Genomic DNA, 53,667 nt, shown 5'->3' on the forward strand with positions numbered 1-53,667 from the left:
GAGCGTGCGGTATTCATAGGACTGCTTGGCGATCTCCTTCGACGGGAACTGCGCCATCATGACCGAGATTTCGAGAACGATGGTCCACAGCCGCACCGTGTGCTCGTAGGCAGCGATATCGATGGTGCCGTCGGCGTTGCGGTAGGGCAAAAGGTTGATCGAGGCGAGGTTGCAGGCCGTGTCGTCGAGGAACATGTATTCCGAGCACGGGTTGGACGCCCGGATCGCACCGGCGGAGGCGCAGGTGTGCCAGTCGTTCATCGTCGTGTTGAAATGCAGGCCCGGATCGGCGGACGCCCAGGCGGCGTAGCCGATCTTTTCCCAGAGGTCGCGTGCCTTCAGCGTCTTCAGCACCTTGCCGTCCTTGCGGGCGGTCAAGTGCCAGTCGGCATCGTCCTCGACAGCGCGCAGGAAATTGTCCTTCAGCGACACAGAATTGTTGGAGTTCTGGCCCGAAACGGTGAGGTAGGCATCCGAATCCCAGTCGGTGTCGTAGGTCTTGAACGACATCGATGAGTAGCCCTGCTTGGCGAACTGGATAACGCGGTAGATGTAGTTCTCCGGCACGGCGGACTTCTTGGCCGCCTTGATCTCACGCTTCAGCGCGGTGTTGATCGACGGGTCGAAGCAGTCGTCGCCATTGCCTTCGCAGTTGACGCAGGCCTTCATGATCGCTTCGAGATGCTTCTTGACGATCTTCGAGCCGGTCACCAGCGAGGCGACCTTCTGCTCTTCATTGACCTTCCAGTCGATGAAGTCCTCGATATCGGGATGGTCGGCGTCGACAATGACCATTTTCGCGGCGCGGCGCGTCGTGCCGCCCGACTTGATCGCGCCCGCCGCGCGGTCGCCGATCTTGAGGAAGCTCATCAGGCCGGACGAGCGGCCGCCGCCGGACAGCTTTTCGCCTTCGCCGCGCAGCAGCGAGAAGTTGGAGCCGGTGCCGGAGCCGTATTTGAACAGGCGCGCTTCACGCACCCACAGGTCCATGATGCCGCCCTCGTTGACGAGGTCGTCCTGCACGCCCTGGATGAAGCAGGCATGCGGCTGCGGATGCTCGTAGGAGGATTTCGACTTGGTCAGCTTGCCGGTGAACGGGTCGACATAGAAATGGCCCTGGCTCGGGCCGTCAATGCCATAGGCCCAGTGTAGGCCGGTGTTGAACCATTGCGGCGAGTTCGGCGCCACGCGCTGCGTGGCGAGCATGTAGGCAAGCTCGTCGCGGAAGGCGCGCGCGTCTTCTTCCGACGCCTTGAAATAGCCGCCCTTCCAGCCCCAATAGGTCCAGGTGCCGGCCAGCCGGTCGAAGACCTGGCGGGCGTCGATCTCGGAACCGTAGCGCTCGGCTTCCGGCAGCTTGGCAAGCTCGGCCTCATCGGCAACGGAGCGCCACAGGAAGGAGGGGACATCGTTCTCCTCGATCTTCTTAAGCCGCGCGGGGACGCCGGCCTTGCGGAAATACTTCTGCGCCAGGATGTCGGCGGCAACCTGGGAGAACTGCGCCGGCACATCGATATTGTCCAAGCGGAACACCACCGAACCATCCGGATTCTTGATCTCCGAAAGCGCCTTGCGGAATTCGATCTCCGCATAAGCGGATTGTCCTGGCTTGGTGAAACGACGCTCGATGCGCATTGGTCCGGTCCCTTTTGTCTATATATAGCGCTTTTCCCAGGGGATTTCTGCCCCCAATGCGAAACGCGCATGTCCGCCGTCTGCCGGCGTTCGAAAACGGCCGGCTCTCCATTTCGCAGTTCCATCCGCCCTGCTGGTCAAAACTCCTTGCGAAGCACCTGTCCAACGCGCCGACGAACCCCGCGGGTCCCTCAAAACTGATTTTTTTCGATTCCCTCACTTGAGGGAAATTCACACTATCTAGCGCCGAACCTGCCTGCAAACACTAAATATAGTGTTAACAGACAATTTATTCCAGTCCGACAATTCTCCCTATCGTCCCCAACCGCCCCACAATCCCAACGCTTCCGCCGGCCTCGTAAACAGGCGGAAATGCGAGCAAAAACGCACATAATCCGGGAAAAGACCGGGCTCAGAACTTTCCGGTCGCACTCTCAACAGGAGCGCATGGCCTATAAAAGGCGACTCGTTTTGCGTCGTCAAGGATTCGTTTGCGTAGCTTTTGTGACCCCAACATCTTGTGTGTCACATATGTGGATAACGGGGATAGAATCGAGGTGCGGCGATCGCGATTTTGTCGCCGGCAGGAAGGGCGCCTGTGTGCTTTGCCTAAACACAACCACTGCGTCCCGAGGGATCAGCCGTAATGCAATTTCGGCTTTGGCTCGGTGCCGGTGAACTGCACCCCGACGCGGTCATTGCGGCGCCAGCGAACCTGGCACCGATAGGCAATGCCGTCGAGCGGCACATAGAGAAGGAAGTGATCGGGAACCCGTGCCTCGAGCGGTATCTTCAGTTCGGCGCCGCCTTCGTGCTGATTGCGCAGCGTGCAGCCGACCTCCGAGTTCTGAATCCCGGTGATGATCGATCCGCCCTTGAGCACGCGCGGACGACGCTCGCGCTGGGGCTCGCCGGAATCTTGCTGAAGTGGGTTTACAGGGTTCGCCATCGATAACACGCCGGATCGACCGATTCTTATCCGCGAATGATTAGCAAACCATTCACGGCGCCGCATCGAAAAGTGTGCCGATGCACTTGATAGTTGTGGCTGGGCCTCTTGCCGCCGAAGACAACGACCGATCAGGGGAAGCTGTGCGGGTCGGCGCAGAAATAGGCGATGATCTGGCAAAGGTCTGGTTCGTTGACCATGCGCATCGCTTCGCTGGAGCTGACCCATTTGCGCGTGCGCGCGTGTTTTTCCTTCCAACGATCGGCGATCTTGTCGACGTGCAGTGGAAACACCAGGACCTCGCACGGCACTTCTTCGCCGGAAGCGAGCACCTTGGCGTAGAAATAACGGCCGGCCTCAAGATGGGAGATGCTTCCGCGCAGTCCGGCTTCCTCGCCGGCCTCGCGCGCCGCGGCCTCGCAGAGCGGCTCCCTGGCTTCGGGCCAGCCCTTGGGCAACACCCAGCGGCCGGTATCGCGGCTGGTGATCAGCATGATCTCGACACCGTTGCCGCTGTCGCGCCAGGGCAGGGCGGCAACCTGCAGACGACAGGGCGCCGTGCCGAAGAGCCGTCGGACCCTTTCGGCCAGATGGTTGTGCGTCGTTGGCCTCGTCAACATCGGAGAAGCTAGCCCCAGCCTCCAGAATCGTTTGCCGTCTCACGAATCTTACGGCTAATCATAAGCAATAAAAGTAAAAACTTTGGCCCGTCTGGCCAATTTCCACCAATAAAGGACGATTTCACAAGAAATCGTACCCTGCGGGGCTATTCCCTGAGCAAATGGTACCAGGGGGCAGCTGCAAATTAGAATGAACGGCCTGTTGCGAATCAGCCGGCGTGGTCGTCGGCGATCGGCTTCTGATAGGTGAATCCCATGTCCCATGGGAAGTAGATCCAGGTGTCCTGGCTGACTTCGGTGACGAACGTATCGACCAGTGGCCGGCCCTTCGGCTTGGCGTAGACTGTAGCGAAATGCGCCTTCGGCATCATTGCGCGCACGATGCCCGCCGTCTTGCCGGTGTCGGTCAGGTCGTCGATGATCAGCACGCCGGCACCGTCATCGGCCAGCAGGGATGGCGTGACCTCCTTCAGCACCTGCAACTGCCCCTGGCTGGTATAATCGTGGTAGGAGGCGACGCAGACCGTCTCGATGATGCGGATGCCGAGTTCGCGCGAGATGATCGCCGCGGGAACCAGACCGCCGCGGGTGATGCAGACGATCGCTTTCCATTGTCCCTTGCTGGTGCCCGCAAGCCGCCAGGCGAGCGCGCGGGCGTCACGATGGAACTGGTCCCATGAGACCGGAAAGGCTTTTTCGGGAAGGGACATGTCGCGCACTCCGCGGCACGCGAGGACCGCGCGCAGGAAAACAGGGGAATGCGCGCGGAATTAACTGGAAAGCCCTGGCCTTGGCAAGGGCAGGGCCAGCGATCGCTGTGGACTTAGCGCGATAGAAAGGCTGCCACTGGCGCCGTGCGCAGCACAGAGCGCGTCACACCGCCGAACAGAAGCTGGCGCAGCCACGAGTGGCTGTAGGCACCGAGGACCAGCAGATCGGCGCCGGTCTCCGCGATCCTGGTCTGGATGATGTCGTCGATCGAGCTGCCGCCCGACCTTTGCACCGAGACGCTGACGGTCGCGCCGTGGCGCGACAGGGCGGACGCGATTTCGGCGCCGGCGGCCTCCGGGCTTTCGTCGAGCGAGTCGGGCGGGTCAATGACCAATATGTCGGTTTTCTCGGCTTCGATGATGAACGGCAGTGCGTCGAAGGCGGCGCGGGCCGCTTCCTTGCTGCCGTTCCAGGCGAGCAGCACATGCTTGAAGGTGGTGACCAGCGGACCCGCATGCGGCACCACCAGCACCGGCCGGCCGGCGTCATAGACCAGCGTGTCGACATCCGCGCTCGGGTCACCGCCTGTTTCGCGCTGCGCGGCGATGATCAGATCGGCGGCGCGGACACTGGAAATGCCGGTCAGCGCGCTATCGCCCGAAAAGCTCTCCAGGCTGCGCCATTCGAAGGACAGGCCTGAATTCTCGATATGCCTCAGGAAAATCGCCTGCAGCTTCTCGGCCCGCTCCCTGTTCATGTCGGCCGAAACCTGCAGGAACTCGGTGTCCGGAAATCCCGTCGCCGAAGTATAGGGCACCGGAAGCGTTTCGGCATGGATACCGATCAAATGGCTCTGGAACCGGCTGGCAAGCGGAACGGCGCAGTCCAGCACGCGCTCCGCGTCCTGCTCGTTCTGCAAAATGGCGACGATGGTCTTGAATCGCATGGGAATCCCTCATCTTTCAAGCGATCGAGAATCGCTCGGGGGAAACGTTGCAACGACGCGCTTGGTTCCGGTACGGGCGGGTCAACTCGCGGCGCTGGCAAAACCCGCGACCATCGCCTCGACGTCGGCGCGCGCGGCGTCCAGCGCTTCCTGGCTGCGGGCGCGCACGACCAGTTCGGTCCAGAACTTGCCGTCGCCATATTTCGGGTAGGAACCGATGATCGTGTCCGGATGCGCCTTCTGGATGTCGCCCAGCGGTCCGCCGATGAGGCCCTCGCCGAAGGGGCAGGGCACGGTTGCCGACAGCATCCTTGTGCCGGCCTTCAGCGTCGGCACGACATTGTCGAGCATGGCCTGGAAAATCGACGGCACGCCGGCCATGACATGGACGTTGCCGATGCGGAAGCCGGGCGCGACGGACACCGGATTGTCGATGTGGTCGGCGCCGCGCGGCATCCGCGACATGCGCTTGCGGGCCTCGGTATATTCGATGCCGCGCGCGGCATAGCTGGTTTCCAGCATGGCATAGGCCTTGGCATCGTATTCGCAAGGCACGCCGAAGGCTTTGGAAATCGAATCGGCGGTGATGTCGTCATGGGTCGGGCCGATGCCGCCGGTGGTGAACACATAAGTGTAGCGGGCGCGCACCGCATTGACCGCAGCGACGATCTCGTCTTCCTCGTCCGGGACGATGCGCACCTCCTTGAGGTCGATACCGATCGCCGTCATGATATCGGCGAGATGGCCGATGTTCTTGTCCTTGGTGCGGCCGGACAGAATCTCGTCGCCGATGACGAGCATGGCGGCGGTGACGATTTCAGGCATGGAAAGCTCCGGCAAACGGGTCGCCCAAACGGGTGGTCAAACGGGTGGCCAAACGGGTGGCCAAACGGGTGGCTTGAGATAGCGCGGCGGAAGGTTGGCGGCAATGCCACCCGAACGGTGAACAATCTGTGCCCACATACGGGATATCCAGTGAACGCGCAGGCCCCTAATAGCGTTGCTCGACGAGGCAGTGTCAGCCTCCGTTGAGCGATGCATCAAGGAGATGGAAATGGCGAAAGTACTTGTTCTCTACTATTCGAGCTGGGGCCATATGGAGCAGATGTCCAAGGCCGCGGCCGAAGGTGCCCGCGAGGCCGGCGCCGAGGTGACCCTCAAGCGCGTTGCCGAACTGGTGCCCGAGGCGGTCGCCAAGGCGGCTTATTACAAGCTCGACCAGGAAGCGGCTATCGCCGATCCGCTCGAACTCGCCAACTATGACGCGATCATCGTCGGTGCCTCGACGCGCTATGGCATGATGTGCGCACAGCTGAAGAATTTCTTCGACCAGACCGGACCGCTGTGGGTCAAGGGCGCGCTGGTCAACAAGATCGGCTCGGTGATGTCCTCGACCGCGACCCAGCATGGCGGCGCCGAACTCACCTTGATCACCACGCAGGCGTTGCTACAGCATCACGGCATGATCATCGTCCCGCTGTCCTATGCCTACCAGGCACAGATGGGCAACGACGTGGTGCGTGGCGGTGCGCCCTACGGCATGACCACGACCAGCGATGGCGACGGGTCGCGCCAGCCTTCGGCGCAGGAACTCGAGGGCGCGAAATTCCAGGGCAAGCGCGTCGCCGAAATCGCCGCCAAGCTGCACGGCTGATTTCGCGCCATCGGTGCCGCGTCTCGACAGGCCCGTGTTATCTGGGTCAGAAATAGACTATCGACGGGCGGTCCTAGGGCCGCCCGTTTTCGATGCCAATGCATGTCGCCCAAAAGTGGCCCGGGTTTTGGGAGAACGACATGCATGCTTTGGGTTGCAGCGGCACCGGATGCGGCTAAGCTCAAGCTGGTTCTGGTTTGGGTGAACAATGCTCCTGTCAATTCTGTCGTGGCTGCTGGCCGCGCTGTTGTTGCTGACGGTCCTGGGGATCGCCAGTCTGGTGCTGGCGACGCTGTGGATCGCGGCGAAGGCCGAAAGGCTGGTGCCGCCGGTCGGAAAATTCATCGAAATCGACGGCAACCGCATCCACTATGTCGACCAGGGCGAGGGGCGGCCGATCGTCTTCCTGCACGGGCTCGGCGCCCAACTCCACCATTTCCGGCACACACTGTTCGGACGGTTCGGTCCGGGCTACCGGTTGATCGCGCTCGATCGGCCGGGAGCGGGCTATTCGGTGCGGGCGAGCGGCACGACGGGCCGGCTGACCGAACAGGCCGAGATCGTGCGCCGCTTCATTGAAGCGCTCAGGCTGGAAAAGCCGCTGGTGGTCGGTCATTCCCTGGGCGGCGCCATCGCGCTGACCCTGGCGGTGGAACACCCCGAGGCGATTTCCGGCATCGCGCTCCTGGCGCCATTGACCCACATGGAAGCCGGCATGCGCGAAAAATTCGGTTCGCTCTATATTCCCTCACGCCTGTGGCGCCGGATCATGAGCTACACCGTGGCGATACCGACCAGCCTCCGATATGCGCGGCCGACCATGGAGTTCATCTTCGCGCCGCAGGGCCTGCCCAGTGATTACATGGTCGCGGGAGGCGGGTGGCTCGGGCTCAGGCCAGGCCATTTCTATGCCATGTCCTCCGATGTCGTGGCCATCGAGCGCGATCTTGGCCGCATCGAGGGGCGCTATGGCGAGATCGCCATGCCGGCCGGCATTCTCTTGGGCGATGCCGATCGCGTGACCGGCTTTCACACCCAGGGCGCGCCGATGAGGTCAAGGATCGAGGGGCTCGATTTCGAGGCGGTCGAGGGAATGGGGCACATGCCGCAATTCGTCGCGCCGGAGCAGATCGTGGCCTTCATCGAGCGCGTCGCTAACCGCGCCTTCGCTGGCCGGACATCACCGCGGCCTCACGACAATTTCACTGAACCATTCGGCTGATCGCTGGTTTCACCCGTGTCGCACCCAAGGCGGCAAAGACACGGAGTAATTCAATGTACACGAAACTTCTCGCAGCATCCGTTCTGACGATCGGTCTTGCCACGTCGGCAATGGCGCAGTCGTCGGACAGCATCTATTCCAACCACCACAATTGGCTCTTTGGCAACGAGGATTCCTCGGCTGTCGACAGCACCACCACCGGAAGCATCAATGGCGATGGCTCGGGATTGAACATCCTGGGCAATCCCGGCGCGGTCGGGCCTTGTGCCTCCAACACCGCCGGTCCCGACGCGAATGCCCAAGGGAACGTGAACGATCAGTACTGCGGCAAATAGTCAGAGCATGATCCCGAAAAGCGGATCCCGGTTTTCGGAAAAGATCATGATCAAAAGATAAAGCCCGCAAGCTCCCAGCCGGCCGCGAGACCTCTCCTCTCCGAACGTCCGTGGTCGGCGTGGCTGCCCAATATTAACCCAGGATAAAAGGTCAGTCGGAGACCTCGGTCTGCGGCCGGTCCCGGCCGTCGGCCAGTTCCTCGTGCCATTTGCCTTCGGCGTCCTCGTACTGGATGCCGTCGGTGGCCCCGGCGACCTGCTGCTCGCTCGAAGCGATTTCGGCGGCGCGCAACGCATCCTGATGCGTGGGAAACGTCTCCGAGAAGGTCGCTCCGACCCTGTAGGCCCAGCCGCCATCATGCTCGACGATCTTGTAAGTCAGCTTCGCCATCAAAACCTCCAGTTGAAAGGTCGGTCTGCTCAATGCAGCCGGTCGTCGGGCAGTTTGTCGTCGGGCACCAGCACTTCCGATTCCTTGGCGGCTTCAATCAGCGCCCGGCGCGCATCCGCTGTCGAACGATAACCTTCCAGCACTTTGAGGCAAGTGTCGAGGGCTTCACGATGACGCTGGCCGCGATTGAGCGGCCAGACCGTCATCAGGCACTCCGCCGCCTCCTGGGCGCTGCGGATATGGCGATATTTGCCGACATGGCCAAGTTCGACGACGACCGGCACTTCAAAAGGTTTGTTGTCCATCATGGCCGCAACGCAAAGCAGCCAATTTGGTTGCAACCATGGCCTTCAGCCTGCGCCCAAAAGTCGCGTCGCGTTTGCGACGCGCTTTAGGTCTTTGTTTGATGCATGTCGTTATCCCAAAACCGGATCCACTTTTGGGTGACATGCACGGGCGTCTCAGTAGCCGCAATCGTTGCGCAGCCAGCGTGCGTTTGCCCAGCCGGTCGCGCCGCCGATTTCGATCTGATACCAGTTGCCGCGCCGGTCGAAGATCTCGGTGTGATCGCCGTTGAACAACTGGCCGATCATCCGCGACGACGAGTTCGGCCGTGTCCGCACGGCGAGAAAGCCGCTGCCGGTCGCCAGATTGTAGCGGCCGGACAGGCCGTGCACGGTGCCCTCGCAATATTGCGCGCCGGCCGGCGTCGACGCGCCAATCCAAAGTCCGGCCACGGTTGTCAGTGCTGCAACCGGCAAGAATGCCCTGAACGACATGATTTCCTCCCAAGCCCGGCCGCGCCCGCCGCAGCCTTACCCAGGGTAACAGTTTGCGGACGGAATTGAAGCCAAGCTGTGGCAAACCGTCGAGAGCGGCGGGCAGGACCAGGCTGGTATGCTGGTATCAGGAGAACGGGCCGATCAGCCCGCCGCCTTCATCCAGTGCTGCATCGTCGTCACCGAACGGGCAAGCTGTGGCGCCGGGTGGATCGTCTCGCTGAAGGTGGCCGCCGCGCGCCATCCCCAGCGCGGATCGGCCAGGAAGGCGCGCGCCAGCGCCACCATGTCGGCGCGGCCCTCGGCGACGACCGCTTCGGCCTGCTTCGGGTCGTCGATCAGGCCGACCGCACGGGTCGGAATGCCGGCGCCCTTGCGCACGGCTTCCGCCAGGTGCACCTGGTAACCGGGGCCGGTGGGCAATTTCTGCAACGGCGAATTGCCGCCGCTCGAGCAGCAGAGATAGGCGACGCCAACAGCCTTCAACGCCTTTGCCACCTCGATCGCGTCTTCAACGTCGAAGCCGCCATCGACCCAATCCTTCACCGACAGCCGCGCGCCAAGCATCAGTTTTGGCGTCGCTTTCCGCACCGCCTTGGCGATCTCGACGACAAGACGCATGCGGTTCTCCAGCGAGCCGCCCCAGCGGTCTGTGCGCTGGTTGGACAATGGCGACAGGAACTGGAAGATCAGATAGCCGTGCGCGGCGTGCAGTTCGAGGAAGTCGAAGCCGGCGCGTTCGGCACGCCGTGCCGCCTCGGTGAAGCGTTCGATGAGCTGCAGGATTTCTTCGTCCTCCAGCGCGTGCGGCACGTTCCAGCCGGTGTCGTAGGCGATCGCCGAGGCCGAGACGGTCTGCCAGGCATCCTCGTTTGGCTGCAGCGGCCCGCCGCCCTCCCACGGCTTGCGATTGGAGGCCTTGCGGCCGGCATGGGCAAGCTGCGAGCCGAACTTCGTGCCGGGCGCGGCGACGCGTCTGGCCGCATCCAGCGCGCGGCGGGCGGCCGCCTCATTGTCTTCGGAATAAAGGCCAAGGCAGCCATGGGTGATACGCCCGCGCCGCTCGACGTCGGTCATCTCGACCGTGACCATGCCGGCGCCGGACATGGCAAGGTTCATCCAGTGGTAGAGGTGCCAGTCGCTGGCCGAGCCGTCTTCGGCGGAATACTGGCACATCGGCGCCACCGCGATGCGATTGGGGAAGGTGAGGCCGTCGAGCGTGATCGGCTGGAAAAGCGATGCGGTCATGAAATGGGGCTCCGGGAGGGTAAGCCGCTATCTAGGCAATCGATCGAAGGCGCGCCAGACACGAGACGGTGAAACGCCTTCTTGGACCGATTGCCTGCATTGCGCAAATGCCGGTTCGCGGCTACGGCTCGCCGGCCAGAAAGCACGGAGACCATGATGGAAGATCGCATTCGCATCCGTTCGGAGGAAATCCTCTCCGACGACTGGGCCGTCCTGAAGAAGACCGTCCTCGACTACCGCCGGCGTGACGGACAGTGGGAGACGCAGATTCGCCAAACCTATGATCGCGGCGACGGCGCGGTGATCCTGCCTTACGATCCCCGTCGCTCGACCGTGCTGCTGGTGCGCCAGTTCCGCTATCCCGCCTACGTCACCGGCCACCGCGAGCCGCTGATCGAGGCCTGCGCCGGTCTGCTGGACGAAAACGATCCGGAGACCGCCATTCGCAAGGAAGCCGAGGAAGAACTGGGCTACCGCCTGCAGAACATCGAGCGGCTGTTTTCGCCCTATATGAGCCCGGGCAGCGTCACCGAGCGGCTCTGGTTCTTCGTCGCCCGCTATTCACCCGCCGACCGCATCTCCGCCGGCGGCGGCGCGCCGGAAGAAGGCGAGGACATCGAAGTGCTGGAAATGCCGCTCGACGAGGCGCTGGCCGGCATTGCCGACGGCCGCATCATAGATGCCAAGACAATTATTTTGATCCAGCATTTGAAGCTGAATCCGATCGCTGCTTGACCAGCAATTAGGTAGGCGCGACGCCACCCTTTCTGAGAAGGCGCGCCGCAACGCGAAATAGATCGGGCATGTCATATCGCCCATCTGCTCGCCTAGTCAGGACGCCCATTTGAGTGAGTCGTTCAATCAGTTGCTCATCGTTCGTCTGTTCGCTCGAAAATTCAAAAGGTGGAAGAAATTCGCGCGCTGCTGCCTGTGCCATTACTGCGTCCACGGTTTGATTTTCATTCCAGCGATCAACGATAACAGACGCAGTGCAAGGCACCTGAATTCTGGCAAGCGGCGCCAGCACGCGCTTGATCCATTTAAACTCAGTGTCAAGCTGCTCTAGGCGAACCTTCGATGCAGAACGCAAACCATTCCGAATTCCTTCTGCAGTCACTGCTTGGCTTTCGACAAAGGGCGGGGTCTCAGCTGCAGTTCGCATAAGAGTTAAAAAGCTGCGGGGGGTTACCTCTCCATGCCCATCTGCCAGGTGGTTAATCGGCCAGTCATAGGTTCGGCCCTTTTTATGACCTCTGCCCATATATAGGCCAGCAAGCTTACTGAACACTCGCGCTTGTGCGCGTCGATCATAAGAGAGACTCCACCGCCTAATTCCCGCAAGCGTCGGCGGGGGAGCTTTTATATCGCTCTGGCTCAATAGCTCTCTAAAATTCTCTTCGGTCTCAGGGGAAGAATCTGTCGCGATTCTAGAGAAAAACATTCCATAGAGGTTGACAGGCGTCCATCGGAGATTGGTCGCTCCGGCGATCATTTTTGGCAATTCTACAAAGCGTAGGCCAAGGTCTTGCACCTGATCAGGGCGTAGAAACAATTTTGCACGCACCGAACGATATCCACGGATAGACCATGCCACTTCCAACAGCGCATCAGTCAGTTGTCGAAGTCGATGCCATTCAATTGCAAGGCTGTCCAAGGCATCAAAAATAACAACAACACGAGTTCCAGATCCTGCCACGCTGTTATCGGCGGCGTGCATGGCCTCTTCCCAATCTTCCGGATCGGCGAATTCCTGCATCAGACTCCCAATTTTCTCGATTGGAGCATCAGGAGCGAGCGCGGCTCTAACTGCCCTTAAGAGCACACAACGCCAAAGCAAAACCCCTCGAGCGCGCTCCTGTCCCGGCTGCACCTGCGCGTCGATGGTTGCCTTGCTGACGGAACGATCGCCATCGTGGCCCGTAAATCCTAGCCCGATCAGAAGCCGGTCGAGGCCAATTCGTGGATAAGCATGCGCTGCCGCTAGGCGCGTGTCGCGATTTGCCAGTACGCCTGCCCAGAAGCTTTTACCTGCACCCCGCGAGCCGAATACGATCGTCGTGTTCGAATCCAACGCTCCCACATGATGCTCAGGAGCGAAGATTTGCTCAGGCAATGGGCGGTCTTCTCCAGTCGTGCTTGAAGAGGCGCTTGCATCAAGGCGGCCTATCGCCCTCCGCAACGCTCCAAAGTCAATCGCCATTTTCATTTGCCTGTAGACTTGGAAGAAGGGACTCAGCCCAAGCTAGAAGTTCTCCGAAGGTTAGTTCAAACAATTGCGGCGTTAGAAGTGACCGATCCACAATGGGGTCAAAACCCTGATATCGCCTATCGTCCAAAATTTGAATTATGGGCGTCTGTTCGGGCAAAATGTCGGCCAAATCCACCTCTTCGTCGTCAGCCCATTCCATATCAAAGTCTTCCGATGTCAGCGGTTCTGACGTCGAGACGGGCACGATTGCTGCCGCTGGCGACCGGAGAGTTAGGATTTCAAATAAGTCTGCAAAACGAGCGCTGGCCTCACGTTGTGTTTTCGTATCGGTTGAGCATTTTGCATGCACGAATTGAACGCGTTGCCGCCAGTCTTCATATGCCAAACCTTTAAACTGAGCCAAATGTGAAAACAGGAGTTTGTAGCCGAGAAAGGTTTGAGGTTCGTCGATCCCAAAAAATAGAACCTCCGCACCAAGACCGAGTAAGACAGCCGCATTGGTTTCGTGAAGTCCCGCACGTCCGTCTATGAGAATTAAATCATAGTCGCCGGAAGCAGAAAATCGATCGACTAACTCTCGAATTTGACCTGTAAGAGTTGAGATTTCACCGGTGGCACTAATATCTTCCAAATACGCACGAGAAATCTTTGACAAAGCGCCCCGAGGATTTTCAATTGTCGCTCGTCCAATCGCAGGCAGTACTGTGACTTGACCGCCGGAATTTCCTAGAAACGATTTTCCGGTCATCAATGCGATAAATTCATCATCGATCCCAGACATTCCATTCTCTACTAGGTAGTCGAGAGTTCCAAACTTGGGGAGAACGTCAGGGCTGATAAGCATGGTTCCTATGCCTGGGGCTTCCAGATCCAAGTCGACTGCGAGCACTCGCTGACCTCGGCCTGACATGTGGGCTGCGAGAACTGCCAGCGCTGTTGAACGCCCAACTCCGCCTTTTAGGCTGGAGAAGACGATCCGAGGGATTCCCGAAGCCGATTGGGGAGGTAGTAACCAGTCAGCCCCGACAAGGCGCCGATCGAGGAAAAAAATAGAATGATCTCCGACAGAGATTTTTGACCGCTTCTTCGCCTCCTCAAATAGGGACCTGGCGCCGGAACCGTATTTGTCGCGAATGGCGTTTTCGTTTCTAGCATAGCCTCCAAGTGTCTCGGATAATGTGACTTCAAGCCGCTCAAGCTCATCCTCGGCCAATTCTAAATCTACAGCCACAGAAAGCGTACCGATAGCGTCGCGAATAAATGCAGCATTCGCGGCCACATCAGCACCAAACTCGCGAGCGACGAATTCGACTATGGCAGCAAGGCTTTCATCAAAGCGGATTGTCATGATATTTCCTAAATCTCGCCAATAACCGTCGTGGCCTGATCTCACCACAGCGTAACCCAAGCATCCTCAATTAACTTTCCGTCTGAGTAACGCATAGTTACGTCCCAATGCTCCATAAATCTTCCATCATTCGCATACTTAAGAAGATCGTGATGTTTTCGACCTTCGGAGTGATCGCGAATTAACGTCTTCAATTCCTTAAAATGTGCATAGAATGGGTCGTTCCATCGGTATTCTCGAGCCAGCGGCTTAATCCCCAGCGATTGCATTAGCGACTTCAAAGCGCATTCTGCGGCGATCCCAAATAGATATCCGGCAACATCTTTTCGGTGAGTATTTGAGAGTTCGTTTCCCGCGTTCAGGTGACGGTGCGCTGCGGCTCGCATGTTCGTTGGATATGATTTTGGCACATTTTCCCCCTAGCCGCTCCACGATTACGCGCCGCGGTTACTGCAAATGAACAGATGACGGGCGCCGAGTCGAGTAGCGGTGTCGATGAGATCCGGAGCGCTTATCAAAAAGTAACGATCAGGGTGTGGATGCCAAATCGGTAGCCAAAGGTAATCGGAAAAGATTTCTGGTGCGGACGACGGGAATCGAACCCGTACGATCAGAGATCGAGGGATTTTAAGTCCCTTGCGTCTACCAATTCCGCCACGTCCGCAGGCCAGCCCTTTTCAGACGCCAGACACAGGCCGTCAAGTCGTGTTCTTGGCCAAGCCTGAACGCGCAAACAGGCCAGGTGGCGTGGCGATACTGGTGCGATCATCGAATTATGCGCGCCGCGGGCACCGCTAGGATATTTCTCGGCGGATCACATCCGCCAGGCCGGCGCCTCTCAGGCCCAACCCATTCCCCCGCCCACTGGGGGCGTCGGCCGCCTCAAACCGGTAAGATTGTTCTTGGAGCTAGCCCCTTGGCCAGTAGCCTCACGCAGCTGGCATCGTTCAAAACTTGTAGCTCAAATTGATGCCGACCGTGTTCAGCTTCACGTCCTGATCGCGCTCGGTGAAATCGCCGGATGCGTCGTAGTGCTCGGAGCCGAAATCATAGTAGCGGTACTGCGCGCCGACGACGAACTTGTCGGTCAGCGCGTAGTCGACGCCGGCACCCACGGTCCAGCCGACATTCGTGCGTGAACTGTCGAACGCCGTGCCCGCGGCCTGCGAGGTTTCGATGCCGGCGAAAGCGATGCCGCCAATGCCATAGACCAGCAGCCGGTCCATCGCGTAGCCGGCCTTGGCGTTGATCGAGCCGAACCACTTGACGTTGGTGCCGAAAATGTTTCCCGGCTCCGCTTCGGTCGTGCCGTCGATCGAGGCATAGTTGAGGTCGGCTTCGCCGCCGAGCACCGCCTGGTCGAACTGCCACAGGCCGGCGACATGGCCGCCGACAAAACCGCCGTGGATGTCGGGCGAGACGGAAAACGGCGCGCCAGCTCCCCCTGATATATCGGACCGGCCCCAGCCATAGCCCGCCTGCAGGCCGGCATAGTAGCCAGTCCAGTCGAAGCCGGGCGCGGTCATCGGCACTTCGACCGTTGGGTCGGCTGCGAAAGCCGGCACGGCCAGAGCGGCAAGGAAACCGGCACTTGCGACCATCAGGCGACGCATCGAACTCCCCGAATGGCGGTTCAGAAAGGTCCTTGCGGGGACCGTAACCCGATTTTCGACAAAACGGAATTCCATTTCTGACTGCCGCTGATGTGAAGGTTTGGGTAGTCTGGTGAGGGCCGAACAGCCCAAGTGAAGGCCGAACAGGCCTCAGACTATCCACTGTTTGGCGCTGGTCAAAACCACACAGGCTTGGCACAGTCGGGCAAACAGGAGTCTTTCATGGCAAACAAGCCGTCGGTGCACGCGACGAAACCAAAACCGTGGACCGAGATGGCAACACATCTGGTCGATGTCGCCATGGGCCGGAAACCCGCCGATCTCGTCATCCGCAATGGCCGCTGGGTGAACGTTCACTCGGGCGAGATCATCGCCGGCACCGACATCGCCATTGCCGGCGGGCGCTTCGCCTATTGCGGGCCGAACGCCAGCCATGCCATCGGCCAGGGCACCAAGGTGGTCGACGCCGGCGGGCGTTATCTGGTGCCCGGCCTCTGCGACGCGCACATGCATGTCGAGAGCGGCATGGTGACGGTGACCGAGTTCTGCCGCGCCGTCATTCCGCACGGCACCACCTCGATGTTCATCGACCCGCACGAGATTGCCAATGTGCTGGGCCTGCCGGGCGTGCGGCTGATGCATGACGAGGCCGTGGCGATGCCCATCAACGTGCATGTGCAGATGCCGTCCTGCGTGCCTTCGGCGCCGGGGCTGGAACACGCCGGCGCCGAGCTGACGGTCGCCGATGTCGCCGAAGCGATGACCTGGGAAAACATCATCGGCCTGGGCGAAGTGATGAACTTTCCCGGTGTCGTCGCCAACGATCCGGTCATGTCGGGTGAAATCGCCGCTACCGTGAAAGCAGGAAAAACGGTCGGCGGCCACTATGCCTCGCGCGATCTCGGCCTGCCCTTCCATGGCTATGTCGCCGGTGGGCCGGAAGACGACCACGAGGGCACGCGCGCGGAGGATGCCATCGCTCGGGTGCGCCAGGGCATGAAGGCAATGCTGCGGCTGGGTTCGGCCTGGTACGACGTCGCCTCGCAGATCAAGGCGGTGACCGAGAGCGGGCTCGATCCGCGCAACTTCATCCTGTGTACCGACGACAGCCATTCCGGCACGCTGGTCCATGAGGGCCATATGGACCGGGTGGTGCGCCATGCCATCCAACAGGGTTTGAAGCCGGTGACGGCAATCCAGATGGCGACGCTCAACACCGCCCAGCATTTCAAGCTGGAACGCGAGTTGGGTTCGATCGCACCGGGGCGGCTGGCCGACCTGCTGATCGTCTCGGATCTCACCGCGATGACCATCGACGAGGTCTATGCGCGCGGCGTCAGGCTGGCCAAGGCCGGCAAGCTTGAAATCGACATTCCGGCCTATGACTATCCTCGGACGGCCAAGAACACCGTCAAGCTCGGCAAGAAGCTGAAGGCTCGCGATTTCGACATCGCGGCCCCCAAGGGCGCCAACGAGGTGCGCGTGCGGGTCATCGGCGTCATCGAAAACCAGGCGCCGACGCGGGCGCTGGAAGCCGACCTGCCGGTCGAGGACGGGCTGGTCGCCATGGATCGCCGCAACGATGTCTGCCAGATCGCGCTGGTCGAGCGCCATCGGGGCACCGGCGGCGTCACCAACGCCTTTGTCTCCGGCTTCGGCTACATGGACGACTGCGCCATGGCCTCCAGCGTCGCGCATGACGCCCACCACATCATCGTCGTCGGCACCAACAAGCAGGACATGGCGCTGGCCGTGAATCGGCTGGGGGAAGTCGGCGGCGGCGTCGTGCTGTTCTCCAAGGGCAAGGAACTGGCGCTGGTCGAAATGCCGATCGCCGGGCTGATGTCGGACGAGCGGGCGGAGATTGTCGCGGCCAAGGCCGAGAAGCTCACCGAGGCGATGCGCAAGATGGGCTGTTCACTGAACAACGCCTACATGCAGCACTCGCTGCTGGCGCTGGTCGTCATTCCGGAACTGAGGATTTCCGATGTCGGGCTGATCGATGTGACGACTTTCCAGAAGGTCGACCTGTTCGTCTAGCCTATGTCGATATTCGGGTGAGGACGGCCTGACCCGAATCTCAACACACCCTGGCGCTTGATGGCACTCAGCCGCCAGTTGCGATGGTCAGCACCTTGAACGGTGTGGTGATGACGATCTCGGCAACCGAGCCGACGGCCTTGCCGAGGCCCTGGCCGAGATTGTTGAGCTGCGCCGGAGGGGTTTCGTCCGAGGCCAGGCCGGCAGGCGTGCGCAAGCTGTCGCCAAGCAATTGCACCAGGAATGGATTGTCGGCGAACTTGGCATGGTTCAAGCGGTCGCCGCCTTTGACCTGCGTCAGGTCGACCACGGACACGCCGTAGCTGGCGAGGTCCGCCGCATTGGCATAGTCGCCGACACGCGGCTTGTCGCCGGAGATCAGGCTGGACAGTTTCAGAGCACGATCGTCGCCTGAAAGCAGGATGGCGAAGGGCTTGGTCGGCTTGCCGTAGCGCATCATCTGTTTCTTGAAGACATCGACATCGATGTCCGGCGACGCCAGGACGACACGCCCGAGCTTGCCGCCGAGATCGCGGTCGCCAGTGATGGCGAGCTGGCGCAGCGCTTCCATCGTCACCCAGGTTCCCATGGAATGGGCGATGATGTCGATGCTCTTGACCCGCGTCCTGGCCAGCATCCTGAGCGTCGCCTCGAGGTCGTCGCGCGCCGCGTTGGCGCTTTCCTTGTCGTAGATATAACCGGTCGTCTTGCCGCTCGAAGCCCACGAGAACAGCACCGGCGTACCGGGATATTTGGTGTCGTGGACGATCTGCGTCAGCCGGTAGATGCCGTCGTCGAAGCCGTTGTTGAAACCGTGCACGAAAACCAGCGCACGGTCGCCGCGCATGGCGATGTCGGCGCCGACCGCCTTGGCGAATTGCGGCGCGCCTTCGTAGAAGGTGACGTCCTTGGCGGTGAAATCCTTGACCGGATTGCTGTTTGCCGATCCCTTGGCGCGCTCGATGGCGCCCACTTGATGGCTTTTGGGAACGGTCATGTCGACACGTGCAAAGCTTGTGGTCAGCGAGCGGTCGCCGTCATAGACCTGTCGCGGGTCCTTTGTTGCCCTCTGGCGTGTCGTCGCAACGAAGATATCATGCGTCGCCGCGATGTCGGAAGCGGGCACTGCGACCGTCGTTTTGTTGAGCAGATCATGTGTGTTCTGGCCGGCGCAGCCGGCGACAGCAAGCGCGAACGCGACGATGACGAAACTCTTCAAACGCAGGGTCACGCGCCGGCTCCCGCAAAGGGGGACGTCGAATGAATGACGTCGATGGTTACCCCGATAAAGCCAGAGGCCGGCGCGGTCCAGTTCAAAGTGAGCCGGTACGTCCGCAGTGCTGAACGGCGCCCCCGGAACCGCATCTATTGGCCGAGCAGGCCGATGCGATCGGTCACGTCTCGGTCGCTGGCAAAGCCGTCATCCTCGCGCAGCCGCTGGCCGATCATCTTCACCAGTTCCGGATTGTCTGCGAATTTCGTGTGGTTGAAGCTGTCGGTTCCCTTGACCTTGGAGAGGTCGACGACCGTCACGCCGTATGAGGCAAGGTCGGCCGCATCCTTGTAGTCGCCGACGCGCGGCCGTGAGCCGGCAATCAGGCCGGAAAGTCTCAATGCCCGATCGTCGTCGGACAACAGCAGGATGAACGGCTTGTCCGGTTTGCCGTAGCGCCGCATCTGGCTCTTGAACACATCGACATCGATGTCGGGCGAGGCCAGCACCACGTCGCCAAGCTTGCCGCCGAGATCGCGGTCGCCGCTTATGGCCATCTGGCGCAGCGTTTCCATGGTCACCCAGGTTCCCATCGAATGCGCGACAATGTCGATGCGCCGCGCGCCGGACTGCTGCAGCATCCTCAGTGTCACTTCCAGCTGGTCACGCGCCGCGCTGGCGCTTTCCTTGTCGTAGACATAGTCGGTGGTCCTGGCGCCCGAAGCCCAGGAAAACAGCACAGGTGTGCCCGGATAGCCGGAATCATGGACGATCTGGGTCAGGCGGTAGACTGCGGCGTCGAAGCCGGTGTTGTAGCCATGCACGAAGACCATGACGCGGCCGCCGCGCGCCGCGATGTCGGCGTTGAGCGCGCCGGAGAATTTCGGCTGTGTGTCGTAGCCGACGACTTCGGAAGCCATGAAATACTTGGCCGGGTCGTTCGATTTGCCGCGCGAACGGCGCTCGATCTGACCGGTCTGGTGGGAACCTGGGACAGTGACGTTGACGCGGGCGTAATTCAGCGTGGCCGAGCGTTCGCCGTCGAAAACCTTGTTGGGATCGTCGGACTTCTTGCGCGTCGTGGCAATGAAGATGCTGTGGTTGCCGGCAATCTCCGTCACCGGGGCAGCTATGATGGCGCTGCCAAGCAGTTCCTGTGTTTGCGGGCCGGCGCAGCCGGCGACGAGCAAGGCAAGGACAACGGCAAGGGTCTTCTTCAAAGGCACTTAGAAATTCCCACTCCGGCCAAAGGCCTGTCTACCCCCGCGCCATCTCCCGGACAGGCAGAGTGCGGCAGAACTAAGTCGTGTCCGGCCGAAACCCGGTCTGCGCCTGACTACAGCCATCGCACTGTGGCGCGAAAGCCAAAATGGCGGCAGAAATGCCGGAATGTTGGAGAAAGGCAGCACCTCCGCCTTGAGGCCGATACCAAGCACATCCGCCATGAAGGCACGCCGTGCCTCGATGCGGCGTCAGGCTTCGGGATAGCGCGCCGCGATCTCTTCGCGCAGCGTCTCGTCGGCGAGCGCGATGCCGTCCTCGATGTTGACGCGACGGGCATGAACAAACGCCTCCAAGTGCTTGCAGGGATTCTGGAATGCCCGTTGCGGAGGGGTATGAATGGCCGGACGATGGCGTCGCGGGGCCGGATATGCAATAGGCTGAAACGGGCGGCAAGACGGCAAGGCGCGCAGGAAAACGCCGTTGCGCGGCCCGATCAATGATAGAGGCCCGCCGGCAACGTGCGGTGCGAGGTGGTTTTCCGATGAACAGCTTCTCTTCCCGCGTTGCCGTCGCTGCCGCCGCGATCCGCCAGATCTTTCCGGAAACGCCGCTGCAGGAAAACGACTATCTGTCGAAAAAGACCGGTGCGCGGGTGCTGCTCAAGCGCGAGGACCTGTCGCCGGTACGCTCCTACAAGATCCGTGGCGCCTTCAACTTCTTCCGCAAGACTCTCGCGGCGGGCAATGAAGCCGAACTGTTCGTCTGCGCCTCCGCCGGCAACCATGCGCAGGGCTTCGCCTTCGTCTGCCGTCATTTCGGCAAAAAGGGCGTGGTGTTCATGCCGGTGACGACGCCGCAGCAGAAGATCGACAAGACCAGGCTGTTCGGCGGCGAGTTCGTCGAGATCAGGCTGGTCGGCGATTTCTTCGACGATTGCTACCGCGCGGCCTTCGAATTCACCGAAAGTTCCGGCGCCCACATGGTGCCGCCCTTCGACCACAAGGACATCATCGAGGGCCAGGCGACTGTCGCCTACGAGATATCAGACCAGATGCCGGGCGCACGCATGCCCGACATCATCATGCTGCCGGTCGGCGGTGGCGGGCTCGCCGCCGGCGTCACCCATTATTTCGCCGATCAGGGCCGGGAAGCGCGCTTCGTCTTCTGCGAGCCAGCCGGTGCGCCAAGCCTGCGCGAAAGCCTGTCTGCCGGAAAGCGCTTGAAGCTCGCCAAGGTCGACAATTTCGTCGATGGCGCGGCGGTCGCCGAGATCGGCCGCGAGCCGTTGCGGCATCTCAAGGATTTTCCTGCCGACACTGTGCGGCTGATCCCGGAAAACCGGCTCTGCGCCACCATGATCGAGATGCTCAACGTCGAAGGCGTCGTGCTGGAGCCGGCCGGCGCGCTGGCGATCGACGCGCTGAAGGACTTTTCGAAGAAGGAGATCAGGGGCAAGACCATCGTCGCCGTGGTTTCGGGTGGCAATTTCGACTTCGAGCGGCTGCCGGACGTCAAGGAACGGGCGCTGCGCTTCGAGGGCCTGAAGAAATACTTCATCATCCGCTTTCCGCAGCGGCCGGGCGCGCTGCGCGATTTCCTCGAACTGCTCGGTCCCGACGACGACATCGCCCGCTTCGAATATCTGAAGAAATCGGCGCGCAATTTCGGTTCGGTGCTGATCGGCATCGAAACCAGGGACCGCCGCAATTTCGACCTGCTCAAGGCGAACTTTGAAGCCGAGGGTGTCCAGTATCAGGACATCACCGACAACGAGACATTGGCCGGGTTCATCATATGAGCGGCACGGCAGGAAAAACCTTCATCGCGCTGTTTTCCGGCATCAATGTCGGCGGCAATCGCATCGTCAAGATGGCGGAGTTGCGGTCGTTCTTCGAGGATCTCGGCTTTTCCGATGTCGCCACCTATGTGCAGAGCGGCAATGCCGTGTTCCGGGCGAAGAAGGGTGGCTCAGCGACGCTGACGAAGCAGATCGAGGCAGCCTTCGAGAAGAAATGGGGATTTCATTCGCGCATCATGGTGCGCGATCTCGGCTGGTTCGAGCGGCTTGTGGCGGACAACCCGTACCCGGATATCTCAGAAGAACCAACCAAGCTCCATGCCTATGCGTTGGAGCGCGAGCCGACCGCCGATGAGGTGGCGAGGCTGGCCGAAAAGTGCACCGGCCCCGAACGGTTCGAGATCAAGGGTGACGTGCTCTATCTGCACGCGCCGGACGGGCTCGGCAAATCGGTGTTTGCCAATCTGATCCCGCGCACGCTGAAGGTGCCGGGCACCGCGCGCAACTGGCGCTCGGTGCTGGCGCTGCTGGAGATGGCCGCTCAGGCTGATGGAAAGTAGACCAGCTTATACCGCCGTGGCGGGCTTCCAGTCGAAGGTTAGCTCTTCGCGGAAAGCAAAACGCTTGATGTGATCGGCAACGACGCTTTCCAGGCGCTCGAGCGATCCGCCTTCGTCAGTCGACACTGTGACATGCAACGCGCTCGCATCGGCATCCATGACGGTGCGGCCCAGCGAGAGATCGATCGTGCCATGGTGCGGGTCGAACTCGACGGGGAATTTATGCGCCCAGTGCTTGCACAGCTGCTGCAAATAGCGGCTGGCATGTTCGGTGGCGACATCGGCATGGCTGGTCGGCATGAGTGAATTCTCCGGGAGGGCAGGCGCCCATTGCATGGATAGGGCGCCAGATTTTCCATGTTGGCGCGACAGCGGGCAGATAGGTGCCGTCGCGCAAAACGCCAAAAGGCAGCCGGGCGATTTTCCGCTGGGGTCGAGGCCTACCAGCTCCCGGTGTTCGCCATTGAAGCCCAGGGTTCGGCCTTGGCCTTGGCCGGGCCTTTCTGCAAGAGCTCGATCGAGATGCCGTCCGGCGACCTGATGAAGGCCATGTTGCCGTCGCGCGGCGGCCGGTTGATGATGACGCCGTTGTCCATCAGATGCTGGCAGGTGGCGTAGATGTCGTCGACCTCATAGGCGAGGTGGCCGAAATTGCGCCCGCCCTTGTAGTCTTCCGGGTCCCAGTTGTAGGTCAGTTCGACCAGCGGCGCCTTTTCGTTGATGCCGCTCTCCTTGTCTTCCGGCGCGGCGAGGAAGATCAGCGTGAAGCGGCCCTGCTCGTTTTCGTAGCGGCGCACCTCCTTGAGGCCGAGCTTGGCACAGTAGAAATCGAGCGAGGCATCGACGTCGGCGACGCGGACCATGGTGTGCAGATAGCGCATGTGATTTCCTCGACAAATTGGGTTGCGGCGCAACATAGGGTCGACCCGGCCAAAGGGCAATCGGTGGGCACTGCGCAATGCCGGCAAAGAACAAATCCGGTATTCCCCCAATGAACCGTGAAAAAAGGCACGTCAGGTCTTGCACACACCGGAAGCCGCGGTGTTAATCTGGTGTCAAGAATCAGTTGCGGTGTTCTTGAGAATAAGGGGGCATTCTTATGGGGGAAAAGGCCTCTTTGACGGGGCGGGACGGAACCCTTGGCGACGCGTTGAAGCATGACGAAGGCGGCGACGCCGCTGATCTGCTCGAGATAGCCGGCGCCATAAAGTGGTTCGATGTGGCCAAGGGCTACGGTTTCATCCTTCCGGATGACGGCATCTCGGGCGACATCCTCCTCCATGTGACATGTCTTCGAAGGGATGGCTTCCAGACGGCCCTGGAGGGTGCGCGCGTGGTCTGCCTCGTCAAGCATGGCGATCGCGGATTGCAGGCCTTCCGGGTGCTGTCCATGGACATCACCACCGCGGTGCATCCAGCCGAGCTGCAGGAGCAGCGCACCCATGCCGCGGTGACGCCGGAAAGCGGCCTCGAACGCGCTTTGGTGAAATGGTTCAACCGCACCAAGGGGTTTGGTTTTCTCACCCGCGGCGAGGGCACCGAGGACATTTTTGTCCACATGGAAACGCTGCGGCGCTACGGCATCACCGAGCTTCGACCGGGACAGGTCGTGCTGGTTCGTTTTGGACGCGGCGACAAAGGCCTTATGGCTGCCGAAATTCACCCCGATATGGGCACCTTGCCGGTTTCGCACTAAGGTGTGTTGATATTCATGCGACGCCGGCCTGCGAACGGCAGTCTTGTGCGCTTCCGGTGCTCACGTACTTCAAGTACGCTCCGCTCCGGTTCTCGAAAAACCGCCATTCTCGGCTCGGCATGACCTGAATCTCAACACATCTTAGGACGATTTCGGTCGAGGATTTTGAATGGCTCTCAGGAACTGGCTGACGGCGGGTGTGGTGTGCGCCATTGTCGCCGTGGTCGTGGCCGCTGGCACCTACTTCTATTCCGAACGGCCGACCGCTGCCGACAGCCGGGCGATGATTCTTGCCGTCGATCCGAAGCCGCTGATTGTGGTGACGAAAGGCGGCGATCGCTCTTTTTCCATTGAAATCGCCGAGACCGCCGCCGAGCGTGAAGCTGGGCTGATGTACCGCCAGGACATGGCGGACAATCATGGCATGTTGTTCGTCTTCGAAATTCAGCAGCAGGTCGGCTTCTGGATGCAGAACACCCCGATGCCGCTTGATCTGATCTTCGTCGGCCAGGACGGCAGGATCCGCGCGATCAAGCACGGCGAGCCGCAATCCGAGGCCGTCATTTCACCTGGTGTGCCGGTGCGTTTCGTGCTCGAGCTCAAGGCTGGCACCGCCGCCAGGAACGGCATCGAGTATGGCGACCTGTTGCGCCATCCGGCCGTTGGCACGGCGTCTGGTCCTGGCGTGCCGCCATCGGACAATGACGATGCGCCCAACGGCGGTGCCGGTTGAGCGTGGGAGCGGCACAGCCGATGCAGTTTTTCACCCATGACGGCTTCGATCTTGCCTTCCTCGACCGCCAGCCGGCGTCGGGTAAGGGCGATCCGGTGCTCATGATTCACGGGTTTGCTTCGAGCCACTATGTCAACTGGGTATCGCCCGGCTGGTTCAAGACCCTGAACGATGCCGGTTACCGCGCCATTGCCTTTGACAATCGCGGCCATGGCTCGTCGTCCAAGAGTTATGACGAGGCCGATTACACGCCGGCCAGGATGGCCTCGGATGCCGCAGCCTTGCTCGGCCATCTCGGCATCGGGCGCGCCCATGTCATGGGCTATTCGATGGGTGCGCGCATTGCGGCGTTCCTGGCGCTGTCCGACCCCGACAAGGTGGCGACGCTGGTCTTCGGCGGTCTCGGCATTGGCATGATCGACGGTGTCGGCGATTGGGACCCGATCGCAACCGCCCTGCTTGCCGAAGATCCGGCCACGGTTACCCATCGGCGCGGCCGATCGTTTCGCGCCTTCGCCGACCAGACCCGCAGCGACCGCCGGGCGCTGGCCGCCTGTATCGCCACCTCGCGGGAATTGCTGAGCGAGGACGATATTGCCCGCATCGCCCAGCCGACGCTGATCGCCGTCGGCACGACGGACGACATTGGCGGCTCGCCCGATGAACTCGCGGCATTGATGCCGAATGCCAGGGCCTTCCACATCGAGGGCCGCGACCATATGCTGGCCGTAGGCGACAAGGCCTTCAAGCAGCGCGTGCTGGAGTTCTATGCCGAGAATCCGCTCTGAGCGGACGGCAAAGGAGAGCGCGCAACATAGCGCCTTTACCTAATGGCCTCAGCCTGCGGTGAGCGCCTCCAGCGACCGCGCCATATTAGCTCTGGCCTGCTGTTCGAACCGTTGCCGGAATTCCTCGGTGTGGAAAATATGCGGGCGGGCGAGGAAATTGTTCAGGACCGCGCCGCGGCCAGCCCGCCACATCGGCTCCTCCACCCAGGCATATTCGCGCCGCACGGCGCGCTCATAGGCGTCGAAGGCATCCGGCGCAGCGCCCAGGATCGACAGATCCATATCGAGGAAAAGACTGGCGTCCCGTACGGCCGTCGCGTCGTCAAACAGCGGCGGCTGGTGCGTGGCGGTAGCGACGATCATCGCCGAGATGCGGTCGAGCCGCCTGGCGTCAACGCGCCCCACGAGCTCTTTCTCGGCAAGGGCGGCACTTTGCGCCTCGTTGTCCTTGGCCTTGCTGTCATAGATGGCATCATGGAACCAGATCGCCGCTTCGACGGCTTCGGGGTCGCCGACCAACCCTCGATAGTCGCCAGCCAACGCCAGCATCGCCTCGATATGGGCAAGGTTGTGGTAGTGGCGGTCTTGCGCGCGATAGAGCGCCGAAAGCTCGCTTTTCAGCGCATCGTCCATCAAGGGTTCGTTTTCCATGGCTGCTTGAATTCCCGCGAACCAAATCCATTTGACAAAGCACTAAGGAAAATTGAGTTCAATCGTGCTATGATCTGGCTTATATGTGCCGCCAGACGACAGGCAAGCACAACAGGCAGCCCGGCAGGACGCAGGACGAGACGGCGATGAACAGCATCAGCATTTCCCGACACAGCGCATTGCAGCCGGTCGATCCGATCTGGCGCTCGATCCGTGACGAGGCGATGGAGGCGGTCAACCGCGACCCGCTGCTGGCCGCGTTCCTCTATTCGACCATCCTCAACCAGGACAGCCTGGAAGAAGCGGTCATCCATCGGCTGGCAGAGCGGCTCGACCATCAGGACATCGGCTCCGATCTCATCCGCCAGACCTTCAAGTCGATGCTGGCCGACGACAAGGACTGGCCGACGACCGTGCGTGTCGACATCCAGGCCTATTACGATCGCGATCCGGCCTGCGACCGCTTCATCATGCCGGTGCTCTATTTCAAGGGCTTTCACGCCATCCAGACGCATCGGCTGGCGCATTGGCTGTGGAACCAGGGCCGCAAGGATTTCGCGCTTTATCTGCAGAGCCGTTCGTCCTCGGTCTTCCAGACCGACATCAACCCGGCCGCCCGCATCGGCAAGGGCATTTTCATCGACCACGCCACCGGCCTCGTCGTCGGCGAGACCGCGGTCATCGAGGACGACGTGTCGATATTGCACGGCGTGACGCTGGGCGGCACCGGCAAGGCCGGCGGCGACCGTCACCCCAAGATCCGCTACGGCGTGCTGATCGGGGCCGGCGCCAAGATCCTCGGCAACATCGAAATCGGCCATTGCTCGAAGATCGCCGCGGGCTCGGTGGTGCTGTCGCCAGTGCCGCACAACAAGACGGTCGCCGGTGTGCCGGCCCGCGTCGTCGGCGAGACCGGCTGCGATCAGCCGTCGCGCCAGATGGACCAGCTTCTGCCGTCGCAGACGATGGATCAGGTCGTCAGCTTCGACATCTGATTTTCTCAAGGTCGCTGACCGCGGCCGGATTCCGGCCGTGGGTGGGAGTGGGCGGTTGTTCTCGCCTTATCAGGCCGCTTGCCTTTACATCGCCATCGTCGACGTGCCAGAAGCGCGTTCGAACGAGCAAGCCCGATGATCGGAGAAGACTGTTGAAGCCGGACGAAATCAGAAAGCTGGACGCCTATTTCAAGCGCGTCTTCCAGAACCCCAAGATCGAGGTCAAGGCACGGCCGCGCAAGGACGATTCGGCCGAAGTCTATGTCGGCGACGAATTCCTCGGCATCGTCTTCAAGGATGAGGACGACGGCGACTACAATTTTTCGATGGCGATCCTCGACATCGATCTGGCCTGAGCCCGCGCACTCGGCGGGCCGGGCCTACGCGGCCAGCAGCCGCCCTCCCTCTCAATGTCCGGTCTTCAGGATCCGTACGGCTTCGGTCGCGATCGACGCGTCAAGCGCCTGCCAATCGCCGAGAAACTCCTTGGGAAAGCGATAGGTGAGGCTGAGATCCTCGCCAACCAGGATGTCCCGCTCGCAGGGGGCCAGCGATTCCTCGGCATTCGGCCCGCTCAGGCAGCGAGCGACGAACGGGGCCTTGCCGGGGCGCTTGCCGACAACCAGCACCTCGTTCAAATAGCCTGATTTCTCGTTGAAACCATACACCGTCGTGCCGTCAGGTCCCGGAATGCCGGGCTGGACGATCAGCGCGCTGTAGATCGGTGCGAAGCGGCCACTCATGTCTCGCGACATCATCTGCTGTTCGAGGGACAGGAAGATGATGTTCTTGGCTATTCCCATGTGATTGAAATCGTCGCGCGCGGCTTCGCTGTAGCCGTCCATCTGGGGATATCGCAGATAGAGATCCAGCCGCGAGGCGATGCCGTCGCGCCGGGCCTGGGCGAAACGAATGGCATTGGCCGGGACAGTGATGACGTTGTTGCCGATCACCACCCGGTGGATCGTCGCATCGTCGGTGTATCCGGCCATGGCGATCGAATGGCCGAACCATTTGCCGCCAAGGCTGATCGTTGCCGACAGCAAGGCCAACACCGCGAACGCGTAGAACACCCGCCTCATCAGCCTGGAATCGACCACGGTGAGTGCCGGGCCTTCCGCGATCTCTGCCTGCTTCATCTCAGTCCTCGGATCTCGGCCGCCTGTCCACCTTCTTGTGTCCCTGGTCGGCACACATCGCACGGCACGGCTCTTGCTGCCTTCGTGGAACGACTGTGCAATTTCATGGTAAACGGAACGTAAAGATGGGCTTGCTGGAACTCACTCTGTTCGCTTTTGTCGTCGGGCTGACGGCCTGCGGTCTGGCCGGATCGACGATGGAGCTGGTGTCGGGCCGCAAGGTTGCCTTTGCCGAACCTTATGTGTCGCCGTCGCATGTGCTGCGCTCGCTGCTCGCCACCGCCTGTGCCGGGCCTTTCATGCTGGTCAACGATGCCCTCGACGCCCGGCGCGCGCGCCGCATTTCGACGGTGGCGCTGATGTCCTGCGGCTGCACGGCGATTGCTTGGGTCTTGGCGCTTGGCATCGTCGTGCTGGCCATTGCCTCATGGACGATCGGTCTCCTAGGCTCCAACCTTCCAGCCTGAGACGATTCGGAGACCAACAATGCCGCTTTATGCGATCGATGGAACAGAGCCCAGCTTCGCGGATGCGGACTCAAACTGGATCGCGCCCGATGCGACGCTGATCGGCGACGTACGCGTCGGCCGCAACGCAGGCTTCTGGTTCGGTGTCGTCATCCGCGGCGACAACGAGCCGATCACAATCGGCGCCGACACCAATGTGCAGGAACACACGGTCATGCACACCGATCCCGGCTTTCCCTTGACGATTGGCCAGGGATGTACGATCGGCCACCGCGCCTTGCTGCATGGCTGCACGATCGGCGACAACAGCCTGATCGGCATGGGCGCCATCGTGCTGAACGGTGCCAGGATCGGCAGGAACTCGCTGGTCGGCGCTGGTGCGCTGGTTACCGAAGGCAAGGAATTTCCCGACAATTCGCTGATCGTCGGCTCGCCGGCCAAGGCGATCAGGCTGCTGGACGACGCGGCCGTGACAAGATTGCGCGGTTCGGCCGCGCACTACGTCGCCAATGGCAAACGCTTCAAGGCGGGGCTGAAAAAAGTCTGAACCTTCCACTCCGCCAGAAATGGCGGAGCCGGCCCGGGGACGGGGCCGGCTCCTTGACCCGGTCGTTGGGGACGGGGAGGGTGGGGACTCGACCGGGTTTCTCCTTAAGCGCGTCGCATCCACGTGACGCGCTTAACCTCTGTTATGTGCATCTCGTTATCCCAAAACGGCTTCGCGCTTTTGGCGACATGCATTAGCGAACGCTGGCGACCGCGTCGGAACGGCCGTCGTTGATCGTCACCCAAACGCCGGAATTCTGGTCGGACTGGCGCTTGAGATAGGTGTAGTCGGTATCGGTCCAGGACAGCACCTTGGTTTGCAGATTGTCGAGGATGAATTCTCCGAGGCTGGTGCGCACGGTCAGCACCGCATGGCCATCGCCATTCGGCTGGCGCGCAACCGTCATCAGCAGATTGCCGGCGGGCACGCCCGCATCCATCAATTCGCGGCGCTTTTCCAGCGCGTAATCCTCGCAGTCGCCATAGCCATTGTCGGGATAGGACCAGTATTCCTCGACACCGTAGTTCTCCATGTCGGTGCGCGGCTTGATCCTGGTGTTGACCGAATTGTTGATGTTGACGATCGTCGCCCAGAGTTTGCGGGTCAGCTCGACCGGCGCGCCCTTGGGCGTCCTTTCGCTGCATTCGCCAGGAATGCGCTGGCAGAATTCATAATGGCCAACAGGCTGCGTGGTGCGGCCGCCGGTGTGCATATAGGCCGGTCCCGCGGCATATGCTGATCCCCAGGCGGAAAGCTGCATCGCCATTGCCACCAGCAACAGCTTGCCCCTCGTTTTCTTCATTGTTGTAGTCTCCCCGTTCGAAGGAGACATTGCCACATGTGGATTTATTCGACGCAAAAGCGCGAAGTAGATATTGAGTAAAACGCCAGTAGAATAAACATAAAATTTGAATCATTTGAGTATTGAATTGTTTGGAGTTCCCGGGACGGGCCCTTCCGGGGTTCGCTGTCACGCAGGCCTTGCGGGCGGCGGCCGCAAGCTTGGGTGAAGCACCTCAATCAACGATGTCGTGAACACAAAAACCGGCCACGAGGGCCGGTTCCTAAAATGCTTCTGTCGGGGCTTGTCAGGCGCGTGGTGTGTTGAATTCCGAATCGAGCGTTTCGGGGCGCTGGATGACGGCGAATTCGATGGCGACGCCGTCCTCGAAATGGCGAACGATCTGCCCGCGCATGGTGCCAAGCATGACCTGGATACCGATCGCCGGCTTGACGTCGATCTCGATCGCGGCGCCGGAAAGCGACAGGTCGATGATCCGGCACTGGTACTGGCGGCCGTCGGTGAGCTGCAGCACGCTGGTTGGATTGCGCGGCGCGACGCGCTCGTGCCGGCGGTCTTCCGGCAGGTCGAGTTCGTGCTTGTTGGCAAGCCAGGTCAATTGCGCGGCAAGCTTGTCCTTCTTGCGGTCCGACGCGATGACGGTCATCGCGAAACCGTCCTGCAGGGTGCGCGTGACGACGCCTTCGATGCGGCCGATATGGTCGATATAGGCGATGACTTTTTCGCCGGGCATGCCGATGCGATCGGTGCGAAGCGCTACATTGCCCGGTGACATGTCGACGACCTGGCAAGGGTGCTCGGTGCGGTCTTCCAGCATGAAGCGCCCGTAAATCTTGACCCGGACGCGCTGAAAGTTACGCCTTTCAGCTTGGGACGGCGCATAGTCGACCGCCGCTGACCTCATGACTGCCTACACCCCGTTTGGCATCCCACGCGTCGATGCGAGGAACTTCATCGCAGAAGTACAACAAAGCGGGTTAACAAAGGGAAAAAGCGGGCGCTCGAGGCTGCCAGATTGCGGACTATTCCTCGCGCCCGCCATCGAAGACAACGAGATGGCGGATGCGGCGCGCCCGCCCGAGCGCCGAAATCGTCTCGGGTGCCCCAAGCTCGTCGGGAACCAGCGAGGGGACATCGATCGCCGGCCGGTTGGTCAGCAGTTCCTTCTCCGGATCGATGACACGGATCGAATCGATCAAGGCGTCGGTGATCGGGTCGGCACCCAGCCAGAAGGGCTTCTCCACGGCGCTGATGACACCCAGGCAGCGGGGATTTTCGACGCCGCCGTCAAGCGGCAGGGCGAGCAGTTCGAACTTGTTGGAACGGCCGTTGCGGCTGAAGCCCTCATAGGTGATGAGCACCACGGATTTCTGGTCGAAGACGCCATGGATCAGCCGCGAGACCAGCCGCTGATCCTTCTCGCGCCATAGCGACGGAAAGGAAAATCCCTTGAGTTCGCGGCCATAGCAGGCGCAAAGCCTGGTGCCGGCCAGCCGGAATACGGCTTGCCCGCGCGTGTCCCTTTCCAGGATGAAGGTGTCGGCCAGCAGCGACTTGATGTCGGCCGGCTCTACCTCCGAACGCTTCGGGGCAGGGCGTCCGTCACGCAGGCGGTTCCAATATTGGAACAGCGTGATCGATCCGTTCTGGTTCATGGTATGCTGCTCCGCGCAATCTGTCGTCTGATGTCCCATCGGTGAACAGAAGGGCGCCCTCCGATGACCTACATGCGTTGCGGAGCAGGAAGCGTGCCAGCGTCGTTAACACTTGTTCACGGGTCGGGGCCGTTAAGGTTAACAAGTGGTTTACGTTGCACCGAAGCGAGGCCCATGGCACATAAGAACCACTCCAGAAGCGGTCGTTTCGCGACGATCGGCAGCACTTCAGTCAAGAGTTTTAGGGGAGCAGGGGGCTCGACCAGCCGTTCAAGGGAAACCTTGAACGGCTTCTTTTTTGATTCGCGCCCCAGCGATTCGCCGTTTGCTGTTCGTTCAGCGGTGATCTAGATGCTCGAAACCCGAACTCCTGCCCCGAATCCCCGCGCTGAGTGCAATTTCAAATGAGCGAACCTGTAAACCCCTCGGAAATCGACCCGGTCGAGGACGCGCCTGAGCCCCGGCGCGAGCCGGTGTTCAACCTGCCGCCGGTGGTGCTGGGGGTGATCGGCATCTGCGTGGTCGTCTTTCTGTTGCAGCAGTACGTGCTGACGCAGACGCAGCAACTGACACTGCTCTACGACGGCGCCTTCATTCCCGTTCTCTACACCGGGCAATACGGCTTCGACTGGTTCCTTTTCTCTCGCCCTTTCACTTATGCCTTCATGCATGGCGGCTTTGCCCATATTGCCATCAACATGGTCTGGCTGGCCGCTTTCGGTTCGCCGTTGGCAAATCGCCTGGGCACGCTCCGGTTCGCACTGTTCTTTGCTGTGACCGGGCTGGCTTCGGTGGTGCTCTTCTGGGCGGTGCATCCGTACGGAGAGGCGCCGCTGGTCGGTGCGTCAGGCGCTATCTCAGGCATGATGGGGGCTGCGGCGCGTTTCGGTTTCCGCACCGACCGTTCGACCGGCAAGGCGGCTTTCGCCGGCCCTGTACTGCCGATCGCAATTGTCCTGCGCTTGCGCGGTGTCGTGATCTTCCTCGCCGTGTGGATGATCATCAACCTCGCCACCGGCCTTCTCGGCTTTGCCCCTGGAGTAAACGGCCAGATTGCCTGGGAGGCTCATATTGGAGGCTTTGTCGCCGGCTTCTTCGGCCTGCGCTTGTTTGACAGACGGCGGCAGGCGCCTGAATGGGAGACCGGCGACCGCCGCACTTGAAATGCAACCGATCACGGCGCACGATGTTCACTCTTATGTGAAAGCCGGTCAGGCAGGAAACCGGCAGGTAAAGCAGAGGAGGACGCCATGACGGTTAAGGCAATTCTCGAGAAAAAAGGCCACGACGTATTGACGCTCGGGCCGAACGAAAAGCTCAGCGAAGCCATCCGCATCCTCGCCGAACACAAGATCGGCGCACTGGTCATCACCAATGGCGATCGCAAGATCGTCGGCATTCTTTCCGAACGCGACATCGTCCGCGTCGTCGCCAGGGAAGGTGCCGCCGCGCTCGATATCGCCGTACGTTCGGCAATGACGCCGAAGGTGAAGATCTGCAATGAGAACCACACCGTCAACGAGGTGATGGAAATCATGACCCGAGGCCGCTTCCGCCATCTGCCGGTGGAAAAGAACGGCATGCTCGATGGCATCGTTTCCATCGGCGACGTGGTCAAGCGCCGCATCGAGGATGTCGAGCGCGAGGCCGACGAGATCAGGGCCTACATCGCCACCGCTTGAGCGGTGATAGGGAACCGCCGGCCGGAGAACCGACCGGCGGATCCAACGCTACCTGTTGTCGAGTTCGGAACGGACGAGTTCGAGCCTGCGCCGGGTGATGCGGTAAGGCCCGCCGCCCGACGAGGAAACCGCCTTCTTGCGTTTCAGTTTGCGAAACAGGTCGAGATCGACGCCCGGATAGTGCCAGCCGTCACGGGTCAGGCATTTGACGGAGGGGATCCGCTTTTTGTCGTTCTTTTCGATTTCAATGCATCCGCCCTGCGCGAGCAGGTGCAGGATGCGCTGTTCAGTGCGCGAAATATCCATTGGAGAGTTTCCGGGAAAACAAAAAATGCCGCCGCCGCGAAGCTTCGCGGCACGGGGTTTCAGGTTTTCTGCCCTGCCTCGTTACGAGGTCAGGGCCTTACCGGGACTGAGCGTAAGTGGACATCCACTCTCCATTGGGACGAGTGTCCCACAGGCGAAGGCGGCTGAAAAGGCCAGTCCGCTGCTTTGCGCTTGTCTCTTTTGGCGGTTTGCACTAGCCAATGACCTTCACGTTGGACGTGAAATTCACGTTCAAACGTGAGTTCAGTCACCGCAATTCGCAGGCCATCATGACACTCATCGACACCCGAACGCCCGACGCGAAACGCCTGATCCCGGGTGCCACCGGCGACTGGGAGATCATCATCGGTCTCGAGGTCCATGCCCAGATCACCTCGGAAGCAAAGCTGTTTTCCGGCGCCTCGACCGCCTTTGGCGCCGCACCCAATGCCAATGTCAGCCTGGTCGATGCGGCAATGCCCGGCATGCTGCCGGTCATCAACGAGGAATGCGTCAAGCAGGCGATCCGCACCGGCCTTGGTCTGAGGGCGCAGATCAACCACAAGTCCGTCTTCGACCGGAAGAACTACTTCTATCCGGATTTGCCGCAGGGCTATCAGATATCGCAGTTCAAGCAGCCAATCGTCGGCGAGGGCACGGTGATCGTCTCGGTCGGCCCGGATCGTCAGGGCGAATTCGAGGACATCGAGGTCGGCATCGAGCGGCTGCATCTGGAACAGGATGCCGGCAAGTCGATGCACGACCAGCATCCGACCATGTCCTATGTCGACCTCAACCGGTCCGGCGTGGCGCTGATGGAGATCGTTTCCAAGCCGGATATGCGCTCGGCCGATGAAGCCAAGGCCTACGTCACCAAGCTGCGCACAATCGTGCGCTATCTCGGCACCTGCGACGGCAACATGGACGAAGGCTCGATGCGCGCCGACGTCAACGTGTCGGTGCGCAAGCCGGGCGGCGAGTTCGGCACGCGCTGCGAGATCAAGAACGTCAACTCGATCCGCTTCATCGGCCAGGCCATCGACTATGAGGCGCGCCGGCAGGTCGCCATTCTGGAGGATGGCGGCAAGATCGATCAGGAAACGCGCCTGTTCGACGCCGTCAAGGGTGAGACACGCTCGATGCGCTCCAAGGAAGAGGCGCACGACTACCGCTATTTCCCTGATCCCGATCTCTTGCCGCTGGAATTCGACCAGGCCTATGTCGACGCGCTGGCGAAGGAATTGCCGGAACTGCCGGATGACAAGAAGGCGCGGCTGATCGCTTCGGTCGGTCTGTCGACCTACGATGCTTCGATCCTGGTTTCGGAAAAGCCGATCGCCGACTATTTCGAGAAGGTGGCCGCCGGCCGCGACGGCAAGCTGGCCGCCAACTGGGTCATCAACGATCTGCTCGGGCAATTGAACAAGGCCGGCAAGGACATTGAAAATGCTCCGGTTTCGCCCGACCAGCTGGGCGCGGTGATTGACCTGATCAAGGATGGCACCATTTCCGGCAAGATCGCCAAGGACCTGTTCGAGATCGTCTGGAACGAGGGCGGCGACCCACGCCAATTGGTCGAGAGCCGCGGCATGAAGCAGGTCACCGACACCGGCGCCATCGAGAAGGCAGTCGATGAGGTGATCGCTGCCAACCCAGACAAGGTCGAGCAGGCGCGCGCCAAGCCGAGCATGGCGGGCTGGTTCGTCGGCCAGGTGATGAAGGCGACCGGCGGCAAGGCCAATCCGCAAGCGGTCAACGATCTCGTCAAGGCCAAGCTGGGCATCGAGTAAGGCGGTGTTCGTCCGCACCGCAGGCGAACGTGACCTTGCCGCAGTGCGGGCGCTGCTGGTCGAAACCTGGCATGCGACCTATGACGCCATCTATGGTGCCTCTGAGGTGACCGAGATCACCGATGAATGGCACTCGATCGCTTCGCTCCGCTCGCGGCTGACACGGCCGAATTCGGAATTCCTGGTTGCCGACGACGGCAAGCGGATCGGCGGCATGGCATACGCTGCCGCCACCGCCGACGCGAAGATCATCCTGTTGAACCAGCTTTACGTGCTTCCGGCCTGTCAGAGGCGAGGGATCGGGCAAGCACTGCTGGAGGAGATCGAGGCCAGTTTCCCGGAAGCCCGAACGCTGCGTGTCGAGGTGGAGGAAGCCAATGGCGGCGCCATCGCCTTCTACCGATCGAAGGGGTTTTTGCCTGCCGGCAATGCCGCGGATCCGCGCGAGACCTCAAGGCCGACGACGCTGAGTTTCGAGAAGCCCCTCGGATAGGCCGCTGCCGGAGCGCCCGGCCAGCAATTGTCTCGCGTTTTTGATTTGACCGGCCCCCGCAGCCGTATCAACGCTGCCTGAGCCTGCGTCCGCATTCACGGACGCGATGGCGCAAGGGGGGATTTCATGCCGAGCTTACCGGAACTGATGCCGACACAGGCGTCGAACGAAACCTTTGGTGGCGTCACCTATCACATCGCTGGCGAGCTGGTGCCGGTGCTTTCGGTCGATGTGACGCGCATGCCTGTCTATTTCGAGCACCACATCCTGCTGTGGAAGAATTCCACCATAACCATCGGCCTGAAATCGCTGAAAGGAGCGCTGAAGCGCATGATGGCCGGCATGCAGATCTTCGTCACCGAAGCATCGGGGGCGGGCATCATCGCCTTCAGCCGCGATGGGCCTGGCCATATCGTGCCGATCCATCTCAGGCGTGGCGAGGAGATCCAGGTGCGCGAGCACCAGTTTCTCGCCGCCACCGGCAATGTCGACTACACTTTCGAGCGCGTGCGCGGCATGGCGACAATGCTGTTCGGCCAGAGCGGCTTCTTCATCGACCGTTTTCGCGGCGATGCCGGCGACGGCATCGTCTGGCTGCACGGCTATGGCAACGTCTTCGAGAAAACGCTCGCCGCTGGCGAAACCATCGACATCGAACCTGGTGGCTGGCTGTTCAAGGATGTCTCGGTCAGGATGGAAACCAAGATCGATCGCTTGTCGAGCGGCTTCTTCGGCGCCAACATGAATTTCATCGTCAACCGTTTCACCGGACCGGGCCGGGTCGGCATCCAGTCGATGTATCTGCATATGCCGACCGAGGAATAGGACTGACATCACCCAAAATTGCTGGCGTCATCGGTTTCGAACCAGGCGATGCGTCATCCCGGCATTTGCTGTGCCGGCTTACGACGGGTATGCAGGAGCATGATCAAACTGTCCCGCATTGCAGCGCTGGCGCTGCTCGCCATCATCGTTTTCGCAACCTTGTCGCCGATCCAGATGCGGCCGCACATAGCCCCGGCAAATGTTGAACGCGCCTTGGCCTACGTGTTGCTGGGCTTGGCTATGGCGCTCGGCTTCCCCAACCGTCTGTATCAAACCGTGATCTTTGTGGTTGTGATCGCAGGCGTACTGGAATTGCTTCAGATCATCGATCCCGGTCGCCACGCACGCCTTATCGACGCACTCGTGAAAGCCTTTGCTGGGGTTATTGGGATCGTTGTGGGGCAACTATTGGTCAGGAGCAGCCGACGAATTGGAGAGAAGTAGGCGCGGCAGCAAACCGCCGCAATGCCGCCAGCCTGGAAGTTTGCGGGCACGTCAACCTTGGCCGGCCCAGTCTGTCAGGTCGGGAACGCGCTGATGAAAATTTCCAGCTTTTATGCCCAGGGAACGTCCACATTGTCGATCAGCCTGGTCTTGCCGAGCCAGGCCGCGGCGAGCAAGCGCCCTTCACGATCCCGACGCCATGGCGCGAGCGTCAGGCTTTCGCGCGCCTCGACATAGTCGACCTCGCGGAAGCCGGCCGCGATCAGGGCGTGCCTGGCCTCGGCGGTCGCACCGTTCTGGTCGGCGCCGGCCGCCAGAGCTGCGGCCGTCTTTCTCAGGATCACGTTGAACTGGCGCGCGATCTCGAGCTCGGCTTCGCCGAGATAGGCGTTGCGTGACGACATGGCGAGACCGTGTTCGTCGCGTATCGTCGGTGCGCCGATGATTTCGACGGGCAGATCCAGGTCGCGGCAGAGCTGCCTGACGACGCAAAGCTGCTGGTAGTCCTTCTCGCCGAAGACCGCGCAGTCAGGGGTTGCCTGCAGGAAAAGCTTTGCCACCACGGTGGCGACGCCATCGAAAAAGGTTGGCCGAAAGTCCGATTCGAGCCCGGCGGAGGGGCCGCCGACCGAGATTTCTGTTGCAAACCCAGTGGGATACATTTCGCCGACTGTCGGCGTGAAGGCCAGGTCGGCCCTGGCCATTCCCAGCCGGTCGAGGTCGTGGGCGAGTTGGCGCGGGTACTTGTCGAGGTCTTCCGTCGGCGCGAACTGCGTCGGGTTGACGAAGATCGACACGACGCAGCGCTCGGCTCGTTCGAGTGCGATTCTGACCAGCGAGATGTGCCCGTCATGCAGCGCACCCATGGTCGGCACCATGGCGACACGAAGGCCGTCGCGCCGCCAGTGGCGGATTTCCGCGCGCAGCGCGGCAACGTTGTCGACGACGATGGGCCGGCTCATGTCTTGTCCTTGCCTGTCGCGGCCGAAAAGACATGTCCAGGGCCTGGGAATGTCCGGCTTCGCACCTCGGATGCGTAGCTTTCGGCGGCATGCGCGATGACGCTGCGCAGATCGGCATACTCCTTGACGAATTTCGGCACCCGGTCGACGGTCAGCCCGATCATGTCGTCGATGACCAGGATCTGGCCGTCGCAGTCGCCGCTGGCGCCGATGCCGATGGTTGGGATGGCGATGCGGCGGGTGATGTCGGCGGCGACGGTCTCGATCGTGCCTTCGATGACCACCGAGAACGCGCCGGCGCCTTCGACCGCGAGCGCATCGGCAAACAGTGCGGCGACAGTCTCGTCCGTGCGGCCCTTGATCTTATAGCCGCCGTCCTTCTCCACCGATTGCGGCAGCAGGCCGATATGTCCCATCACCGGAATGCCGGTTGCGACGATGGCGGCGATCTGCCCGGCCATGTCGACGCCGCCTTCCAGTTTCACCGCCTGGCAGCCGGTTTCGTCGACGATCCGCCGCGCCGAGGCAACGGCTAGTGCCGCCGAGTCTTCATAGGTGCCGGCCGGCATGTCGACGACGACGCAGGCCTTGGCCGAGCCGCGCATCACCGCTTGCCCATGCGCGATCATCATGTCGAGCGAGGCGCCCAGCGTCGTCTTGTGGCCGTGCAGCACCATGGCGACGCTGTCGCCAACCAGGAGCAGATCGACATGGTCGTCGAGCAAGCGGGCGATGGGATAGGTGTAAGCGGTGAGGCAGACAATCGGCGTGCCGCCCTTGCGACGGCGAATCAGGTCGGCGCTGATGCGAATGTCGGTGGTCGGCAATTCCGTGGCCAATCGTCACCTCCTTCGGCCTGTCGCCGGTTGGATACCGGCTCGGCCGCGCAAGCTTTAGAAAGACCGCGAAGGCTTGGCAAGCGCGCATCCCGCGGTGAAGAAAATCACGGGCTTGTGTCGGCTTTCCGGCAAGCCATTCGAGCGCTCCGTGTGGCAAAACCCTTGCCTTCCCGATGGCCTGACGCCATAAGCAGGAAACGGGCGCCGTCGGCGCGAGGGTTTTGAGATGAAGACTTTCCTTACGCAGTTTTTCACCTGGTGGAACAGCCAGACGCTGGGAACGCGCCTGCACACCTGGCGGCATGGCAAGAAGGTCGGCCAGGACGAGACCGGCAATGTCTATTACGAGGGCGGCATCGATTCGGAAGGCCGCACGCGCCGCTGGGTCATCTACCGCAACTATTCGGAAGCTTCGGCCATACCGCCGGGCTGGCACGGCTGGATGCATCACCGTGTCGACGTCGCGCCGCCCAGCGAGGACTATAAGCCGCGCGACTGGCAAAAGCCGCATCAGCCCAATCTGACCGGCAGCCCAGCAGCCTATCGCCCGAAGGGCTCGGTGCTGACCAATCAGCATCGCCCGCAGGTTACCGGCGACTACGACGCCTGGACACCGGGGTCGTAACGGCCCCGACTTGTAACAACGCAAGGTGCAGGCCGGTCCTTTATCGCCACAATTGGTGTTTAGCTGCTTGCTGATCAGAAAACGGCGACTAGCCTTGGTGATCGACAGAATCGCCCGGGCGCGAACCACCGGTACCCCTAGATGAGATTTTTCAACCTGATATCGACGGGCGGCCTGACGCTAGCCGCCGGCCTGGCCGTCAGCACCGCGGCCTTTGCCGCTTCGCCCGCACCCGCTGCGCCGGCGCCCGCACCGGCGGCGCCCGCCGGATCGGATCGCATCACCAATCCCATCGCGGAATTCGCCGGCATCGACAAGATCACCGGCCGCATCATTACCTTCGATGTCTATATCGACGAGACGGTGCAGTTCGGCGCTTTGCAGGTGACGCCGCGCATCTGCTATTCGCGGCCGCAGACCGAGGAGCCGAAGACCGATTCCTTTGTCGAGGTCGACGAGATCACGCTCGACCGCAAGATCCGCCGCATCTTCACCGGCTGGATGTTCGCCGAAAGCCCCGGCCTCAACGCCGTCGAACATGCCGTCTATGACGTCTGGCTGAAGGAATGCAAGCAGAAGTCCGACGTACCGGCACCCGACGCCCCCAAGGCGGGCGCGACCAAGGCTGACGCTTCGAAGCCCGCCGCGGCCAAGCCGAAGCCTGCTGCCACTCCGGCACAGCCGGATGCCACGGAACCTGACACAACCGCCAACTGATCCGCCGGAACTGTCCTGGGCCACCATGCGTTTAGGCCACGGACGATGCGCATCCATGCGCCTGGAGGATTTTTCGATGTCAGACAGCAAGCGGATCACGGCCAGCAAGAAAGAGCTGCTGGAGCTCGAAAGGGGATTCTGGACGGGCGACGCGGCCTACTATGCGGCCAATGCCGACACCGAGTGCCTGGTGGCGTTTCCGCAGATGGCAAAGGCGATGGACAATGCCGATCTCGCCAAGACCGCAACCAAGCCCAACCGCTGGCGCGACCTCGACATCGAGCTGAAGGGAATAATCGAGCCGGGCAGCGATATCATCATGCTGACTTACGAGGCGCGGGCAACGCGGGAGAACGGCGAACCCTACGCCGCACTTGTCAGCACCGGCTACGTTCATCGCGTCAACGGCTGGAAAATGATGTTCCATTCGCAGACGCCTTTGGAGACCGCTGCGAAAGGTTGATGCAATCGGGACAGGTCGGCCCGGCAGATCGTTCACTCGGCGATGTGTATCCCGTGGTCAGCGAGAGCAGCCATTATGTCTTCGATATCGGTCGAACTAAACTCTCGTTTGGGGAGCAGTAGGTCGAGCTGGCCCATTGTGACGTCTCTGCCCTTTTCGATCAGTGCTTGAACAATTGGCTGCATGTCCGTTCGAAGGTGGTTCTCGCCCGACATCGAATCTCTTCAGTTACGGAAAAAAGACGGCCTCACCCTTCAGCGCGTCGGCCAGCATCTTCTCATACTTGCCGCGCGGCACGTCGACCGCGCCCAAGCGCTTGAGGTGCTCGGTGGTGAATTGCGTATCAAGTAACGCGAAGCCCCGCGCCTTCAAGCGCTCGACGAGATAGAAAAGACAGGTCTTGGAAGCGTCCGTTTCCCTGGCAAACATGCTCTCGCCGAAGAAGACCCGGCCGAGCGACACGCCGTAGAGACCGCCGACCAGCCGCTCCTCGCGCCACGCCTCGACCGAATGACAGTGCCCCATCCGGTGCAGTTGCACATAGGCTTCGCGGATCGGCGCGTTGATCCAGGTCGACCGGCGCTCCTCGCGCTTTTCGGCGCAGCCGTCGATCGTCGCTTCGAAATCGAAATCGAAACGGATGTCGAAAGGATGCTTCTTGATCGTTTTCCTGAGGCTCTTCGGCGTGTGAAAACCGTCGAGCGGGATGATGCCGCGCGTCTCCGGCCGCACCCAGAACACCTCCGGGTCGCCGGCACTTTCGGCCATCGGAAAGACGCCCGAGGCATAGGCCTTGAGCAAAAGGTCGGTGGGGATGCGATAGCCGGGCGCGTAGGGGCGGGTCATCGCGTCCCCGGACTACTCTTCCTTGGCCAGGTATTTTTCCAGCCAGTGGATGTCATAGTCGCCATTGGCGATATCGGCATTGCCGACGAGATCGCGAAACAGCGGCAACGTCGTCTTGATGCCGTCGACGACGAATTCATCCAGCGCACGCCGCAGCCGCATCATGCACTCGACGCGGTTGCGCCCATGCACGATCAGCTTGCCGATCAGGCTGTCGTAATAGGGCGGGATCTTGTAGCCGGAATAGACGCCGGAATCGACGCGGATGCCGAGACCGCCCGGTGTGTGGAAGTGGGTGATCGTGCCGGGCGAGGGGGTGAAGGTGCGCGGGTCCTCGGCATTGATGCGGCATTCGATGGCGTGGCCATTGAACTTGATGTCTTCCTGCCTGACCGAAAGTCCGCCGCCCGAGGCGACGCGGATCTGCTCGTGCACGAGATCGATGCCGGTGATCGCTTCGGTCACCGGATGCTCGACCTGCAGGCGCGTGTTCATCTCGATGAAGTAGAACTCGCCATTCTCGTAGAGGAACTCGATCGTGCCGGCCCCGGAATAGCCGAGGTCGGCGATGGCCTTGGCGCAGACGCCGCCGATGCGGGCGCGCTCCTCGGCATTGAGGGCCGGCGAGGGCGCCTCTTCCCAGACCTTCTGGTGGCGGCGCTGCAGCGAACAGTCACGCTCACCGAAATGCACGCCGCGGCCAAAGCCGTCACCGAACACCTGGACCTCGATGTGACGTGGTTTTTCCAGGTATTTCTCGATGTAGACGGCGTCGTCGCCAAAGGCAGCACCGGCTTCCGAGCGCGCCGTCTGCAGCGCGACCTCGAGGTCGTCCTCGGTATGCGCCACCTTCATGCCGCGCCCGCCGCCGCCGGCCGACGCCTTGATGATCACGGGATAGCCGATCTCGGCGGCAATGCGCCTGGCTTCCTTTTCATCGGTCACCGCGCCGTCCGAACCGGGCACCACCGGAATGCCGAGGCGTTTTGCTGTGCGCTTGGCCTCGATCTTGTCGCCCATGATGCGGATGTGGTCGCCGGACGGGCCGATGAAGGTGATGTTGTGGGCGGCCAGAATGTCGGCGAACTTGGCGTTCTCCGACAGGAAGCCGTAGCCCGGATGCACCGCATCGGCGCCAGTAATCTCGCAGGCGGCGACGATCTGATGGATGTTGAGATAGCTGTCGCGCGATGGCGGCGGGCCAATGCAGACGCTCTCGTCGGCGAGCCGGACATGCATGGCATCGGCGTCGGCGGTCGAATGCACCACCACCGTCTGGATGCCGAGTTCCTTGCAGGCGCGCAGCACCCGAAGCGCGATTTCGCCGCGATTGGCTATGAGGATCTTTTGAAACATCCGGCCCGCTCTACTCGATCACGACAAGCGGCATGCCGTATTCGACCGGCGTCGCATCCTCGAACAGGATCGCCGTCACCGTGCCGGCGCGTGGCGAGGGGATCTGGTTCATCGTCTTCATCGCCTCGATGATCAGCAGCGTCTGGCCTTCCTTGACCTTCTGGCCGACTTCGATGAAGGCCTTGGCGTCGGGCGACGGCGCCAGATAGGCGGTGCCGACCATCGGCGAGGTTATCGCATTTTTCGACACATCGACCACCGCCGGCGCTGCCGCGGCAGCGAGTTGGGCCGCGGCCGGCGCATAGGCAGGCTGCGGCGCCGCGATCGCGTGAACGGCCGGCGCCTGCCGCGAGACGCGTACCTTCAGGTCGCCCAGTTCAACCTCGATCTCGGTGAGGTTGGTGTCGTTCAGTATGCCCGCCAGATCGCGGATCAGTTGCTGGTCAACACCGGTCTTCTTTATCGACATTTTCGAGCCTTCTGTTTGTTGGCCGGTCATAGGCGTGCTGCCAGCGCCTGCAGTGCCAGCGTGTAGCCGAGCGGCCCAAAGCCACAGATCATGCCGACGGCAACCGGCGCGACCATGGAAACGTGGCGGAATGGTTCCCGCGCATGGATGTTGGAAAGATGGACTTCGGCGACCGGCAGCGGCGCGATGGCGCGAATGGCGTCGTGGATCGCGATCGAGGTGTGGCTGTAGGCGCCCGGATTGATGACGATGCCGACAGCCTTGTTGCCGGCTTCCTGGATCCAGTCGACAAGGTCGCCCTCGTGGTTCGACTGGCGGAAATCGATCTCGAGCCCAAGCGCCGTGCCAGCCTGCTTGCAGTCATCGGCGATGGCGGCAAGCGTCTTGCCGCCATAGATGCCCGGCTCGCGCTTGCCGAGCGCGTTGAGATTGGGACCGTTCAGGACGAAAACCGTTTTCAAAAAGCAGACCTTTCCCGGCGCCGGCATCAAACCGGCGCGCTGGCCCTCTATAATGGGCATAGACGCCCGCGAAAAGAGCGCAAGTGCGTTCTTTCACTGTCCACAACAGGCGGAAATGTGCCCGTGAGAAATGTGCTCCTGAGCAAAATCAGAGCGCGGCTTTCGCCGCCTCGATCTTTTCAGCCAGCACTTGCTGCCCAAGCGCCCCGAACACAACCTCGTTGCCGACCACATAGGACGGCGTTCCGGTGATCGCCAGCTTGTTGGCAAGATCGTAGGTCTTGGAGAACGCCTCGGTGATCGACGGATCCTTCATCTTCTCGCGCAGCGTTGCTTCGTCGGCACCGAGCGAAAGCGCGATCTTGATGGCCGTCGCCTCGGTGGCGCGTCCCTGGCCGCCGAGCAGCGCGTTGTGGAACTCGCCGTACTTTTCCGGATGCATCAGGTGGAAAGCCATCGAAACGACGCTCGCTTTCTGCGAATCGGGTCCGAGGATCGGGAATTCCTTGAGCACGAAGCGCAGATCCGGATCAGACTTGGTCAGCGCCTGCATGTCGCTGATGGCGCGTTTGCAGAAGCCGCAATTGTAGTCGTAAAATTCGACGATGGTGATCTTGCCGTTCGGATTGCCGACGACGCCGTCGAAGGCGGAGTTGAAGATCTGGTCCTTGGCGCCCTTGATCACGCCGAGATGAGCGATGCGCTGCTCTTCCTTCTGTTTGGCTTCGAGCGCGTCCTGGACCTCCAGAAGGACTTCCGGATTCTTCAGCAGGTAGTCGCGGATGATGCCCTCGACCTCGCTGCGGTCGATCTTGGTGTCGGCCGCCGCCGTCTGGACGGACTGCGCCGTACCGGCCTTGGCAATCTGTGGGCTTCCGGCCACGAATCCGAAAGCCAGCATGGCAAGGGCGACCGCAACCCCCGTGGTGCCCAGCAGCAGTGCCTTTTTCATCGTTCCTGTTCCTTCTACCTGTTTTCCGGCCCGGTTCGTCTGGCTGTGTCGCAGCGCGCGGCCGGAAGGTTCATTTGATCTTGGTTGATGGTGTGTAGTTTATGATGTCCTGGGCGCGAAGCCAGCGCGGCTCGCCGCGTTTCATCTGCTGCTGCGCCCGCATGGCGAAGATCTTCGCATCCTTGTAATTGCCGGAATAGAAATGACCTTCGGCGGTGGCAAGTTCGGCGCCCGGTATGTCATTCAACTCGCCATAGGCCTGCGCCAGATAGCGATACCCGGCCGAATTTTCCTTGTCGCGTCCCAGACCGTTGTTGATCTGCACGACGGCTTTCTTCAGGGAGTCAGGTGTACCGACCGCCATCAGCGCCTGGCCAAGGGACACCGGCAGCAATCCGGATCGCGCTGGGTCGAGGCTGACCGCCTTGGCATAGGCATCCGCGGCATCCCTGGGCTTGTTCGCCTTCATCAGGATGTCGCCGCGCAATTCCTGGAAATAGGCGTTTTTCGGCTGCGCCTTGATCAGTGCATTGGTCTTGGCGAGCGCGGTCGCGATGTTACCGAACAGGTATGTCGACTGGGCATCGCCATATTGCGCGGCGAGACTGCCCGGCATTTTGCGCATCAGCCGCAACGCGGCCGCCTGGCCCTCCATGTAGACGGCGATCTTCACACGCATCAAATCGTGCCGCTGCTGCAGTGCCGGGGCATCGATTTTGTCGACATACGGGCTCTGTTTCACCAGCACTTCGAGATTGGCGATACGGTCCTGCGGCATCGGGTGGCTGATGCGGTAGGGATCGACCTGCGCACCCGACAGCGACAGTGCCGTCTGGAAGCGGTGGAACGTCTTCAGCATGCCCATGCCGGATTGGCCGGTGGCGTTGAGATAGGTGATCGCCGAGCGGTCGGCGGTCATCTCCTCGGTGCGCTGATAGGCGAGGATGCTGCGCTGTGCCATCTCGCCGCCGCCGGCCGCCACGCCCATGCCGGCGCCGGCAAGGCCGCGGCTGTTGGTGGTGGCACCGGCAACGATGGCGCCGGCGCCCAGCAATGTGGCGATGATGGCCATCGTCTTGGCGCGTTCGAGCTGGTCGCGCAGCTTCTGCTGGTGGCCGCCGGCGATATGGCCGGCCTCGTGCGCGATGACGCCGATGATCTCGTTGGGCGTTTCGGCCGTCATCAGCGCGCCGGTGTTGACGAACATCCGGCGCCCGGTGACGAAGGCGTTGAAGCTCTGGTCGTTGACCAGCACGATGTCGATGCCGTCATTCGCCAGCCCCGCCGCCTTGAAGATCGGTCGCGCGTAATCGCGCACCAGCGCCTCGATCTCGGCATCGCGTATGACGGGCACGTTCTGGGCGAAGGCGCTGACCGAACTCGCCACCGCGACGGCCACGCCAAGCGAAAGCGTCGCGAAGACGCGCGCTGCCTGAGCAATCGTCGATCTGGGTCGGCTCAACATGATGTGTCCACTGGTAGACGAGCGGGCGAAAGATGAAAAGTCGGCGCCGGAAACTTCCTCAACTTGTGATCCTCACATCAATCGGGCATTTGTGCGGCGCGGCCGCCAAAGCCAGGTGGGGACGGCCGGAGGAAAATGAGATAAAGATGGTCGTTTCGCTTTCACGTCGCGGCAATGTCGAACCCTTCCACGCCATGGACATTCTGGCCGAGGCGAACCGGCTGAGGGCGCAGGGCGTGCCGGTCATCTCCATGGCCGTCGGCCAGCCATCCGACCCGGCGCCGGTCGGGGTTCGCGCCGCGGCGGCCGAGGCCTTGCGGGACGGACGCATCGGCTACACCGACACGCTCGGCCTCGCCGCGCTGCGCAAGGCGATCGCCGAACATTACGCCGATCACTATGGCCTCGATATTCCACCCAGCCGGATCGCGGTGACCACCGGATCGTCGGCCGCCTTCAATCTCGCCTTCCTGGCGATGTTCGATCCAGGCGACCGCGTCGCCATCGCGGCGCCCGGTTATCCCGCCTATCGCAACATCATGGCCGCACTCGGCATCGATGTGGTTGAGATCGAGCTTGGCGAGGCCGCCTACCTGCATGCCGGTCATCTGGAAACCGCGCATCGCGAAAAGCCACTGAAAGGCGTGCTGTTTGCCAGTCCGGCCAATCCGACCGGCGCGGTCATACCGGCCGACGAACTGGCGGTTCTGGTGAGGACGGCGCAAGAGCTCGGCATCGCCGTCATCTCCGACGAAATCTACCATCGGCTGGCCTATGCTGCTCCCGACACCACGGCACTTGCCTATGGCGGCGACGTGACGGTGATCAACTCATTCTCGAAATACTACTGCATGACCGGCTGGCGCATCGGCTGGATGGTGTTGCCCGAAGACCTGGTGCGGCCGGTCGAGCGCGTCGCCCAGAGCCTCTACATCTCGCCGCCGGAACTGTCGCAGATCGCCGCGATCGAGGCGTTCAAGGCGACCGAGGAACTGGAAGCGGTGAAGGGTCGCTATGCCTGGAATCGCGAACTCTTGATGAAACGACTGCCGGAACTCGGCTTTCCGCTGGCCGCACCCATGGATGGCGCCTTCTATGCCTTTTGCGATGTCACCAGGCATACCAACGACAGCATGGCTTTCGCGCGAAAGATGCTGGCGCAGGCGCATGTGGCGGCGACGCCCGGTCGCGACTTCGACACCCAGGCGGGTCACCGCACCATGCGGTTCTCCTATGCCGGCAGCCATGACGACATGGTCGAGGCGATGGCGCGCATCGAACGTTGGTTGAGGTAGCACCATGCCGGAACTCGAACAGGCGCTAGCCGAAGTCGCAGCCGAAATGGCCGAGCGTACGGACCGCGGCGATGTCGCCACCTACATTCCGCAGTTGGGAAAGGTCGATCCAAAAAAATTCGGCATCGCCGCCGTCACCAATGACGGCCGCGTGCTGATGGCGGGTGACGCCGATCAAGCCTTTTCGATCCAGAGCATCTCGAAAGTGTTCACCTTGACACTGGCGCTCGGCAATGTCGGCGATGCGTTGTGGCAGCGGGTCGGACGCGAGCCGTCGGGCAATCCGTTCAACTCGATCGTCCAGCTCGAGCACGAGAACGGCATTCCGCGCAATCCGTTCATCAATGCCGGCGCCATCGTCATTTCTGACATCCTGCTTGCCGGCCACCAGCCGCGTGAGGCGATCGGCGAAATCCTGCGCTTCATCCAGTTCCTGGCCGATGACGAGACGATCATTATCGACCGCGACGTCGCGGCGTCCGAGCGCGCCACCGGCTATCGCAACTTCGCTCTTGCCAACTATATGAAATCCTTCGGCAATCTCAACCATGCGCCGGAGCTGGCGCTGGGCGTCTACTTCCATCACTGCGCCATCGCCATGAGCTGCCGGCAGTTGGCGCTCGCCGGCCGCTTCCTCGCCAATGGCGGCAAGAATCCGGCGACTGGGCATTCCGTGGTGTCGGCCGAGCGCGCGCGCCGCATTGGCGCGATGATGCTGACCTGCGGCCATTATGACGGCTCCGGTGATTTCGCCTTCCGCGTCGGCATTCCCGGCAAGAGCGGCGTTGGCGGCGGCATATTGGGCATCGTGCCGGGCGTGGCGTCGCTCGCCGTCTGGTCGCCTGGCCTCAACGCCAACGGCAATTCCAAGCTGGGCTCGATCGCGCTGGAAAAGCTGGCCAGGATGATGAACTGGTCGATCTTCGCGCCGTAGCGTTTGGTGACCGCCAGTAGATACGAAAAATCCCGCGCCGTCTTTCGATCGGCGCGGGATTCTTTTTGTCAGAAAATCATTTCAAGTGGCTGAAAGGCCTAGAAAAAGCCCTTTCGCTGCCACCAGCCGGCGCGCTTCGGCTTGTCTTCGGTCTTGGCCGCCGGTTCGTCGGCAACGGTCGAGGACACCACCGGCACGACCGGCGCATCCACTGCCGCCGCCTTGCGCCGTGACGGGCGGGCCTTCGGTGCCGCCTCCACGGTCACTGGCACTGCCTCGTCGGAGGCGGTGACCGGCGTCACGATAGGAACTTCCGCGACCGCTTCGGCAACCGGCTCCTCGGCGACAACCTCGGCAGCGGCCTTCTTCGGCTTGGCGGCGCGACGTGGCTTCTTCGGCTTTTCGGTGCTCGGCGCGTCGTCATTGGCCGGAGCTAGCGCCACGGGCTCTTCAGCCGGTGCGGCAACGACTGGCACGTCAGCGACCACCACACTTTCTGCAACGTCGCCATCGGACGCTTCAGTGGTTTCGCCGGCACCTGCCTCGGTCTCGCCTTCACCGTCTTCGCGACGGTTGCGCTTGCCGCCGCGCTTGCCGCGCCGGCGCTTCTTGCCCTGGCCGTCGTCCGAAGCCTCAACCGTTTCAGACGTTTCGGCAACACCGAGAGGGGCGTCGTCGCCCGCCTCCGCGTCGCCATCGCTGGCAGTGGTTGCAGAGTCGGAGAACTCATCGGCCGGGGCCGAGATGGCAGTCCCGTCCGTCGGCGCGCCATGTTCGCGATCGCGATCCTTGCCGCCGCGACGCCGCCGGCGCTTGCGACGCTTGCGGTCACGGCCTTCGCCTTCCTCGCCGCCACCGGCTGCGGCAGGCCGCGGCTGTTGTTGCTGCGGCTGCTGGCGTGGCTGCTCGGCCTGCACCGGTGCCTCGTCGTCTTCCTCCACGACGACGACCTCGTCCTCGGGCTCTTCCGCCTCGACATAGGCTGGGAAGCTGCGCGCCTCGACGAAGCCTTCCGGCTTTTCAGCCAGCGCGCCGCGGAAGATCGCATAGTGCTGCGCTCCGACCGAATCGTCGGCCTCGACGGTGATGGTCAACCCGAAGCGGCTTTCCAGTTCCACCAGCGTGCCGCGCTTGTGGTTGAGCACGTAGAGCGCGGTCGCCGCTGGCGTCCGCACCGTGATGTGGCTGCGCGAATCCTTGAGCAGGAATTCCTCGATCGCCCGCACCACCATCAGCGCGACCGACGAATCGGAGCGCACATGGCCGGTGCCGCCGCAATGCGGGCAGGGCTTCATGGTCGATTCCAACACGCTGGCGCGGATGCGCTGGCGTGACATCTCCATCAGGCCGAAATGCGAGATACGGCCGACCTGGATGCGCGCCCGGTCGTTCTTGAGGTGATCCTTCAACCGCTTCTCGACGGAGCGGTTGTTGCGGTTCTCCTCCATGTCGATGAAGTCGATGACGATCAGGCCGGCAAGATCGCGCAATCTAAGCTGACGCGCGACTTCCTCGGCCGCTTCCAGATTGGTGTGGAGCGCGGTGTCCTCGATCGAGTGCTCCTTGGTGGAACGGCCCGAATTGACGTCGATGGCGACCAGCGCTTCGGTCTGGTTGATGATGATGTAGCCGCCGCTCTTCAGCGTCACTTGCGGCTGCAGCATGCGATCGAGCTGTGCCTCGATGCCATTGCGCACGAAGATCGGCGTCGTGTCGCGGAATGGCTGAACCACCTTGGCGTGGCTCGGCATCAGCATGCGCATGAAGTCCTTGGCCTCGCGGTAGCCTTCCTCGCCGGAGACAAGAATCTCGTCGATATCCTTGTTGTAGAGGTCGCGCACCGAACGCTTGATCAGGCTGCCTTCCTCATAGACTAGGGCAGGGGCCGTCGACTGCAAGGTGAGATTGCGGACATTTTCCCACAGCCGCATCAGATATTCGTAATCGCGCTTGATCTCGGCCTTGGTGCGGCTCTCGCCAGCGGTACGCAGGATGACGCCCATGCCTTGCGGCACTTCGAGATCGGCAACGACCTCCTTGAGGCGCTTGCGGTCGACCGCGCTGGTGATCTTGCGCGAAATGCCGCCGCCGCGCGCCGTGTTGGGCATCAGTACCGAATAGCGGCCGGCAAGCGACAGATATGTGGTGAGCGCGGCGCCCTTGTTGCCGCGCTCTTCCTTGACGACCTGCACCAGCAGGATCTGCCGGCGCTTGATCACTTCCTGGATCTTGTACTGGCGGCGCACCGGCTTGCGGCGGTTGCGCACTTCTTCCAGCGCATCCTCGGCGCCGACCGATTCGACTTCGTGATCGTCCGGATGCGAGGACTGCACTTCTTCCAGCATGCCGCGATCATTGTCGCCGGACGTCGCTTCGCTGCCCTGTTCCGCCTGCGGGACGGCTTCGGAAATCACATCGCCTTCGACCGAGGCGGCGATCGATGTTGGGCCGCCTTCGCGTGTTTCGGTCTCGTCCTGCTCAGATGAACCTTCATCATGGCCGGACGTATCGGAATGTTCTGAAGTATCGGCCGCGTGTTCGATGATCTCGGAGGTGTGGGAGATCTCCTCGACAACGATGTCGCCATTGTCGCCGTCTTCGCCATGCTCGCCGGCAGCTTCGCCTGCATCGCGCTTGTGCTCGCCGCGGTCGCGGCTCTTGCCGCCGCGCCGGCGTCCGCGCCGTCCGCGATCGCGGCTCTGCCGATCTTCACCGTCGCCATCCTCGTCCTCCTCGTCTTCAGCCTCCTGCGCTTCCGCGCGCAGCAGTGCCTGACGGTCGGCGACCGGAATCTGATAGTAATCGGGGTGTATTTCACTGAAGGCGAGAAAACCGTGACGGTTGCCGCCATATTCGACAAAAGCTGCCTGAAGGGAAGGTTCGACGCGCGTTACGCGGGCGAGGTAGATGTTTCCTTTGAGCTGCTTCTTGTCCTGGGATTCAAAGTCGAATTCTTCAATTCGGTTACCGCGAACGACGACAACGCGTGTTTCCTCCGGGTGGGAGGCGTCTATCAGCATTTTGTTGGGCATTATTTCGTTTCCTCCCGGCAGCCGTCAGCCGCAGCTTGCGAGGCAATGCCCGCTGCTGCGTGTCTGGAGTGTGGGTGCCGGATGTCTGAATGTCCGCCGGCCGCCGCTTGAGCGCCATGGCGGTGCCGCCCGCAGCCATAATGGCGCGGTTTGATGCGGACCTTTCCATGATTGCGCTTGAAGCCATCGTCACCAGCAGAACCTTTTGAACCAAAGCCCGGACGAACCGGACCAGCTTGTTTGCTCATACAGAGCCGGCGCGGGAACAAACCCGGCCGTTTTCCTCACGCAGGCGATTCCCCCGCCACGGGCGCACACCTGCGAAATTCGTCGCGATCACCTGAGGCCTTTTCGCGTGAAGCGAAAGGAGCCGCCTTTTCATCTGACCCTGTAGCAGGAAGCTGCGGAGGAGGGCGGTTCCAGGATTGCAGTGATCCACCATCGCTTTTATGATTTGGCGGGGTGGAAGGCAACCCCGATTTCCGATGCCGGCAAAAAGCAGTTCCGTAACGGAAGTACAGGTTCCGACCCTTGCATGAAAAGGCTTGGTTAACCTTCTCTGGATACCAATCGTTAATCGAGTTCGCGGCCTGACCGGCATTTCGACGAAACGACCGGCGCCTGGCGCCAAACCGGAGCGACTGGAAGAAAGATGGGACGGGCAGACTTCACAGACAAGGGATGTCGTGTCGGCGGCCAGATCGTCCGTGCTTTCTGCCTCTTGCTGCTGCTGGCGATCTCTTGCGCCTTGTCTTCCATTGCCAGTGCCGCCGACGCGCCGCTCGTGGCAAAAAGCTACAAGATGGGGGGCGATGCCACCAAGATGCGCATCGTCATGGATTTCGATCGCGAACCTGATATCAAATGGTTCCTGTTGCGTGGTCCCAACCGCCTTGTCATCGATCTTGCCAATACGAGATTTGCCATTGACGCCAAGGACTTGAAGGCGCGCGGCCTGGTCAGGAGCGTGCGCCTGGGCGCGCTCGGCGAGGGCGTTTCGCGACTGATCCTCACCGGCAAGGGACCGTTCGCCGTCGACAAGCTCGACGTGCTCAAGAACGAGGACGGAACCGGCTACCGCATAGCCATCGACATGTCGGCCGCCTCCGAGCGCGAGTTCGACGCAGCACTTGCCAATCAGGCGCTGACCACCGGATCGACGGTTTCGGCCGACAAGGGAGGGCGAGTCGGCACCGGACCGGTCTCCAATCCGGGCCACCGCTTCACCGTCGTGATCGATCCCGGTCATGGTGGCATCGACGGCGGCGCCGAGGGCCTGAACGGCACCATCGAGAAAGATATCACTCTGGCCTTCGCCACGGAGTTGCGCGACAAACTCGCGGCCGTCGGCAACTACGATGTCTTCATGACGCGCGACACCGACGAATTCCTGCGTTTGGATGATCGCGTGCGCATTGCCCGCCAGCATGAGGCCGACCTGCTGATCTCCATCCATGCCGACACCATCAGCGTCAAAGGCATTCGCGGCGCCACCGTCTACACCGTTTCCGACAGGGCTTCGGATCCCGAGGCGCAGGCGCTTGCCGACCGCGAGAACCTCTCCGATCAATTCGCCGGCATGGAAATCAAGAACGATAACAAGGAAGTGACCGACATCCTGATCGATCTGATCCGCCGCGAAACGCACAATTTCTCGATGAGTTTCGCCCACACGCTGGTCGGTCAGCTCTCGACCAGCGTCGGCCTTATCAACAATCCGCAACGTTCGGCCGGGTTCAAGGT

General features: G+C 61.6%; 60 protein-coding genes and 1 tRNA gene (2 of these 61 running past the window's edge). 26 read left to right on the plus strand and 35 right to left on the minus strand.

Annotated elements, in window-relative coordinates; genetic code table 11:
* From BPNPMPFG_RS02875 to BPNPMPFG_RS02900, 6 genes are all read right to left on the minus strand, one after another.
* Positions 1-1,635, minus strand: partial view of a vitamin B12-dependent ribonucleotide reductase gene (locus tag BPNPMPFG_RS02875; RefSeq protein ID WP_258593161.1) — the 5' portion only. It extends 2,157 nt beyond the left edge of the window; 1,635 of the gene's 3,792 nt are visible here — the first part of the coding sequence; it begins with the start codon at positions 1,633-1,635; its stop codon lies off the left edge, out of view.
* A 637-nt stretch (positions 1,636-2,272) separates the two neighbouring features.
* Positions 2,273-2,584: a PilZ domain-containing protein gene (locus BPNPMPFG_RS02880; RefSeq protein WP_258593162.1), complete on the minus strand. Its 312-nt coding sequence runs from the start codon at positions 2,582-2,584 to the stop codon at positions 2,273-2,275.
* Between the two features lie 131 nt (positions 2,585-2,715).
* Positions 2,716-3,204 carry an NUDIX hydrolase gene (locus BPNPMPFG_RS02885; RefSeq protein ID WP_258593163.1) on the minus strand — a complete coding sequence of 163 codons (489 nt, stop codon included), beginning with the start codon at positions 3,202-3,204 and terminating at the stop codon, positions 2,716-2,718.
* A gap of 209 nt (positions 3,205-3,413) precedes the next feature.
* Positions 3,414-3,914, minus strand: a complete 501-nt coding sequence (gene gpt / locus BPNPMPFG_RS02890; protein ID WP_258593164.1) for a xanthine phosphoribosyltransferase — start codon at positions 3,912-3,914, stop codon at positions 3,414-3,416.
* Positions 3,915-4,027: 113 nt separating this feature from the next.
* Positions 4,028-4,861, minus strand: a complete 834-nt coding sequence (locus tag BPNPMPFG_RS02895) for a universal stress protein (RefSeq protein ID WP_258593165.1) — start codon at positions 4,859-4,861, stop codon at positions 4,028-4,030.
* A gap of 81 nt (positions 4,862-4,942) precedes the next feature.
* Positions 4,943-5,686, minus strand: coding sequence for a competence/damage-inducible protein A (locus BPNPMPFG_RS02900; RefSeq protein WP_258593166.1), 744 nt, complete (start codon positions 5,684-5,686; stop codon positions 4,943-4,945).
* Between the two features lie 229 nt (positions 5,687-5,915).
* Between BPNPMPFG_RS02900 and wrbA the strand changes: the two genes are divergently transcribed.
* The 3 genes from wrbA to BPNPMPFG_RS02915 all read left to right on the plus strand — a co-directional run bounded on the left by wrbA (position 5,916) and on the right by BPNPMPFG_RS02915 (position 8,072).
* On the plus strand, positions 5,916-6,515 hold the full coding sequence (wrbA, locus tag BPNPMPFG_RS02905; RefSeq protein WP_258593167.1) for an NAD(P)H:quinone oxidoreductase type IV: 600 nt from the start codon (positions 5,916-5,918) through the stop codon (positions 6,513-6,515).
* Positions 6,516-6,723: 208 nt separating this feature from the next.
* Complete coding sequence (locus tag BPNPMPFG_RS02910; protein WP_258593168.1) at positions 6,724-7,737, plus strand: alpha/beta fold hydrolase; 1,014 nt, start codon at positions 6,724-6,726, stop codon at positions 7,735-7,737.
* Between the two features lie 53 nt (positions 7,738-7,790).
* The gene (locus BPNPMPFG_RS02915) at positions 7,791-8,072 is read left to right on the plus strand and encodes a hypothetical protein (RefSeq protein WP_258593169.1); all 282 of its coding nucleotides are present in this window, start codon (positions 7,791-7,793) and stop codon (positions 8,070-8,072) included.
* Positions 8,073-8,223: 151 nt separating this feature from the next.
* Here BPNPMPFG_RS02915 and BPNPMPFG_RS02920 read toward each other — a convergent pair whose 3' ends face one another.
* The 4 genes from BPNPMPFG_RS02920 to BPNPMPFG_RS02935 all read right to left on the minus strand — a co-directional run bounded on the left by BPNPMPFG_RS02920 (position 8,224) and on the right by BPNPMPFG_RS02935 (position 10,490).
* Positions 8,224-8,463: a DUF2188 domain-containing protein gene (locus BPNPMPFG_RS02920; protein WP_258593170.1), complete on the minus strand. Its 240-nt coding sequence runs from the start codon at positions 8,461-8,463 to the stop codon at positions 8,224-8,226.
* A 29-nt stretch (positions 8,464-8,492) separates the two neighbouring features.
* A complete protein-coding gene (locus BPNPMPFG_RS02925; protein WP_258593171.1) occupies positions 8,493-8,771 on the minus strand; it encodes a DUF982 domain-containing protein in 279 nt (92 codons plus the stop codon).
* Between the two features lie 153 nt (positions 8,772-8,924).
* Entirely contained in the window at positions 8,925-9,242 is a 318-nt protein-coding gene (locus BPNPMPFG_RS02930; protein WP_258593172.1) for an SH3 domain-containing protein, read from the minus strand.
* A gap of 144 nt (positions 9,243-9,386) precedes the next feature.
* Positions 9,387-10,490, minus strand: a complete 1,104-nt coding sequence (locus tag BPNPMPFG_RS02935; protein WP_258593173.1) for an NADH:flavin oxidoreductase/NADH oxidase — start codon at positions 10,488-10,490, stop codon at positions 9,387-9,389.
* Between the two features lie 156 nt (positions 10,491-10,646).
* On the opposite strand from BPNPMPFG_RS02935, the gene BPNPMPFG_RS02940 reads away from it, so the two are divergent.
* On the plus strand, positions 10,647-11,225 hold the full coding sequence (locus BPNPMPFG_RS02940) for an NUDIX domain-containing protein (protein WP_258597048.1): 579 nt from the start codon (positions 10,647-10,649) through the stop codon (positions 11,223-11,225).
* A 7-nt stretch (positions 11,226-11,232) separates the two neighbouring features.
* Here BPNPMPFG_RS02940 and BPNPMPFG_RS02945 read toward each other — a convergent pair whose 3' ends face one another.
* From BPNPMPFG_RS02945 to BPNPMPFG_RS02965, 5 genes are all read right to left on the minus strand, one after another.
* Positions 11,233-12,690, minus strand: coding sequence for a hypothetical protein (locus BPNPMPFG_RS02945; RefSeq protein ID WP_258593174.1), 1,458 nt, complete (start codon positions 12,688-12,690; stop codon positions 11,233-11,235).
* Complete coding sequence (locus tag BPNPMPFG_RS02950; RefSeq protein ID WP_258593175.1) at positions 12,680-14,047, minus strand: KGGVGR-motif variant AAA ATPase; 1,368 nt, start codon at positions 14,045-14,047, stop codon at positions 12,680-12,682. The genes BPNPMPFG_RS02945 and BPNPMPFG_RS02950 overlap by 11 nt, the downstream gene beginning before the upstream one ends.
* 41 nt (positions 14,048-14,088) lie before the next feature.
* Complete coding sequence (locus tag BPNPMPFG_RS02955; RefSeq protein WP_258593176.1) at positions 14,089-14,457, minus strand: hypothetical protein; 369 nt, start codon at positions 14,455-14,457, stop codon at positions 14,089-14,091.
* A gap of 168 nt (positions 14,458-14,625) precedes the next feature.
* Positions 14,626-14,711, minus strand: a tRNA-Leu gene (locus BPNPMPFG_RS02960).
* A 283-nt stretch (positions 14,712-14,994) separates the two neighbouring features.
* Entirely contained in the window at positions 14,995-15,660 is a 666-nt protein-coding gene (locus tag BPNPMPFG_RS02965; RefSeq protein WP_258593177.1) for an outer membrane protein, read from the minus strand.
* Positions 15,661-15,882: 222 nt separating this feature from the next.
* Here BPNPMPFG_RS02965 and ade point away from each other — a divergent pair, with 222 nt between their 5' ends.
* The gene (gene ade, locus BPNPMPFG_RS02970; protein ID WP_258593178.1) at positions 15,883-17,700 is read left to right on the plus strand and encodes an adenine deaminase; all 1,818 of its coding nucleotides are present in this window, start codon (positions 15,883-15,885) and stop codon (positions 17,698-17,700) included.
* 67 nt (positions 17,701-17,767) lie between these two features.
* On the opposite strand, the gene BPNPMPFG_RS02975 is transcribed toward ade, so the two are convergent.
* Both BPNPMPFG_RS02975 and BPNPMPFG_RS02980 read right to left on the minus strand, forming a co-directional pair.
* A complete protein-coding gene (locus BPNPMPFG_RS02975; protein WP_258593179.1) occupies positions 17,768-18,931 on the minus strand; it encodes an alpha/beta hydrolase in 1,164 nt (387 codons plus the stop codon).
* A 134-nt stretch (positions 18,932-19,065) separates the two neighbouring features.
* Positions 19,066-20,139 (minus strand): alpha/beta hydrolase, encoded by a 1,074-nt coding sequence (locus BPNPMPFG_RS02980; protein WP_258593180.1) that lies wholly within the window; start codon positions 20,137-20,139, stop codon positions 19,066-19,068.
* 539 nt (positions 20,140-20,678) lie between these two features.
* Between BPNPMPFG_RS02980 and ilvA the strand changes: the two genes are divergently transcribed.
* Positions 20,679-21,935 (plus strand): threonine ammonia-lyase IlvA, encoded by a 1,257-nt coding sequence (ilvA, locus tag BPNPMPFG_RS02985; protein WP_258593181.1) that lies wholly within the window; start codon positions 20,679-20,681, stop codon positions 21,933-21,935.
* Positions 21,932-22,495: a DUF1697 domain-containing protein gene (locus tag BPNPMPFG_RS02990; RefSeq protein ID WP_258593182.1), complete on the plus strand. Its 564-nt coding sequence runs from the start codon at positions 21,932-21,934 to the stop codon at positions 22,493-22,495. The genes ilvA and BPNPMPFG_RS02990 overlap by 4 nt, the downstream gene beginning before the upstream one ends.
* A gap of 6 nt (positions 22,496-22,501) precedes the next feature.
* On the opposite strand, the gene BPNPMPFG_RS02995 is transcribed toward BPNPMPFG_RS02990, so the two are convergent.
* Positions 22,502-22,795, minus strand: a complete 294-nt coding sequence (locus tag BPNPMPFG_RS02995) for a DUF2218 domain-containing protein (protein ID WP_258593183.1) — start codon at positions 22,793-22,795, stop codon at positions 22,502-22,504.
* Positions 22,796-22,935: 140 nt separating this feature from the next.
* Positions 22,936-23,376 (minus strand): VOC family protein, encoded by a 441-nt coding sequence (locus BPNPMPFG_RS03000; protein ID WP_258593184.1) that lies wholly within the window; start codon positions 23,374-23,376, stop codon positions 22,936-22,938.
* Positions 23,377-23,594: 218 nt separating this feature from the next.
* On the opposite strand from BPNPMPFG_RS03000, the gene BPNPMPFG_RS03005 reads away from it, so the two are divergent.
* From BPNPMPFG_RS03005 to BPNPMPFG_RS03015, 3 genes are all read left to right on the plus strand, one after another.
* Positions 23,595-24,191 carry a cold-shock protein gene (locus tag BPNPMPFG_RS03005; protein ID WP_258593185.1) on the plus strand — a complete coding sequence of 199 codons (597 nt, stop codon included), beginning with the start codon at positions 23,595-23,597 and terminating at the stop codon, positions 24,189-24,191.
* A gap of 169 nt (positions 24,192-24,360) precedes the next feature.
* Positions 24,361-24,924 carry a DUF192 domain-containing protein gene (locus BPNPMPFG_RS03010; protein WP_258593186.1) on the plus strand — a complete coding sequence of 188 codons (564 nt, stop codon included), beginning with the start codon at positions 24,361-24,363 and terminating at the stop codon, positions 24,922-24,924.
* Positions 24,925-24,944: 20 nt separating this feature from the next.
* On the plus strand, positions 24,945-25,712 hold the full coding sequence (locus tag BPNPMPFG_RS03015) for an alpha/beta fold hydrolase (protein WP_258593187.1): 768 nt from the start codon (positions 24,945-24,947) through the stop codon (positions 25,710-25,712).
* A 48-nt stretch (positions 25,713-25,760) separates the two neighbouring features.
* Here BPNPMPFG_RS03015 and BPNPMPFG_RS03020 read toward each other — a convergent pair whose 3' ends face one another.
* A complete protein-coding gene (locus BPNPMPFG_RS03020; protein WP_258593188.1) occupies positions 25,761-26,363 on the minus strand; it encodes an HD domain-containing protein in 603 nt (200 codons plus the stop codon).
* Between the two features lie 146 nt (positions 26,364-26,509).
* On the opposite strand from BPNPMPFG_RS03020, the gene cysE reads away from it, so the two are divergent.
* Positions 26,510-27,358 carry a serine O-acetyltransferase gene (gene cysE / locus BPNPMPFG_RS03025; RefSeq protein ID WP_056584656.1) on the plus strand — a complete coding sequence of 283 codons (849 nt, stop codon included), beginning with the start codon at positions 26,510-26,512 and terminating at the stop codon, positions 27,356-27,358.
* A gap of 152 nt (positions 27,359-27,510) precedes the next feature.
* Positions 27,511-27,714 (plus strand): DUF3126 family protein, encoded by a 204-nt coding sequence (locus tag BPNPMPFG_RS03030; protein ID WP_008875567.1) that lies wholly within the window; start codon positions 27,511-27,513, stop codon positions 27,712-27,714.
* Between the two features lie 51 nt (positions 27,715-27,765).
* Here the strand turns inward: BPNPMPFG_RS03030 and BPNPMPFG_RS03035 are convergent, their stop codons facing one another.
* Positions 27,766-28,497 carry a hypothetical protein gene (locus BPNPMPFG_RS03035; protein WP_258593189.1) on the minus strand — a complete coding sequence of 244 codons (732 nt, stop codon included), beginning with the start codon at positions 28,495-28,497 and terminating at the stop codon, positions 27,766-27,768.
* A gap of 125 nt (positions 28,498-28,622) precedes the next feature.
* On the opposite strand from BPNPMPFG_RS03035, the gene BPNPMPFG_RS03040 reads away from it, so the two are divergent.
* On the plus strand, positions 28,623-28,964 hold the full coding sequence (locus BPNPMPFG_RS03040; protein WP_258593190.1) for a DUF6949 family protein: 342 nt from the start codon (positions 28,623-28,625) through the stop codon (positions 28,962-28,964).
* Between the two features lie 19 nt (positions 28,965-28,983).
* Positions 28,984-29,511, plus strand: coding sequence for a gamma carbonic anhydrase family protein (locus BPNPMPFG_RS03045; protein ID WP_258593191.1), 528 nt, complete (start codon positions 28,984-28,986; stop codon positions 29,509-29,511).
* A 193-nt stretch (positions 29,512-29,704) separates the two neighbouring features.
* Here BPNPMPFG_RS03045 and BPNPMPFG_RS03050 read toward each other — a convergent pair whose 3' ends face one another.
* The 3 genes from BPNPMPFG_RS03050 to BPNPMPFG_RS03060 all read right to left on the minus strand — a co-directional run bounded on the left by BPNPMPFG_RS03050 (position 29,705) and on the right by BPNPMPFG_RS03060 (position 31,968).
* A complete protein-coding gene (locus BPNPMPFG_RS03050; RefSeq protein ID WP_258593192.1) occupies positions 29,705-30,313 on the minus strand; it encodes a transglutaminase-like cysteine peptidase in 609 nt (202 codons plus the stop codon).
* A 286-nt stretch (positions 30,314-30,599) separates the two neighbouring features.
* Positions 30,600-31,217 carry a PilZ domain-containing protein gene (locus BPNPMPFG_RS03055; RefSeq protein ID WP_258593193.1) on the minus strand — a complete coding sequence of 206 codons (618 nt, stop codon included), beginning with the start codon at positions 31,215-31,217 and terminating at the stop codon, positions 30,600-30,602.
* A 118-nt stretch (positions 31,218-31,335) separates the two neighbouring features.
* Entirely contained in the window at positions 31,336-31,968 is a 633-nt protein-coding gene (locus tag BPNPMPFG_RS03060) for a PAS domain-containing protein (protein WP_258593194.1), read from the minus strand.
* Positions 31,969-32,372: 404 nt separating this feature from the next.
* On the opposite strand from BPNPMPFG_RS03060, the gene BPNPMPFG_RS03065 reads away from it, so the two are divergent.
* Positions 32,373-33,131, plus strand: coding sequence for a rhomboid family intramembrane serine protease (locus BPNPMPFG_RS03065; RefSeq protein WP_258593195.1), 759 nt, complete (start codon positions 32,373-32,375; stop codon positions 33,129-33,131).
* Between the two features lie 87 nt (positions 33,132-33,218).
* Positions 33,219-33,650: a CBS domain-containing protein gene (locus BPNPMPFG_RS03070; protein ID WP_258593196.1), complete on the plus strand. Its 432-nt coding sequence runs from the start codon at positions 33,219-33,221 to the stop codon at positions 33,648-33,650.
* Positions 33,651-33,698: 48 nt separating this feature from the next.
* Here BPNPMPFG_RS03070 and BPNPMPFG_RS03075 read toward each other — a convergent pair whose 3' ends face one another.
* Positions 33,699-33,956 carry a YjhX family toxin gene (locus BPNPMPFG_RS03075; RefSeq protein ID WP_258593197.1) on the minus strand — a complete coding sequence of 86 codons (258 nt, stop codon included), beginning with the start codon at positions 33,954-33,956 and terminating at the stop codon, positions 33,699-33,701.
* 290 nt (positions 33,957-34,246) lie between these two features.
* Between BPNPMPFG_RS03075 and gatB the strand changes: the two genes are divergently transcribed.
* The 4 genes from gatB to BPNPMPFG_RS03095 all read left to right on the plus strand — a co-directional run bounded on the left by gatB (position 34,247) and on the right by BPNPMPFG_RS03095 (position 37,508).
* Positions 34,247-35,746: an Asp-tRNA(Asn)/Glu-tRNA(Gln) amidotransferase subunit GatB gene (gene gatB, locus BPNPMPFG_RS03080; RefSeq protein WP_258593198.1), complete on the plus strand. Its 1,500-nt coding sequence runs from the start codon at positions 34,247-34,249 to the stop codon at positions 35,744-35,746.
* A 4-nt stretch (positions 35,747-35,750) separates the two neighbouring features.
* Positions 35,751-36,239 (plus strand): GNAT family N-acetyltransferase, encoded by a 489-nt coding sequence (locus tag BPNPMPFG_RS03085; RefSeq protein WP_258593199.1) that lies wholly within the window; start codon positions 35,751-35,753, stop codon positions 36,237-36,239.
* A 126-nt stretch (positions 36,240-36,365) separates the two neighbouring features.
* Positions 36,366-37,064, plus strand: a complete 699-nt coding sequence (locus BPNPMPFG_RS03090) for an AIM24 family protein (RefSeq protein ID WP_258593200.1) — start codon at positions 36,366-36,368, stop codon at positions 37,062-37,064.
* A 99-nt stretch (positions 37,065-37,163) separates the two neighbouring features.
* A complete protein-coding gene (locus tag BPNPMPFG_RS03095; RefSeq protein WP_258593201.1) occupies positions 37,164-37,508 on the plus strand; it encodes a hypothetical protein in 345 nt (114 codons plus the stop codon).
* Positions 37,509-37,618: 110 nt separating this feature from the next.
* Here the strand turns inward: BPNPMPFG_RS03095 and panC are convergent, their stop codons facing one another.
* Both panC and panB read right to left on the minus strand, forming a co-directional pair.
* Positions 37,619-38,470: a pantoate--beta-alanine ligase gene (gene panC, locus BPNPMPFG_RS03100; RefSeq protein WP_258593202.1), complete on the minus strand. Its 852-nt coding sequence runs from the start codon at positions 38,468-38,470 to the stop codon at positions 37,619-37,621.
* Positions 38,467-39,309 (minus strand): 3-methyl-2-oxobutanoate hydroxymethyltransferase, encoded by an 843-nt coding sequence (panB, locus tag BPNPMPFG_RS03105; RefSeq protein ID WP_258593203.1) that lies wholly within the window; start codon positions 39,307-39,309, stop codon positions 38,467-38,469. The genes panC and panB overlap by 4 nt, the downstream gene beginning before the upstream one ends.
* Before the next feature lie 226 nt (positions 39,310-39,535).
* Between panB and BPNPMPFG_RS03110 the strand changes: the two genes are divergently transcribed.
* The 3 genes from BPNPMPFG_RS03110 (at position 39,536) to BPNPMPFG_RS03120 (ending at position 41,114) form a co-directional block, all read left to right on the plus strand.
* Positions 39,536-39,934: an NADH:ubiquinone oxidoreductase subunit NDUFA12 gene (locus BPNPMPFG_RS03110; protein WP_258593204.1), complete on the plus strand. Its 399-nt coding sequence runs from the start codon at positions 39,536-39,538 to the stop codon at positions 39,932-39,934.
* 141 nt (positions 39,935-40,075) lie between these two features.
* The gene (locus BPNPMPFG_RS03115) at positions 40,076-40,651 is read left to right on the plus strand and encodes a DUF2155 domain-containing protein (RefSeq protein WP_258593205.1); all 576 of its coding nucleotides are present in this window, start codon (positions 40,076-40,078) and stop codon (positions 40,649-40,651) included.
* Between the two features lie 76 nt (positions 40,652-40,727).
* Positions 40,728-41,114, plus strand: a complete 387-nt coding sequence (locus tag BPNPMPFG_RS03120) for a hypothetical protein (protein ID WP_258593206.1) — start codon at positions 40,728-40,730, stop codon at positions 41,112-41,114.
* Between the two features lie 32 nt (positions 41,115-41,146).
* On the opposite strand, the gene BPNPMPFG_RS43100 is transcribed toward BPNPMPFG_RS03120, so the two are convergent.
* From BPNPMPFG_RS43100 to BPNPMPFG_RS03150, 7 genes are all read right to left on the minus strand, one after another.
* Positions 41,147-41,329 carry an RNA polymerase sigma factor region1.1 domain-containing protein gene (locus BPNPMPFG_RS43100; RefSeq protein ID WP_413776830.1) on the minus strand — a complete coding sequence of 61 codons (183 nt, stop codon included), beginning with the start codon at positions 41,327-41,329 and terminating at the stop codon, positions 41,147-41,149.
* A gap of 13 nt (positions 41,330-41,342) precedes the next feature.
* Positions 41,343-41,960 (minus strand): leucyl/phenylalanyl-tRNA--protein transferase, encoded by a 618-nt coding sequence (aat, locus tag BPNPMPFG_RS03125; protein WP_258593207.1) that lies wholly within the window; start codon positions 41,958-41,960, stop codon positions 41,343-41,345.
* A gap of 12 nt (positions 41,961-41,972) precedes the next feature.
* On the minus strand, positions 41,973-43,316 hold the full coding sequence (accC, locus tag BPNPMPFG_RS03130) for an acetyl-CoA carboxylase biotin carboxylase subunit (protein WP_258593208.1): 1,344 nt from the start codon (positions 43,314-43,316) through the stop codon (positions 41,973-41,975).
* Between the two features lie 10 nt (positions 43,317-43,326).
* The gene (gene accB, locus BPNPMPFG_RS03135) at positions 43,327-43,785 is read right to left on the minus strand and encodes an acetyl-CoA carboxylase biotin carboxyl carrier protein (RefSeq protein ID WP_258593209.1); all 459 of its coding nucleotides are present in this window, start codon (positions 43,783-43,785) and stop codon (positions 43,327-43,329) included.
* A gap of 26 nt (positions 43,786-43,811) precedes the next feature.
* Entirely contained in the window at positions 43,812-44,246 is a 435-nt protein-coding gene (gene aroQ / locus BPNPMPFG_RS03140) for a type II 3-dehydroquinate dehydratase (RefSeq protein WP_258593210.1), read from the minus strand.
* A gap of 148 nt (positions 44,247-44,394) precedes the next feature.
* Positions 44,395-45,198, minus strand: coding sequence for a DsbA family protein (locus BPNPMPFG_RS03145; protein ID WP_258593211.1), 804 nt, complete (start codon positions 45,196-45,198; stop codon positions 44,395-44,397).
* A gap of 70 nt (positions 45,199-45,268) precedes the next feature.
* Positions 45,269-46,663 carry a M48 family metalloprotease gene (locus BPNPMPFG_RS03150; protein ID WP_258593212.1) on the minus strand — a complete coding sequence of 465 codons (1,395 nt, stop codon included), beginning with the start codon at positions 46,661-46,663 and terminating at the stop codon, positions 45,269-45,271.
* 146 nt (positions 46,664-46,809) lie between these two features.
* Between BPNPMPFG_RS03150 and BPNPMPFG_RS03155 the strand changes: the two genes are divergently transcribed.
* On the plus strand, positions 46,810-47,958 hold the full coding sequence (locus BPNPMPFG_RS03155; protein ID WP_258593213.1) for a pyridoxal phosphate-dependent aminotransferase: 1,149 nt from the start codon (positions 46,810-46,812) through the stop codon (positions 47,956-47,958).
* A 4-nt stretch (positions 47,959-47,962) separates the two neighbouring features.
* On the plus strand, positions 47,963-48,892 hold the full coding sequence (locus BPNPMPFG_RS03160; RefSeq protein WP_258593214.1) for a glutaminase: 930 nt from the start codon (positions 47,963-47,965) through the stop codon (positions 48,890-48,892).
* A gap of 98 nt (positions 48,893-48,990) precedes the next feature.
* Here BPNPMPFG_RS03160 and BPNPMPFG_RS03165 read toward each other — a convergent pair whose 3' ends face one another.
* A complete protein-coding gene (locus tag BPNPMPFG_RS03165; protein ID WP_258593215.1) occupies positions 48,991-51,924 on the minus strand; it encodes an Rne/Rng family ribonuclease in 2,934 nt (977 codons plus the stop codon).
* Positions 51,925-52,576: 652 nt separating this feature from the next.
* Here BPNPMPFG_RS03165 and BPNPMPFG_RS03170 point away from each other — a divergent pair.
* Positions 52,577-53,667: the 5' portion of an N-acetylmuramoyl-L-alanine amidase gene (locus BPNPMPFG_RS03170; RefSeq protein WP_258593216.1), read on the plus strand. Its footprint extends 172 nt past the window's final position; only the first 1,091 of its 1,263 coding nucleotides appear in the window; it begins with the start codon at positions 52,577-52,579; its stop codon lies off the right edge, out of view.

It is taken from the genome of Mesorhizobium sp. AR07, from assembly GCF_024746815.1.
Taxonomy (GTDB): Bacteria; Pseudomonadota; Alphaproteobacteria; order Rhizobiales; family Rhizobiaceae; genus Mesorhizobium.

Bases quoted from the DNA above. Each gene is read 5' to 3' on its own strand.
- BPNPMPFG_RS02880 (WP_258593162.1), bottom strand. From the start codon at position 2,584: ATGGCGAACCCTGTAAACCCACTTCAGCAAGATTCCGGCGAGCCCCAG.
- BPNPMPFG_RS02885 (WP_258593163.1), bottom strand. From the start codon at position 3,204: ATGTTGACGAGGCCAACGACGCACAACCATCTGGCCGAAAGGGTCCGA.
- gpt (WP_258593164.1), bottom strand. From the start codon at position 3,914: ATGTCCCTTCCCGAAAAAGCCTTTCCGGTCTCATGGGACCAGTTCCAT.
- BPNPMPFG_RS02895 (WP_258593165.1), bottom strand. From the start codon at position 4,861: ATGCGATTCAAGACCATCGTCGCCATTTTGCAGAACGAGCAGGACGCG.
- BPNPMPFG_RS02900 (WP_258593166.1), bottom strand. From the start codon at position 5,686: ATGCCTGAAATCGTCACCGCCGCCATGCTCGTCATCGGCGACGAGATT.
- wrbA (WP_258593167.1), top strand. From the start codon at position 5,916: ATGGCGAAAGTACTTGTTCTCTACTATTCGAGCTGGGGCCATATGGAG.
- BPNPMPFG_RS02910 (WP_258593168.1), top strand. From the start codon at position 6,724: ATGCTCCTGTCAATTCTGTCGTGGCTGCTGGCCGCGCTGTTGTTGCTG.
- BPNPMPFG_RS02915 (WP_258593169.1), top strand. From the start codon at position 7,791: ATGTACACGAAACTTCTCGCAGCATCCGTTCTGACGATCGGTCTTGCC.
- BPNPMPFG_RS02920 (WP_258593170.1), bottom strand. From the start codon at position 8,463: ATGGCGAAGCTGACTTACAAGATCGTCGAGCATGATGGCGGCTGGGCC.
- BPNPMPFG_RS02925 (WP_258593171.1), bottom strand. From the start codon at position 8,771: ATGATGGACAACAAACCTTTTGAAGTGCCGGTCGTCGTCGAACTTGGC.
- BPNPMPFG_RS02930 (WP_258593172.1), bottom strand. From the start codon at position 9,242: ATGTCGTTCAGGGCATTCTTGCCGGTTGCAGCACTGACAACCGTGGCC.
- BPNPMPFG_RS02935 (WP_258593173.1), bottom strand. From the start codon at position 10,490: ATGACCGCATCGCTTTTCCAGCCGATCACGCTCGACGGCCTCACCTTC.
- BPNPMPFG_RS02940 (WP_258597048.1), top strand. From the start codon at position 10,647: ATGGAAGATCGCATTCGCATCCGTTCGGAGGAAATCCTCTCCGACGAC.
- BPNPMPFG_RS02945 (WP_258593174.1), bottom strand. From the start codon at position 12,690: ATGGCGATTGACTTTGGAGCGTTGCGGAGGGCGATAGGCCGCCTTGAT.
- BPNPMPFG_RS02950 (WP_258593175.1), bottom strand. From the start codon at position 14,047: ATGACAATCCGCTTTGATGAAAGCCTTGCTGCCATAGTCGAATTCGTC.
- BPNPMPFG_RS02965 (WP_258593177.1), bottom strand. From the start codon at position 15,660: ATGCGTCGCCTGATGGTCGCAAGTGCCGGTTTCCTTGCCGCTCTGGCC.
- ade (WP_258593178.1), top strand. From the start codon at position 15,883: ATGGCAAACAAGCCGTCGGTGCACGCGACGAAACCAAAACCGTGGACC.
- ilvA (WP_258593181.1), top strand. From the start codon at position 20,679: ATGAACAGCTTCTCTTCCCGCGTTGCCGTCGCTGCCGCCGCGATCCGC.
- BPNPMPFG_RS02990 (WP_258593182.1), top strand. From the start codon at position 21,932: ATGAGCGGCACGGCAGGAAAAACCTTCATCGCGCTGTTTTCCGGCATC.
- BPNPMPFG_RS02995 (WP_258593183.1), bottom strand. From the start codon at position 22,795: ATGCCGACCAGCCATGCCGATGTCGCCACCGAACATGCCAGCCGCTAT.
- BPNPMPFG_RS03000 (WP_258593184.1), bottom strand. From the start codon at position 23,376: ATGCGCTATCTGCACACCATGGTCCGCGTCGCCGACGTCGATGCCTCG.
- BPNPMPFG_RS03005 (WP_258593185.1), top strand. From the start codon at position 23,595: ATGGGGGAAAAGGCCTCTTTGACGGGGCGGGACGGAACCCTTGGCGAC.
- BPNPMPFG_RS03010 (WP_258593186.1), top strand. From the start codon at position 24,361: ATGGCTCTCAGGAACTGGCTGACGGCGGGTGTGGTGTGCGCCATTGTC.
- BPNPMPFG_RS03015 (WP_258593187.1), top strand. From the start codon at position 24,945: ATGCAGTTTTTCACCCATGACGGCTTCGATCTTGCCTTCCTCGACCGC.
- BPNPMPFG_RS03020 (WP_258593188.1), bottom strand. From the start codon at position 26,363: ATGGAAAACGAACCCTTGATGGACGATGCGCTGAAAAGCGAGCTTTCG.
- cysE (WP_056584656.1), top strand. From the start codon at position 26,510: ATGAACAGCATCAGCATTTCCCGACACAGCGCATTGCAGCCGGTCGAT.
- BPNPMPFG_RS03035 (WP_258593189.1), bottom strand. From the start codon at position 28,497: ATGAAGCAGGCAGAGATCGCGGAAGGCCCGGCACTCACCGTGGTCGAT.
- BPNPMPFG_RS03040 (WP_258593190.1), top strand. From the start codon at position 28,623: ATGGGCTTGCTGGAACTCACTCTGTTCGCTTTTGTCGTCGGGCTGACG.
- BPNPMPFG_RS03045 (WP_258593191.1), top strand. From the start codon at position 28,984: ATGCCGCTTTATGCGATCGATGGAACAGAGCCCAGCTTCGCGGATGCG.
- BPNPMPFG_RS03050 (WP_258593192.1), bottom strand. From the start codon at position 30,313: ATGAAGAAAACGAGGGGCAAGCTGTTGCTGGTGGCAATGGCGATGCAG.
- BPNPMPFG_RS03055 (WP_258593193.1), bottom strand. From the start codon at position 31,217: ATGAGGTCAGCGGCGGTCGACTATGCGCCGTCCCAAGCTGAAAGGCGT.
- BPNPMPFG_RS03060 (WP_258593194.1), bottom strand. From the start codon at position 31,968: ATGAACCAGAACGGATCGATCACGCTGTTCCAATATTGGAACCGCCTG.
- BPNPMPFG_RS03065 (WP_258593195.1), top strand. From the start codon at position 32,373: ATGAGCGAACCTGTAAACCCCTCGGAAATCGACCCGGTCGAGGACGCG.
- BPNPMPFG_RS03070 (WP_258593196.1), top strand. From the start codon at position 33,219: ATGACGGTTAAGGCAATTCTCGAGAAAAAAGGCCACGACGTATTGACG.
- BPNPMPFG_RS03075 (WP_258593197.1), bottom strand. From the start codon at position 33,956: ATGGATATTTCGCGCACTGAACAGCGCATCCTGCACCTGCTCGCGCAG.
- gatB (WP_258593198.1), top strand. From the start codon at position 34,247: ATGACACTCATCGACACCCGAACGCCCGACGCGAAACGCCTGATCCCG.
- BPNPMPFG_RS03090 (WP_258593200.1), top strand. From the start codon at position 36,366: ATGCCGAGCTTACCGGAACTGATGCCGACACAGGCGTCGAACGAAACC.
- BPNPMPFG_RS03095 (WP_258593201.1), top strand. From the start codon at position 37,164: ATGATCAAACTGTCCCGCATTGCAGCGCTGGCGCTGCTCGCCATCATC.
- panC (WP_258593202.1), bottom strand. From the start codon at position 38,470: ATGAGCCGGCCCATCGTCGTCGACAACGTTGCCGCGCTGCGCGCGGAA.
- BPNPMPFG_RS03110 (WP_258593204.1), top strand. From the start codon at position 39,536: ATGAAGACTTTCCTTACGCAGTTTTTCACCTGGTGGAACAGCCAGACG.
- BPNPMPFG_RS03115 (WP_258593205.1), top strand. From the start codon at position 40,076: ATGAGATTTTTCAACCTGATATCGACGGGCGGCCTGACGCTAGCCGCC.
- BPNPMPFG_RS03120 (WP_258593206.1), top strand. From the start codon at position 40,728: ATGTCAGACAGCAAGCGGATCACGGCCAGCAAGAAAGAGCTGCTGGAG.
- BPNPMPFG_RS43100 (WP_413776830.1), bottom strand. From the start codon at position 41,329: ATGTCGGGCGAGAACCACCTTCGAACGGACATGCAGCCAATTGTTCAA.
- aat (WP_258593207.1), bottom strand. From the start codon at position 41,960: ATGACCCGCCCCTACGCGCCCGGCTATCGCATCCCCACCGACCTTTTG.
- accC (WP_258593208.1), bottom strand. From the start codon at position 43,316: ATGTTTCAAAAGATCCTCATAGCCAATCGCGGCGAAATCGCGCTTCGG.
- accB (WP_258593209.1), bottom strand. From the start codon at position 43,785: ATGTCGATAAAGAAGACCGGTGTTGACCAGCAACTGATCCGCGATCTG.
- BPNPMPFG_RS03145 (WP_258593211.1), bottom strand. From the start codon at position 45,198: ATGAAAAAGGCACTGCTGCTGGGCACCACGGGGGTTGCGGTCGCCCTT.
- BPNPMPFG_RS03150 (WP_258593212.1), bottom strand. From the start codon at position 46,663: ATGTTGAGCCGACCCAGATCGACGATTGCTCAGGCAGCGCGCGTCTTC.
- BPNPMPFG_RS03155 (WP_258593213.1), top strand. From the start codon at position 46,810: ATGGTCGTTTCGCTTTCACGTCGCGGCAATGTCGAACCCTTCCACGCC.
- BPNPMPFG_RS03160 (WP_258593214.1), top strand. From the start codon at position 47,963: ATGCCGGAACTCGAACAGGCGCTAGCCGAAGTCGCAGCCGAAATGGCC.
- BPNPMPFG_RS03165 (WP_258593215.1), bottom strand. From the start codon at position 51,924: ATGCCCAACAAAATGCTGATAGACGCCTCCCACCCGGAGGAAACACGC.